General features: G+C 70.9%; 52 protein-coding genes (1 of these 52 only partly in view). 14 read left to right on the top strand and 38 right to left on the bottom strand.

Annotation, left to right across the window (positions count from 1 at the left end; genetic code table 11):
* Positions 1-913: the 3' portion of an LAETG motif-containing sortase-dependent surface protein gene (locus AC07EJ_RS25965; RefSeq protein ID WP_389479773.1), read on the top strand. 74 nt of this gene lie to the left of the window's left edge; only the last 913 of its 987 coding nucleotides appear in the window; its start codon lies off the left edge, out of view; its stop codon occupies positions 911-913.
* 117 nt (positions 914-1,030) lie between these two features.
* On the opposite strand, the gene AC07EJ_RS25960 is transcribed toward AC07EJ_RS25965, so the two are convergent.
* The 7 genes from AC07EJ_RS25960 to AC07EJ_RS25930 form a co-directional block, all read right to left on the bottom strand.
* Complete coding sequence (locus tag AC07EJ_RS25960) at positions 1,031-2,875, bottom strand: GMC oxidoreductase (RefSeq protein WP_389479771.1); 1,845 nt, start codon at positions 2,873-2,875, stop codon at positions 1,031-1,033.
* Between the two features lie 44 nt (positions 2,876-2,919).
* Complete coding sequence (locus AC07EJ_RS25955; protein WP_478885010.1) at positions 2,920-4,548, bottom strand: succinic semialdehyde dehydrogenase; 1,629 nt, start codon at positions 4,546-4,548, stop codon at positions 2,920-2,922.
* Positions 4,549-4,684: 136 nt separating this feature from the next.
* Entirely contained in the window at positions 4,685-6,409 is a 1,725-nt protein-coding gene (locus AC07EJ_RS25950) for a serine/threonine-protein kinase (RefSeq protein ID WP_389479767.1), read from the bottom strand.
* 70 nt (positions 6,410-6,479) lie between these two features.
* Positions 6,480-8,072 (bottom strand): serine/threonine-protein kinase, encoded by a 1,593-nt coding sequence (locus AC07EJ_RS25945; RefSeq protein ID WP_478885009.1) that lies wholly within the window; start codon positions 8,070-8,072, stop codon positions 6,480-6,482.
* A 100-nt stretch (positions 8,073-8,172) separates the two neighbouring features.
* Positions 8,173-9,741, bottom strand: coding sequence for a protein kinase domain-containing protein (locus AC07EJ_RS25940; protein ID WP_389480057.1), 1,569 nt, complete (start codon positions 9,739-9,741; stop codon positions 8,173-8,175).
* A gap of 223 nt (positions 9,742-9,964) precedes the next feature.
* Entirely contained in the window at positions 9,965-12,481 is a 2,517-nt protein-coding gene (locus tag AC07EJ_RS25935) for a protein kinase (protein WP_478885008.1), read from the bottom strand.
* A 129-nt stretch (positions 12,482-12,610) separates the two neighbouring features.
* Positions 12,611-14,698, bottom strand: a complete 2,088-nt coding sequence (locus tag AC07EJ_RS25930) for a serine/threonine-protein kinase (RefSeq protein ID WP_478885007.1) — start codon at positions 14,696-14,698, stop codon at positions 12,611-12,613.
* A gap of 114 nt (positions 14,699-14,812) precedes the next feature.
* Here AC07EJ_RS25930 and AC07EJ_RS25925 point away from each other — a divergent pair, with 114 nt between their 5' ends.
* A complete protein-coding gene (locus AC07EJ_RS25925; protein ID WP_389479760.1) occupies positions 14,813-15,856 on the top strand; it encodes a serine hydrolase domain-containing protein in 1,044 nt (347 codons plus the stop codon).
* Between the two features lie 171 nt (positions 15,857-16,027).
* Here the strand turns inward: AC07EJ_RS25925 and AC07EJ_RS25920 are convergent, their stop codons facing one another.
* Positions 16,028-17,734 (bottom strand): glycerol-3-phosphate dehydrogenase/oxidase, encoded by a 1,707-nt coding sequence (locus AC07EJ_RS25920; RefSeq protein ID WP_478885006.1) that lies wholly within the window; start codon positions 17,732-17,734, stop codon positions 16,028-16,030.
* Positions 17,735-18,019: 285 nt separating this feature from the next.
* On the opposite strand from AC07EJ_RS25920, the gene AC07EJ_RS25915 reads away from it, so the two are divergent.
* Positions 18,020-19,273: a nucleotide sugar dehydrogenase gene (locus AC07EJ_RS25915; protein ID WP_389479756.1), complete on the top strand. Its 1,254-nt coding sequence runs from the start codon at positions 18,020-18,022 to the stop codon at positions 19,271-19,273.
* Between the two features lie 63 nt (positions 19,274-19,336).
* Here the strand turns inward: AC07EJ_RS25915 and AC07EJ_RS25910 are convergent, their stop codons facing one another.
* From AC07EJ_RS25910 to AC07EJ_RS25895, 4 genes are all read right to left on the bottom strand, one after another.
* Positions 19,337-20,461, bottom strand: a complete 1,125-nt coding sequence (locus tag AC07EJ_RS25910) for a GuaB3 family IMP dehydrogenase-related protein (RefSeq protein ID WP_362904215.1) — start codon at positions 20,459-20,461, stop codon at positions 19,337-19,339.
* Positions 20,462-20,575: 114 nt separating this feature from the next.
* Positions 20,576-22,081 carry an IMP dehydrogenase gene (guaB, locus tag AC07EJ_RS25905; protein WP_389479754.1) on the bottom strand — a complete coding sequence of 502 codons (1,506 nt, stop codon included), beginning with the start codon at positions 22,079-22,081 and terminating at the stop codon, positions 20,576-20,578.
* Positions 22,082-22,333: 252 nt separating this feature from the next.
* The gene (locus tag AC07EJ_RS25900; protein WP_362904211.1) at positions 22,334-22,918 is read right to left on the bottom strand and encodes a sigma-70 family RNA polymerase sigma factor; all 585 of its coding nucleotides are present in this window, start codon (positions 22,916-22,918) and stop codon (positions 22,334-22,336) included.
* Positions 22,919-23,171: 253 nt separating this feature from the next.
* Positions 23,172-23,783 (bottom strand): response regulator transcription factor, encoded by a 612-nt coding sequence (locus AC07EJ_RS25895; RefSeq protein ID WP_003948568.1) that lies wholly within the window; start codon positions 23,781-23,783, stop codon positions 23,172-23,174.
* 382 nt (positions 23,784-24,165) lie between these two features.
* Here AC07EJ_RS25895 and AC07EJ_RS25890 point away from each other — a divergent pair, with 382 nt between their 5' ends.
* Positions 24,166-24,504 carry a WhiB family transcriptional regulator gene (locus tag AC07EJ_RS25890; protein WP_389479752.1) on the top strand — a complete coding sequence of 113 codons (339 nt, stop codon included), beginning with the start codon at positions 24,166-24,168 and terminating at the stop codon, positions 24,502-24,504.
* Positions 24,505-24,582: 78 nt separating this feature from the next.
* Here AC07EJ_RS25890 and AC07EJ_RS25885 read toward each other — a convergent pair whose 3' ends face one another.
* Positions 24,583-25,533: a LysR family transcriptional regulator gene (locus AC07EJ_RS25885; RefSeq protein ID WP_389479749.1), complete on the bottom strand. Its 951-nt coding sequence runs from the start codon at positions 25,531-25,533 to the stop codon at positions 24,583-24,585.
* Positions 25,534-25,613: 80 nt separating this feature from the next.
* On the opposite strand from AC07EJ_RS25885, the gene AC07EJ_RS25880 reads away from it, so the two are divergent.
* The 4 genes from AC07EJ_RS25880 (at position 25,614) to AC07EJ_RS25865 (ending at position 28,391) form a co-directional block, all read left to right on the top strand.
* A complete protein-coding gene (locus tag AC07EJ_RS25880; RefSeq protein ID WP_478885005.1) occupies positions 25,614-26,330 on the top strand; it encodes an MOSC domain-containing protein in 717 nt (238 codons plus the stop codon).
* Positions 26,331-26,424: 94 nt separating this feature from the next.
* Positions 26,425-26,685, top strand: coding sequence for a hypothetical protein (locus AC07EJ_RS25875; protein ID WP_389479745.1), 261 nt, complete (start codon positions 26,425-26,427; stop codon positions 26,683-26,685).
* Between the two features lie 105 nt (positions 26,686-26,790).
* Positions 26,791-27,564, top strand: a complete 774-nt coding sequence (locus AC07EJ_RS25870) for an SDR family NAD(P)-dependent oxidoreductase (RefSeq protein WP_389479743.1) — start codon at positions 26,791-26,793, stop codon at positions 27,562-27,564.
* 119 nt (positions 27,565-27,683) lie between these two features.
* Complete coding sequence (locus tag AC07EJ_RS25865; protein ID WP_389479741.1) at positions 27,684-28,391, top strand: ester cyclase; 708 nt, start codon at positions 27,684-27,686, stop codon at positions 28,389-28,391.
* Positions 28,392-28,559: 168 nt separating this feature from the next.
* Here the strand turns inward: AC07EJ_RS25865 and groL are convergent, their stop codons facing one another.
* The 4 genes from groL to AC07EJ_RS25845 all read right to left on the bottom strand — a co-directional run bounded on the left by groL (position 28,560) and on the right by AC07EJ_RS25845 (position 32,877).
* Entirely contained in the window at positions 28,560-30,185 is a 1,626-nt protein-coding gene (gene groL / locus AC07EJ_RS25860; RefSeq protein ID WP_389479739.1) for a chaperonin GroEL, read from the bottom strand.
* Between the two features lie 110 nt (positions 30,186-30,295).
* Positions 30,296-30,604, bottom strand: coding sequence for a co-chaperone GroES (groES, locus tag AC07EJ_RS25855; RefSeq protein ID WP_073810087.1), 309 nt, complete (start codon positions 30,602-30,604; stop codon positions 30,296-30,298).
* Between the two features lie 213 nt (positions 30,605-30,817).
* Positions 30,818-31,930, bottom strand: coding sequence for a polysaccharide deacetylase family protein (locus AC07EJ_RS25850; RefSeq protein ID WP_389479736.1), 1,113 nt, complete (start codon positions 31,928-31,930; stop codon positions 30,818-30,820).
* On the bottom strand, positions 31,930-32,877 hold the full coding sequence (locus tag AC07EJ_RS25845; protein WP_389479735.1) for a polysaccharide deacetylase family protein: 948 nt from the start codon (positions 32,875-32,877) through the stop codon (positions 31,930-31,932). The genes AC07EJ_RS25850 and AC07EJ_RS25845 overlap by 1 nt, the downstream gene beginning before the upstream one ends.
* 91 nt (positions 32,878-32,968) lie before the next feature.
* Here AC07EJ_RS25845 and AC07EJ_RS25840 point away from each other — a divergent pair, with 91 nt between their 5' ends.
* A complete protein-coding gene (locus AC07EJ_RS25840) occupies positions 32,969-34,201 on the top strand; it encodes a class I SAM-dependent methyltransferase (protein ID WP_389479733.1) in 1,233 nt (410 codons plus the stop codon).
* On the opposite strand, the gene AC07EJ_RS25835 is transcribed toward AC07EJ_RS25840, so the two are convergent.
* Together AC07EJ_RS25835 and AC07EJ_RS25830 are read right to left on the bottom strand one after the other, a co-directional pair.
* Positions 34,198-35,463: an RNA polymerase sigma factor gene (locus tag AC07EJ_RS25835; RefSeq protein ID WP_478885004.1), complete on the bottom strand. Its 1,266-nt coding sequence runs from the start codon at positions 35,461-35,463 to the stop codon at positions 34,198-34,200. The two genes, AC07EJ_RS25840 and AC07EJ_RS25835, sit on opposite strands and share 4 nt — an antisense overlap.
* Before the next feature lie 91 nt (positions 35,464-35,554).
* Positions 35,555-35,911, bottom strand: coding sequence for a YciI family protein (locus AC07EJ_RS25830; RefSeq protein WP_389479729.1), 357 nt, complete (start codon positions 35,909-35,911; stop codon positions 35,555-35,557).
* Positions 35,912-36,081: 170 nt separating this feature from the next.
* Here AC07EJ_RS25830 and AC07EJ_RS25825 point away from each other — a divergent pair, with 170 nt between their 5' ends.
* A complete protein-coding gene (locus AC07EJ_RS25825) occupies positions 36,082-36,747 on the top strand; it encodes a class I SAM-dependent methyltransferase (RefSeq protein ID WP_389479727.1) in 666 nt (221 codons plus the stop codon).
* A 4-nt stretch (positions 36,748-36,751) separates the two neighbouring features.
* On the opposite strand, the gene AC07EJ_RS25820 is transcribed toward AC07EJ_RS25825, so the two are convergent.
* The 5 genes from AC07EJ_RS25820 to tsaB all read right to left on the bottom strand — a co-directional run bounded on the left by AC07EJ_RS25820 (position 36,752) and on the right by tsaB (position 40,387).
* The gene (locus AC07EJ_RS25820; RefSeq protein ID WP_389480055.1) at positions 36,752-37,738 is read right to left on the bottom strand and encodes an LCP family protein; all 987 of its coding nucleotides are present in this window, start codon (positions 37,736-37,738) and stop codon (positions 36,752-36,754) included.
* Between the two features lie 130 nt (positions 37,739-37,868).
* Entirely contained in the window at positions 37,869-38,126 is a 258-nt protein-coding gene (locus AC07EJ_RS25815) for a hypothetical protein (protein ID WP_389479725.1), read from the bottom strand.
* The gene (gene tsaD, locus AC07EJ_RS25810; RefSeq protein ID WP_389479723.1) at positions 38,123-39,220 is read right to left on the bottom strand and encodes a tRNA (adenosine(37)-N6)-threonylcarbamoyltransferase complex transferase subunit TsaD; all 1,098 of its coding nucleotides are present in this window, start codon (positions 39,218-39,220) and stop codon (positions 38,123-38,125) included. Before tsaD ends, AC07EJ_RS25815 begins: the two co-directional genes overlap by 4 nt.
* Positions 39,213-39,716 carry a ribosomal protein S18-alanine N-acetyltransferase gene (gene rimI / locus AC07EJ_RS25805; protein WP_389480052.1) on the bottom strand — a complete coding sequence of 168 codons (504 nt, stop codon included), beginning with the start codon at positions 39,714-39,716 and terminating at the stop codon, positions 39,213-39,215. Before rimI ends, tsaD begins: the two co-directional genes overlap by 8 nt.
* A 17-nt stretch (positions 39,717-39,733) precedes the next feature.
* A complete protein-coding gene (gene tsaB / locus AC07EJ_RS25800; protein WP_389479721.1) occupies positions 39,734-40,387 on the bottom strand; it encodes a tRNA (adenosine(37)-N6)-threonylcarbamoyltransferase complex dimerization subunit type 1 TsaB in 654 nt (217 codons plus the stop codon).
* 108 nt (positions 40,388-40,495) lie between these two features.
* Here tsaB and AC07EJ_RS25795 point away from each other — a divergent pair, with 108 nt between their 5' ends.
* Complete coding sequence (locus AC07EJ_RS25795) at positions 40,496-41,050, top strand: hypothetical protein (protein ID WP_478885003.1); 555 nt, start codon at positions 40,496-40,498, stop codon at positions 41,048-41,050.
* A gap of 37 nt (positions 41,051-41,087) precedes the next feature.
* Here AC07EJ_RS25795 and AC07EJ_RS25790 read toward each other — a convergent pair whose 3' ends face one another.
* From AC07EJ_RS25790 to AC07EJ_RS25755, 8 genes are all read right to left on the bottom strand, one after another.
* Complete coding sequence (locus tag AC07EJ_RS25790; protein WP_478885002.1) at positions 41,088-41,306, bottom strand: hypothetical protein; 219 nt, start codon at positions 41,304-41,306, stop codon at positions 41,088-41,090.
* 136 nt (positions 41,307-41,442) lie between these two features.
* Positions 41,443-41,958 (bottom strand): tRNA (adenosine(37)-N6)-threonylcarbamoyltransferase complex ATPase subunit type 1 TsaE, encoded by a 516-nt coding sequence (tsaE, locus tag AC07EJ_RS25785; protein ID WP_393585595.1) that lies wholly within the window; start codon positions 41,956-41,958, stop codon positions 41,443-41,445.
* On the bottom strand, positions 41,930-43,135 hold the full coding sequence (locus tag AC07EJ_RS25780) for an alpha/beta fold hydrolase (protein ID WP_478885001.1): 1,206 nt from the start codon (positions 43,133-43,135) through the stop codon (positions 41,930-41,932). The genes tsaE and AC07EJ_RS25780 overlap by 29 nt, the downstream gene beginning before the upstream one ends.
* Positions 43,128-44,291, bottom strand: coding sequence for an alanine racemase (gene alr / locus AC07EJ_RS25775; RefSeq protein WP_389479713.1), 1,164 nt, complete (start codon positions 44,289-44,291; stop codon positions 43,128-43,130). Before alr ends, AC07EJ_RS25780 begins: the two co-directional genes overlap by 8 nt.
* A 416-nt stretch (positions 44,292-44,707) precedes the next feature.
* Positions 44,708-46,153, bottom strand: a complete 1,446-nt coding sequence (locus AC07EJ_RS25770) for an NAD(P)H-hydrate dehydratase (RefSeq protein ID WP_478885000.1) — start codon at positions 46,151-46,153, stop codon at positions 44,708-44,710.
* A 126-nt stretch (positions 46,154-46,279) separates the two neighbouring features.
* Positions 46,280-46,648, bottom strand: a complete 369-nt coding sequence (locus AC07EJ_RS25765) for a holo-ACP synthase (RefSeq protein WP_389479710.1) — start codon at positions 46,646-46,648, stop codon at positions 46,280-46,282.
* A gap of 30 nt (positions 46,649-46,678) precedes the next feature.
* Positions 46,679-48,538, bottom strand: coding sequence for a glutamine--fructose-6-phosphate transaminase (isomerizing) (gene glmS, locus AC07EJ_RS25760; protein ID WP_389479708.1), 1,860 nt, complete (start codon positions 48,536-48,538; stop codon positions 46,679-46,681).
* A 23-nt stretch (positions 48,539-48,561) separates the two neighbouring features.
* Positions 48,562-48,795 carry a hypothetical protein gene (locus AC07EJ_RS25755; protein WP_389479706.1) on the bottom strand — a complete coding sequence of 78 codons (234 nt, stop codon included), beginning with the start codon at positions 48,793-48,795 and terminating at the stop codon, positions 48,562-48,564.
* Between the two features lie 236 nt (positions 48,796-49,031).
* On the opposite strand from AC07EJ_RS25755, the gene coaA reads away from it, so the two are divergent.
* Together coaA and AC07EJ_RS25745 are read left to right on the top strand one after the other, a co-directional pair.
* Positions 49,032-50,021: a type I pantothenate kinase gene (gene coaA, locus AC07EJ_RS25750; RefSeq protein ID WP_389480047.1), complete on the top strand. Its 990-nt coding sequence runs from the start codon at positions 49,032-49,034 to the stop codon at positions 50,019-50,021.
* Positions 50,022-50,064: 43 nt separating this feature from the next.
* Positions 50,065-51,015 carry a DUF389 domain-containing protein gene (locus AC07EJ_RS25745; protein WP_478884999.1) on the top strand — a complete coding sequence of 317 codons (951 nt, stop codon included), beginning with the start codon at positions 50,065-50,067 and terminating at the stop codon, positions 51,013-51,015.
* A 26-nt stretch (positions 51,016-51,041) separates the two neighbouring features.
* On the opposite strand, the gene glmM is transcribed toward AC07EJ_RS25745, so the two are convergent.
* The 3 genes from glmM to rplM form a co-directional block, all read right to left on the bottom strand.
* Positions 51,042-52,400 (bottom strand): phosphoglucosamine mutase, encoded by a 1,359-nt coding sequence (gene glmM / locus AC07EJ_RS25740; protein ID WP_389479701.1) that lies wholly within the window; start codon positions 52,398-52,400, stop codon positions 51,042-51,044.
* 168 nt (positions 52,401-52,568) lie between these two features.
* Positions 52,569-53,090 carry a 30S ribosomal protein S9 gene (gene rpsI / locus AC07EJ_RS25735; RefSeq protein WP_100594864.1) on the bottom strand — a complete coding sequence of 174 codons (522 nt, stop codon included), beginning with the start codon at positions 53,088-53,090 and terminating at the stop codon, positions 52,569-52,571.
* A gap of 44 nt (positions 53,091-53,134) precedes the next feature.
* Positions 53,135-53,578 carry a 50S ribosomal protein L13 gene (gene rplM / locus AC07EJ_RS25730; protein ID WP_382605148.1) on the bottom strand — a complete coding sequence of 148 codons (444 nt, stop codon included), beginning with the start codon at positions 53,576-53,578 and terminating at the stop codon, positions 53,135-53,137.
* Between the two features lie 431 nt (positions 53,579-54,009).
* Here rplM and AC07EJ_RS25725 point away from each other — a divergent pair, with 431 nt between their 5' ends.
* Positions 54,010-54,867, top strand: coding sequence for a hypothetical protein (locus AC07EJ_RS25725; protein ID WP_393585588.1), 858 nt, complete (start codon positions 54,010-54,012; stop codon positions 54,865-54,867).
* A 4-nt stretch (positions 54,868-54,871) separates the two neighbouring features.
* Here AC07EJ_RS25725 and truA read toward each other — a convergent pair whose 3' ends face one another.
* The 3 genes from truA to AC07EJ_RS25710 all read right to left on the bottom strand — a co-directional run.
* Positions 54,872-55,741: a tRNA pseudouridine(38-40) synthase TruA gene (gene truA, locus AC07EJ_RS25720; RefSeq protein ID WP_389479695.1), complete on the bottom strand. Its 870-nt coding sequence runs from the start codon at positions 55,739-55,741 to the stop codon at positions 54,872-54,874.
* Positions 55,742-55,820: 79 nt separating this feature from the next.
* On the bottom strand, positions 55,821-56,318 hold the full coding sequence (gene rplQ, locus AC07EJ_RS25715) for a 50S ribosomal protein L17 (protein WP_362904152.1): 498 nt from the start codon (positions 56,316-56,318) through the stop codon (positions 55,821-55,823).
* 163 nt (positions 56,319-56,481) lie between these two features.
* Positions 56,482-56,871, bottom strand: a 390-nt coding sequence (locus AC07EJ_RS25710; protein WP_302832661.1) for a DNA-directed RNA polymerase subunit alpha C-terminal domain-containing protein, incomplete at its 5' end; no start/stop codon positions are given.

Here is a 56,871-nt window from a genome sequence, read left to right as displayed (position 1 = left end):
GACCGCGTTCGCGGACGAGCCCGTGGCTCCCGCCGCGTCCGAGACCACCTCCTCCGCCCCGGCGGTGGAGCCCGAGGCGTCGACGACGCCGGCCGAAACGCCGAGCACCAGCACAGCGGCTCCTTCCGCGTCCGCCTCGGAGACCGCCACGACGTCGGCGACTCCGACCCAGTCCGCGTCGGAGTCGGCCACCACGAGCCCGAGCCCGAGCGTCTCGGCTTCGCCGTCGGACGAGCCGGGCGAGTGCACCTCGGAGTCGGCCAGCAAGGACGTCTACACCGAACTCCGCGGATTCCCGTCGAAGATCGTCGCGGGCTCCGGCTGGGTCGACTTCACCTACCGCGTGACCAACAAGTCCAAGAAGGACATGCACTCCGTCGAGGCGTACGTCTACGCGTTCTCGATCGACGACAAGGACTTCGAGGACACCTCGAAGCACCTCACGCTGCAGTGGCTGATCGACGGCACCTGGCAGGACATCAGCCTGGACGGCGACGGATTCTTCGGCAGCACCGACAAGCTCGCGCCCGGCGAGTACGCGGACGCCAAGATGCGCCTGAAGGTGGATGCCAAGGCCCCGGCCGGCTTCGGCGCCGCGCTCACCGCCGGCGTCAGCGTCGACGGCGACGGCAACTGCGCGTACGGCGACGTCAAGGAGTTCGACTTCGACATCCTCGCCGCCGGCAGCTCCCTGCCCGGCGACGTGCCCGACTCCAAGGGCAAGCCCGGCAAGGGCAAGAACAAGCCCGGCCCGCAGGGCGGCCTCGACGAGCTGCCCGTCACCGGGTCGCTCGCCGAGACCGGTTCCTCGTCCATGGTCCCGACCATCGGCCTCATCGGCGGCGTCGCCGTCGTCGCCGGTGCCGGTGCCGTGTTCGCCGTGCGCCGCCGCAAGGCCGGCGCCACCGCGTAACACCCCGTAGGGGCTACGCACACGGGAAGGACCTGCGCTCGGAGGGGGGCGCAGGTCCTTTCGTGTGTCCGGGGGCGCGTGTCCGCGGGTCGTGTGTCCGCGGGCGAAACGGGCCGGCTACTTCTTCTTCGGCGGGACCGCCGGCATCCCCAGGAACGGCAGCTTCAGCGCGCCGAACGCGTCCTGCGGGACCGCCGGGTTCTTCGGCGCGACGGCGGACAGCCGCGCGTACGCCACGCCCTGCGCCGGACGCGGGTCCTCCTCGCCCTTGTTGGGCCAGTACGACATCGCGCGCTCGGCCTGCGCCGTGATGGTCAGGGACGGGTTCACGCCCAGGTTCGCCGTGACCGCGGCGCCGTCGACGACCGAGATGCCCGGGTGCCCGTAGAGACGGTGGTACGGGTCGATGACACCCGTCTGCGGGGAGTCGCCGATCGGGCAGCCGCCCAGGAAGTGCGCGGTCAGCGGGGTGCCCATCAGCTCGCCGACGTTCGAGCCGGCGAAGCCGTTGATCTCGGCGGCGATCGTGGATGCGGCGTCCACGGCGGCCTTGATCTGCTTGGGGTTGGGCGCGCCATGGCCCTGCTCGGCCGTGAGCAGGCCCTTGCCGACGCCGTCCGGCTTCAGATACGTCGTCAGCGAGTTGTCGAGGGACTGCATGACCAGGCCGATGATGGTCCGCTCGGACCAGCGGTGGTTGGAGAGCGAACGCGCGAGCAGGGTCGGGTGCTTGGCCACGTTGGCGAGCCAGCCGGCGACGCGGGACGAGCCCTGCGCGTACGGGACCTGGAGGATCGTCATGCCGCCCATCGCGTTCGAGCCCTTGCCGTAGCGGACCGGCTCGATGTGCGTGTTCTCGTCCGGGTGGATCGAGGACGTGATCGCGACGCCCTGCGTGAAGTCGACCTTCGGCTTGCCGTGGCGCTTCTTGTAGCGGCGGTTGTTGGTCTGGGCACCGACGAGCGCCTCGGAGTTCGTCCGCGTCAGCTCCCCCAACCTGGCGGACAGGTAAGGGAGTTGGCCGCCCGCCTTCATGCGGTGCAGCAGGGTCTGCGTGCCGTACGTGCCGGCCGCGACGATGACGCGCCGGGCCTTGAACGTACGGCCCGCGCCCTTCTTCTTGTCGTCCGTCGGGAGCGTCGCGACCGCGTAGCCGCCCTGCGAGTCGTCGGTGAGGGAGACGACCGTCGTCATCGGGTGCACGACCGCGCCCGCCTTCTCGGCGAGGTACAGATAGTTCTCGTTGAGGGTGTTCTTCGCGCCGTGGCGGCAGCCCGTCATGCACTCGCCGCACTCGGTGCACGCCTTGCGGGCCGGGCCCGCGCCCCCGAAGTACGGGTCGTCGACCTGGGTGCCGGGCGCGGCCTTCACCGAGCCGGCCCCGTCCTCGCCGCAGGCGTCCTTGCCGTCACCGAAGAAGACACCCACCGGCGCCATGTGGAACGTGTCGCCTATGCCCATGTCCTGGGCCGCCGCCTTGAGGTGCACGTCGGCCGGCGTCATGGTCGGGTTGAGCCGCACGCCCAGCATGCGCTGCGCCTGGTCGTAGTACGGCTTCAGCTCGGCCTGCCAGTCGGTGATGTCCTTCCACTGCGGGTCCTCGAAGAAGGGCTTCGGGGGCACGTAGAGGGTGTTGGCGTAGTTCAGCGAGCCGCCGCCGACGCCCGCCCCGGCGAGGACCATCACATTGCCGAGGAGGTGGATGCGCTGGATGCCGTACATGCCGAACTTGGGCGCCCACAGGTAGTTCTTGAGGTCCCAGGAGTTCTTGGGCAGCGTGCCGGGGTCGAAGCGGCGGCCCGCTTCGAGTACGCCGACGCGGTAGCCCTTCTCGGTCAGGCGCAGGGCGGAGACGGCTCCGCCGAACCCGGATCCGATGACGACGACGTCGTAGTCGTACGCGGCGTCATCGGCGTCGTCGGCGCTCCCGGCTTCATTCCGGACAGAGTTCTCCTGTGACACTGGCTCTCCTCGTTGAGAACGGGTGGTGCCTTGACGAAGACGGCCTAACGAAGACGGAAGGTCTTCATCGCCTTCAGGCTGCGGCTCATGAACGCCGCGTACTTCTCGTCGTCCATCCCGAACGACGGCGCCATCGGCATGATCCGCTGGTGCGCGACGGTCTGCGCCTCGGTGTACTTGAGGATGCCCTCGGAGCCGTGGCGGCGGCCGAGGCCCGAGTCCTTCATGCCGCCCATCGGCGACTGGACGCTGCCGTACGCGGGCGCGTAGCCCTCGTTGATGTTGACGGTGCCGGTGCGCAGCCGGGAGGCGACGTCGTGGCCGCGCCTGGCGTCCTTCGTCCAGACCGAGGAATTCAGGCCGTACGGCGTCCCGTTGGCCAGCGCGACGGCCTCGTCCTCGTCCGTGAAGCGATAGATGGAGACGACCGGGCCGAAGGTCTCCTCGTTGCAGACGGCCATCGGCGCCTCGACGCCGTCGAGGATGGTCGGCTCGAAGAAGTACGGGCCGATGTCGGGGCGCGCGACGCCTCCCGCCACGAGCTTCGCGCCCTTGGCGACGGCCTCGTCGACGTGCCGCGTCACCGTCTCCAACTGCCGCTCGCCGACGAGGGATCCCATGTCGGCGCCGTACGCGAGGGACTTGCCGAGGCGCATCGCCTTGGTGCGCGTGGCGAACCGCTCGACGAACGCGTCGGCGATCGACTCGTGGACGTAGAGCCGCTCGATGGAGATGCAGAGCTGGCCCGCGGACGAGAAGCAGGCGCGGACCGCGCCGGCCGCCGCCTTGTCGATGTCGGCGTCCTGGAGCACCAGCATCGCGTTCTTGCCGCCGAGTTCGAGCGAGACGCCGACGAGGCGTGCGGCGGCGCCCTGGGCGACCTCGCGGCCCGTGCGGGTGGAGCCGGTGAACGAGACGTAGTCGGCGTGCTTGACCAACTCGGGCCCCACGACCGGGCCTTCGCCGATGACGACCTGGAAGACCTCTGCGGGCAGCCCCGCCTCGATGAGCAGGTCGCGCGCCCACAGCGCCGTCAGGCAGGTCTCCGTGTCGGGCTTCATGACGACCGCGTTGCCGGACACGAACGCCGGGAGCGCGTCACCGACGGACAGCTCGAACGGGTAGTTCCAGGGCGCGATCTGGCCCACGACGCCGCGCGGCTGGCGCAGTTCGGTGACCTTCGTGAGGGTCGGGACGGCGCCCGTGTGCCGCTTCGGCTTCAGGTAGGCGGGGGCCCTGCGGCCGTAGTGGCGGGCCGCGACGGCGACGGCCTGGACCTCTTCGTGCGCGTGCAGGCGCGCCTTGCCGGTCTCCAGCTGGATCAGGTCGAGGACCTCGGCCTGGCGGGCGAGCACCAGGTCGTGGAAGCGCAGCAGCACGGCGGCGCGCTGCCGCGCGGGCACCTTCGCCCAGACGGCCTGGGCTGCGCGGGCCCGCTCGAAGGCCTTCGTGACGTCCTCGGGCGTGGACTCGGGCAGGTCCGCCAGCTTCTCGCCGCTGAACGGCGTGTGGTTGGCGGTGCGGCCCGAGCCGGCCACTCCCTTGGTGAGCTGGGCGACCAGCTCGGGCGTCACCACGTCGGCCGCGGTGCGCGCGCCCTGCGGGGCCGGGGCGACCGGGTTCGTGCCGGTCTTGTCCATACGGTCCTTGGAGATGGCCTGCGAGTCCGTCATGGCGCGAGCGTAAGCGCCCGTCAACGTTTTGGGTACCCACGGGTAACGAGGTTTCACGAAGCACTCACACGCCGCCAGCGATCGCTGGCAACAAAGCCCCTGATCAGGGGGTTGTCAGGGTTGTCAGGGTCTTCGCTCAGAGTGTGTCGATGTCGAGGTTGGCGACGGCCGCCTTCGCCACCTCACGGCCGCGCTCGGTGAAGTCGCCCTTGCCCGGGTAGTCGATCCAGAGCTGGTACATGTCGCCCGACTTGGTCTTGTAGTAGAAGAACTTCGCCTCGCGCGGCTTGGGCGCGTCGGAATCACTGTCATCCGTGTAGGTGACGGTGTTCTCGGCTGACTCGCGGTCCTTGTACGTGGTCTTGTCGGTCCGGCTGTGCGGAGCCGGCTTGTCCGCCATATCCGAGTTATCGCCCTTGTTGATCTCGTCGGAGTCCTTGTACGCCTGCGCGGACGCGGAGCTCGCGATCCCGTTCAGGCTGTCCTCGGACTTCTTCTTGAGAGAGAGCGTGATCGAGACGGCGTAGCTCGGATCCCGGTAGGAGACCCAGTGATCGGTCTTGGTGTAGGTGTTGTCCGCCTGGAACCGCACATACTCCGGCGGTGCCGCGAACGTCGCCGCGAGCGTCTTCTCCTGATGGTCCTGCCACCCGTCCGGCAGCGATCCCGCGAACGGGTTCGCGAGCACCAGGTACGCCACCACTGCCGCCGCGACGACCGCCGCGCCGAGGCCGAACAGCGTCTTGCGGCTGAGGCTGACGCCCTTGCCGCCGGGGCCCGCGAGCTGGACGACCTGGGTGGGCGGCTGCTGCGGCGGGTTGGCCGCGCGCTCCAGGAGGTCGCGCACGCGCGCCGCGTTCGGGCGCCGGGCCGGGTCCTTGGCGAGCAGGCCGTTGATGGCCTCGGCGAGCGGGCCCTGGGCCGCGGCGGGCGCCGCCGGGGTCGCGTTGATCACCGACTGCAGCGTCGCCGGCGTGTTGTTGCGGCGGAACGGCGAGACGCCCTCCGTGGCCGCGTACAGGACGACGCCGAGGGACCACAGGTCGGACGCGGGCCCCGGGCGCTGGCCGAGGACGCGCTCCGGGGCGATGAACTCGGGCGAGCCGACGAAGCCGCCGGTGTCCGTCAGATTGGTCTCGCCCTCGATCTGGGCGATGCCGAAGTCGGTGAGGACCACGCGGTCGTGGCGGCCGAGCATCACGTTGTCGGGCTTCACGTCGCGGTGCAGAACGCCCGCGGCGTGCGCGGCCTCAAGAGCGCCGAGCACTTCGAGGCCGATCCGCGCCGCCTCGCGGGCGCTGAGCGTGCCTTCCTGGAGCGCGTCGCCGAGCGTGCGGCCCTGCACGAACTCCATGACGATCCACGGCTGTCCGTCCTCGACGGCGACATCGTGGACGTTGACCACGGCGGGGTGGTCGAGCCGGGCCGCCGCGCGCGCCTCGCGCCGCATCCGCTCGAAGACGGTGGTCCGCTCGCGCTCCGGAAGATGGTCGGGGACGCGCGGCTCCTTGACCGCCACCTCACGGTCCACCGTCTCGTCCTTGGCGCGCCACACGGTGCCCATGCCGCCGTGCCCCAGCTTGCTCAGGAGCCGGTAGCGCCCGCCGATCAGCCGCCCCGCGCCCGGCTCGGACTCAGCGCTCTGCCGCGGCGGCACGACGTGGGTGGGCGACGGCTGGTACGGGGGCTGCGGCTGGGGGTGCGCGGTGGGGGGCTGCTGCGGGGCCGGGGGCTCCTGGGCGTACGGGGGCTGCTGGGCGTACGGGTTCCCCTGCTGGGGCGTGTGCGGCTGCTGCGGCGGCTGGAGTCCGAAGCTCGTCGGATCGTTCGGGCCGTAGGCGGGTCCCCCGTTGATACTCATGCCCCCATGCCTACCGTGCGGGACGCCTCGGGATCCACTCCGGTCACGCAGTTGTGACCGCCCCGATGCCTCAGCCGCCCCCGTGGGGCACGAATGTGGCGACCGCCGTGTCGAAGTACCGCTTGGCCTCCCCGATCCGGCCGACCGGCGCCGACACCCACACGTCGTACATCCGGCCGCCCTGCTCCCAGCACAGGTCGTACGTGTGCCTCGCGCCCTCGGTCGTGCTGAAGCCGTTCCACGTGAACCGCCAGAGCGCTGCGGGCCGGCCGCCGTGGGTCGTGTCGGTGACCGAAGCGTCGCGGTAGCCCGGGTTGTGGTCGGGCCCCTTCGCGTCGGAGCGGCGCTGCACGGCGCCGGGGCCGCCCGGGTCGGGTGCCGTCTCCTTGATGCCGATCCTGAACGTGTCGCCCGGCGACATGTAGAAGATCCGCGGTCCGTCCGGCTTCCGGCTGAAGTCGTCCGGCACGGCCAGGGAGAAGCCCTCCGGGTCGACCGCCGTGCGGTAACCGGCGGGGGACGGGGGCCGCGTGCCGGTCTGCTGCTCCGTGACCGTGACCGTCGGACGCGGCTCCGGGGCCGGGTCCGAGGGGGACCCCGTGCCGCCGGTGGGACCCGGCGCGGACGCCGTGGGCCGGTGGGTGCCGCCGCCCTCGCCCCCGTTCACGAGGAGCGCGGCCGCCGAGACGCCGGCCCCGGCCATCGCGGCGACGAGCGCGGCTGCCGCGAGGACGGTTCGAGCGGAACGCTTCTGCGGGGGCGCGGAATCCGGCGCCGTGGGGGTGCTCCTCGCGGTGGGCGTGTAGGCGGCCACGGCCCGCGGCGTCGTACCGGTGTCGACGTACGCGCGCAGGAGCCGGTCGGCCTCGTCGAGGCCCAGCCTGCGCGCCGGATCGCGCTCGAGCAGGCCCCGTACGACGGGCAGCAGCGGCTCGGCCTCGGCGGGCGGACGGATCTCGCCGACGACCACGGCGTGCATGATCCCGCCCAGCGAGTCACGCCGGAACGGCGACTCGCCCGTCAGGGCGGCGCACAGCATCGCGCCGAGCGACCACAGGTCCGACTCGGGCCCGGTCCGCTCCCCCGACATGCGCTCGGGCGCCGTGTACTCGGGCGAGCCGACGAAGGAACCCGTCTCGGTGAGCGTCGTCGCGCCGCTGACCTGCGCGATCCCGAAGTCCGTGAGCACGACGCGCTCGCTGCCCGCCTCGACGAGCACGTTCGCCGGCTTCAGATCGCGGTGCAGCACCCCCGCCGCGTGCGCGACCCGCAACGCGCCGAGGAGCGCGATCCCGATCCGGGCCGCCTCCCGCGCGTCGACGGGACCGCTCCGCGAGAGCCGGTCGGCGAGCGAGCCGCCCTCGATCAACTCCATGACGATGTAGGGGCGTTCGCCGTCCTCCACGACGTCGTGGACGACGATGACGTTCGGGTGTCTGAGCTGGGCGACGGCGCGGGCCTCACGCAGGGTGCGGTCCTTCTGGCGCCGGGCCTCGTCCGCGGAGAGCGTCTCGTCGAGCACGAGTTCCTTGACCGCGACGCGCCGCCCGAGCAGCTGGTCGGACGCGCGCCATACGACGCCCATTCCGCCCCGGCCGATGCGTGCCTCCAGCCGGTAACGCCGGGCGATCACACGGACGTTGTCCTCCCCCTCGGTCCCCATGCGTCCCATCATGCCGCACGGAACGAGCCCCGGAGGGGTGTGCTCCGGGCCGTCAAGGGATCAACGAAACCGCAGCCCACCGCCCGGGAGCCGAAGACGCCTACGGCTGCCAGCTCCGCACGATCGCGTCGAACTGCTGCCGCCCCTCGGCCCAGTCGGCCTCCGGCACGGACAGGTAGATGGCGTACTCGGTGCCGTCGCTCTCGACGTACGTCTGCTCGATGGCGTGCCGCGGGCCCGATGTCGAGTCCTTGTTGCCCGCGGTCCAGGTGAACTCCCACAGAGATCCCGACCGGTCGCGGTAGGTGTTGGTCTGGAGATTGATCTGCTGGTAGTCCGGCAGGGTCTTCCTCACCTGCCGCTCCAGGTCCAGCTGGTGGTGGTACGAGTCGGGCCAGTCGGGGGACTTGTCGACCGCGATCCGTACGAAGTGGGCGCCGCCGTCCGGCGTGTAGTCGACCTGGGAGCCGTCCGCCTGCCGCTGCCAGTCCTTCGGGAGCATCAGGCTGTAGCCCTCGACGTCGTTGACCCGGACCCAGTCGTCAGGGATGCTCCCGGACTTGTGGCCGCCGTTGCCGGAACCCGACGACGCCTCCGGGGAGCCGTCCTTGCCGGAGTTCGCGCTCGACGAGTTCCGGTCGTCCAGATAGTGGTTCGCGGCGAACATGCCACCGCCGCCGAGGAGAGCCGCCGCCAGCGCCACGGCGACGACCCGCGGCCACTTGCGGCGCCCGGTCGCGGAAGCCGTCGGTGCGACGGGGTGATGCACGCCTACCGCAGTCGACTTCTCCGGGGGGTTCGGCGGCGCCGCGGCATGCACCTGCGTGGGCACGTAGGCCTGCGCCGCGTCGGGGCGGCGCCCCTCGGCGGCCTCGGCCAGCATCGTCTCGGCCTCGTCGGCGGACGGACGCGCGGCAGGGTCCTTGCGCAGCAGCGCCTGGATGACGGGCGCGAGGGCTGCCCCGTACGTGAGTTCGCCCGGCTCGTCCTCGACGACGGCCTGCATGGTGCTGATCGGCGACGTCCGCCGGAACGGGGACTTCCCCTCGACGGCCGTGAACAGCGTGGCGCCGAGCGCCCACAGGTCGGACGCCGGTCCGGGCGCCGCGCCGCTGACCCGCTCGGGCGCCAGATAGTCGACCGAGCCGACGATCTCGCCGGTCCGCGTGATCGTCGAGTCGCCCTCGACCTGCGCGATCCCGAAGTCCGTGAGCAGCACTCGTCCGTCGCGGGCGAGCAGGACGTTGCCCGGCTTCACGTCGCGGTGCAGCACCCCGGCCGCGTGCGCGGCGCGCAGCGCCCGCAGGGTCCACAGGCCGATGCGGGCGGCCTCGCGCGGCAGGATGCGGCCCGACTCCTTCACCGCGTCCGCGAGCGAGGGGCCCTCGACGAGCTCCATCACGATCCACGGCCGGTCGTCGTGCTCCAGCACGTCGTGAACGGTGACGACCGCCGGGTGGTTGATCCGCGCGGCGGCCCGCGCCTCCGTCTGCGTCCGCGCGAGCAGCACGGCACGGTCGGCCTCCTGCACGTACTGGGCCGCCGTCAGTTCCTTGACGGCCACGGCCCGGTGCAGCACTTCGTCGTGTGCCCGCCACACCCGGCCCATGCCGCCGCGCCCGATCGAGTCTCCGAGTCGATAGCGGCCCGCGAGGAGCAGGCCTTGCATCTGATTCACGTTCCCCCGCAGGCGCATTGGTCGTGTCAGGGCCGCTCATGGCCTTGACACAGCCACATTAGGGAGCGCCCCAGGCACAGGGAACCGGCGGGGGTGCACGGAGACCGCACTGTGACGCTTGTCCCCTGCCGGGACGGAGGCCGAACTGGGGTTGAACGGGGGCAGACTGGAGGTCGACGGGGGTGTTTTCAGCGCGGCAGCGCCGATGGCCGCATCAGCCCGTGCTCCGGTACGTCGCCGACGCCTGCTCGTACAGGCGCGTCACCTCGTCGCGCTCGGCCTCGGGTCCCCGCAGCTGGACCACGTGGTAGCGGCCGCCCACGATCATCACGAGATTGCGTACGTACGTCTCGCGGCCCGCCGAGTTCTGCCACGTGAACTGGCCCTCGGCCATGGCCCGCCCGCCCACGTCGATCCGGCGCATCCCGCTGGACGTCGCCCACGTCGAGTCGCGGAACGGCTGCAACTCGCGTTCCTTCTCCCGCTGGTACGTCATCGGGTCGCTGCCGTACGCGGACGTGCTGTCGCGGCCCGGGACGACGACCAGCTCGAAGTCGCCGTGCGTGTAGAGGACCTGGCCCTGCCCGTTCTTGCCCTGCCGGTTCCAGCCCTTGGCGACGGCTACACGGAACCCTTCGGGGTCCTTGCGCAGCGTGAAGCCCTGCGCGACCTCGGGCTCGGACGAGTCGTTCTGCGGCTCGGTGGCGGACGGGGTCGACGAGCTCTTGCCGCCGTTCTTCCCCTGGCCCTCGGCGGATTCGCCGTCCGAGGACGCCGGCGCGGACCTGCCGCCCTCGGGGCCGGGCCCGCCCCCGCCGGTGGCGCCCGCGTGATCCTTGGCGCCGTCGCCGGGCGTGCCGCCGCTCGGCTCGGCCTTCGGCATGAAGACCACGGCGTACGCGACCGCGGCGGCCAAGCCGAGCAGGACGAGGACGAGCAGGGTGCGGCCGAGCGAACGTGGCCTTCCGGTGCGCCGCTCCGACTGGGGGCGCCGCTCCGACTGAGGGCGCCGCTCCGGCCTGCCACGCTCCGTCTGCTGCGGCTGCGGCTGCGCCTTGGCCCGCTTGTGGCGCGCATGCCCGGCCCCGGTCCCGCCCTGGGCGGCGGAGCGCCGGCGGCGCCTGCGCACGAGCTCGCCCCGGCGCCGTACGACCGGCAGCCGGGTGGCATCGAAGGGGGGAGCCGCCACGACGTTCGCGCCTGCCTCCGGCTCCGGCGCGGACCGCACCAACGACCGCAGCCAGCCCCGCAGTTCCTCGAAGTCGAGCCGCTCGGTGGGGTCCTGGCGCAGCAGCGACTCCACGACGGGCCGCAGCGGCCCGCACTCCTCGGCGAACGCGGGCGGCTCGGCGCACACCATCTGCACCAGCTCGCCGGTGTTCTCCTCCGGGTACGGGGCATGCCCCTGGACCGCACGGAAGAGGAGCGCGCCGAGGGCCCACAGGTCGGTGGCCGGGCCGATCGGGGCGGCCAGTTGCCAGTTCTCGTGCACGGGCCCCGCCTGCTCGGGCGCCCAGCGCTCGGTGACGGGCCCGACGACGGTCATCCGCGCCTGCCGCGCGCGGTCGGCGGCGAGGGCGGTGGTGGGCCCACGACCGGCCGCCGGCGCCGTCTGCTGCGCGGGGATGAGCTGGTCCCACCGCGTGGATCCGGGCGCTCCTGGCCCTTCTGGCGCTCCGGGCCCGGAGTCGAGCGCCTCAGGGGCGGGCGCGTCCGGCTCGGACTGCTCCCTGCCGGGCCGCGGGACCGCCCCGTGCCAGGGATGCTCGGCGGAACCCTGTACGCCGTAGGGGTCGTCGATCCGGCCGGACTGCGCGCCGCCACCGTGCGTACCGGCGCCAGGCGCACCCGCACCGGACCCGCCCCCGGACTCCGCGCCCGGCCCGCGCTGCGACGGCCCCGGCGTCCCGCCCGTGTCCACGCCACCGCGCGCCGCGGCACGCGCACCCGCCCGGTACGCGGCTATCGCTCCCGCGCGCGCGGCCCGAGGGTCACTCCCGGCCTCAAGAGCGGGGGGCCGGGACTGCGCGGGAGCAAAGGGGGACGGAGAGGTGAGGGGCGGCGCCGGCGCCGAAGGCCGGGGTGCCTGAGGTGCTGCCGCGGCCGGGGGCGGCGGCGTCGGGTCGTAGCCGCACAGCGCCTCCTCCGCCGCGCCGGCCGCGAGCCCGGTCAGGACAACGCGGCCGTCGTCGCACAGGAGGACCGTGCGGGCGGTGATGTTCCGGTGGACCCAGCCGTGGGCGTGCAGCGCGCGCAGGGCGGTGAGGACGTCAGACGCGACCTCGGCCGCCCGGTACGGGGACAGCGTCTCCTGGGCGAGCAGCGCGGCGAGCGGGCGCGCGGAGACGACCTCACTGACGATCCACAGCGAACCGCCCTCGGCGAACACGTCGAAGACCTGGTCGAGCCTTGGATGGTCGGGTATCTGGGCGGCAGCCTGCGCGGCCTCGATGGCGCGGCGCACCGCGGGGTCCGTCGGCCTCCGCGTGGTGCGCGCCGCGTCTCCCCGCTCGCGCCGGCCACGCGACTCGCGCGGTACGAACCCGTCCGGCAGCCCCTCGCTGTCGAGCACCTCGGCCTCGACGACTTCGGGTAACGGCACCTGTCTGACCAGGACTTCCTGGCCGCTGTAGGTGTCGAACGCCCGCGTCGACGCGAACTCGTACGCGTCGGCGGGGGACAGCGGCAGGCGGTAGCGGTCGGCGAGCACTCGCCCCGCGTAGTCCTCCACGACGCGTCCCCCTGTCCGCCCGGTGGTCAATTCCGTTCGTTTTGCGCGCTGTTGTGCGCAGTGATGCGTACCGATGCGGCTGCGCACTGTCCGCAAGCACTCACGATACGTGCCGGACTGCCTTCAGACTCAGGACTTCGGCTTGAACGTCTTGGTGAACGTCTGCCAGGCGGCCTTGCGCTGCGCACCGTCCCAGTCGGCGGCCTTGGCCGTGTACATCAGGCCGTAGCCGAGACCGCTGTTGACCACGAAACCGCGGTCGATCGAGCGGTACTTGGTGCCGCCGTCGACGTACGTGAACTCCCAGTCCGCCGTGTTCCACCCACGGAAGTCGACGGCCGCTATGCGTATCCGGTCGTACTGGGAGCGGCGCATGTACTGCTCCTGGTTGCGCCAGTCCTGGACCGGGTTCGACTTGGGCGTCGTCGTCCAGCCGACGAGCAGCTTCTGACCGTCAGGGCCCGTGAAGCGGGCCCCTGCCGCACCGGTCGAGCTGTACTTCCAGCCCTTCGGGAGTCCGATGGAGAAGCCCTGGTCGTGCCGGTAGGTCGAGGCGGCACCGCTGCCGCCGGGGACCCCACTGCCGCCGGTACTGCCGGGCGACGCCCCCTGGCCGGGGTCGCTGCCCTTGTCGTCGGTCTTGCCGGTGTCCGAGCCGGAGCCCTGGCCCTTGTCGGAGCCCTTGCCGCCGTCCTGAGCCGCGGCACCGCCGCTGCCGGAACCGCTGCCCTTGTCCTTGCTGCCGCCTTCGGACCCGCTGCCTCCGGTCGCTCCCGCGGAGGTGGCCTTGTCGCCGCCCTTGGCGGAACTGTCGTCGTCGCCACCGCTGAACGCGATACCGAGGACGGTGCCGATGACGGCGAGCGCGACGAGAACCGCCACGATCACGAGGGTGCGCCGCGGGACCACGTCCGTGAGCGAGGCCCTGGTCGAAGGCGTACGCGGCGGCCCGGCGGGCTGCGCCGGAATACCCGAACCGCCCTGCCCGGACGCGGGATGCGCGGCGGCCTCTGCCGTGCCGCCGGCCTCGGTCCCGCCACTCTTGCCGGCCGCACCGGCTGCCTTCGCGGCTGTGGCCGCGGCAGCGGCTTTCCGCACCGACCGCAGCGCACCGCGGAGCTTCTCGGCGGCCTCTTCACTCCTCTTGCCCGCGCCCTCGGTCACAGCGGCGCCGGAACCGGCGCCCGCGGAACCAGAAGCAGCGGTACCGGCGCTCGCAGCGCCCCCCGCCCCCGAACTCCCCATACCGAAGCGCCCCTTGGGCGTCTTCGACGCCTTCGGCACCTTGGGCGTGTGCTCGGGAATGGGCGGCAGCGGCACGACCTTCGTCGCGTCGACCGGCTCGGGCTCCTCGTCCTTGGGCTCGGGCGCGTGCAGGACGTCGTTGAGGAGCGCTCGCGCGCCCGCGTCGTCGAGCCGCTGCTCCGGGTCCTTGGCGAGCAGCCCGTAGATGACCTTCTCCAGCGGCCCGGCGTTCTTGGGCGGGTCGACCGGCTCGGTCATGACGGCCGTCAGGGTCGCGATGGCGGACCCCTTGTCGTAGGGCGGAACGCCCTCCACCGACGCGTACAGCAGCCCGCCGAGCGACCAAAGGTCGGCGGCCGGGCCGGGCTTGTGCCCGCGCGCCCGCTCCGGCGAGATGTACGAGGGCGCACCGACGAGCATGCCGGTGGACGTGATCGAGGGGTCGCCCTCGACCTGGGCGATGCCGAAGTCCGTGAGGACGACCCGCCCGTCCTCGGCGATCAGCACGTTCGACGGCTTCACGTCGCGGTGCAGGATGCCCTCACGGTGCGCGGCGCGCAGCACGTCGAGGATCGCGAGCCCGACCTCGGCGGCACGCCGCGGCTCCAGCAGGCCGTCCTCACGGATCTGCTCAGCAAGGGACTTGCCCTCGACGAGTTCCATCACGATCCACGGCCGGTCGTCCTCGTCGACGACGTCGTAGACCGTCACCGCGCTGTTGTTCCGGATCCGCGCGATCGCCTTCGCCTCACGCAACGTACGCGTGATCAGGCGCCGCTTCTCCTCGTCGTCGATGCTCGACGGGAATCGCAGCTCCTTGACGGCGACCGTCCGGCCGAGCGTCTCGTCCTTCGCCCGCCACACGGTGCCCATGCCGCCGCGGCCGAGGACTTCTCCCAACCGGTAGCGACCGGCGAGGAGACGTGCGCTCTTGTCCTGACGAGCTGTGCCCGCCTGCTCCGCCTCCGACATGCGTCCCCTCTGCAACCCGCCCTGACAGAGCCTTCATTGTCCCTTACCCGGGGACCACTCCACGCCCAGGGTCGGCCGTCCCGCATGATGTACCACGGACAGGGAGGAACCGTCATGCCCGCACTTCGGACACTGCTGGCGATACCCCTGGCAGCAGCCCTGTTCTGGATGTTTCCGGGCAGTTCCACGACACTCGCGGCCCCGGCCACGGACCTCACTCTTCCTCTGCTGGTCACGCAAGGCAAGGCTCCCGCCGCGGCGCTGCTCGCCCGCGAGGGCACGAGGACGCGCTTCGTGCGCACCGGGCCCACGATCCGCCGCACCGACCACTTCCGGGCGGGGAGCATCACGAAGTCGTTCATCGCGACGGTCGTCCTGCAACTCGCCGCGGAACACCGCCTCCGGCTCTCCGACACGGTGGACGACCACCTCCCCGGCCGGCTCCGTGACCACGCCGTCTCCCTCCACTCGCTTCTCACCCACACCAGTGGCCTGCCCGACTTCACGGCGCGCACGCACGGCACGACCCCGGTCTCCCCCACAACCGCCGTACGCCTCGCCGAGTCCGACCCGCCGAAGACCCGCGGCCTCTGGTCGTACTCGAACACGAACTACGTCCTGCTCGGCATGGTCATCGGCCAGGTCACGGGCCACTCGTACGCGGCCGAGGCCCGCCGCCGCATCATCGAACCGCTCCACCTCACCGGCACGTCGTTCCCCGGCACCCGCACCGACCTGCCCACCCCGCACGGCCGCGCGTACGACGCGACGGGCCGCGACGTGACCACCCTGAACCCACGCGTGGCCGGCGCCGCGGGCGAACTGATCTCCACCCTGACTGACCTGAACCGCTTCTACACAGCCCTCCTGAAGGGCCGCCTCCTCCCCTCGACCCAACTCCGGACGATGCTCAACACCCGTACCGCACAAGGCCACTACGGAATGGGCCTCTACCCCACGAAGCTCCCCTGCGGTACGACGGTATGGGGCCACAACGGCCGCATAGAGGGCAGCTACGTCCGCACGGCGACGACGAGAACGACGTCCACAGTCATCACGTTCCGCACGAACACAGACACCCTGGCCAAGGCCCCCCAACTGGAACGCCGCCTACTGACAGCCGAGTTCTGCCCACGACTCAGCCCGTCCGACGCTTGAGAGCGAGCGCACCTCCCACCCGCCCCACGTCCGAGCACACCTCCCAGCCCGTCCGGCGTTTGAGGACGAGCCCGCAGGGCGAAGGGGGGCCTGGGGGCACAGCCCCCAGCGCAACCCCGGCGCACCCATCCACCCCGCACAAATCAGACCGGCACAAAAGAGCCGCACAGATCAGAGCGGCACAATATCCGGCGCCCCCAATCGGGCAGCATCGGCCGAGAGGTCATCCGGCTGACGCTGAGACTCCCGCTCAGCCTGCACCCGCTTCTCGTAGTGCTCCACCTCCCGCTCGATCTGGTCCTTGTCCCAGCCGAGCACCGGAGCCATCAGCTCCGCCGCCTCACGCGCGCACCGCGTCCCCCGGTCGAACGTCTCGATCGAGATCCGTGTGCGCCGCGTCAGCACGTCGTCGAGATGCCGCGCCCCCTCGTGCGAGGCGGCGTACACGACCTCGGCCCGCAGATAGTCGTCGGCGCCGGTGAGGGGCGCGCCGAGCCCGGGGTCGGCCGCCACCAGGTCGAGCAACTCCTCCGCCAACGACCCGTACCGGTTGAGCAGATGCTCCACCCGCACCACGTGGAGCCCGGTCCGCGCGGCGATCCTCGCCCGCGCGTTCCACAGCGCGTGATAGCCCTCGGCCCCGACCAGCGGGACGTCCTCGGTGACGCAGTCGGCGACGCGCTGGTCGAGACCGTGCACCGCCTCGTCGACGGCGTCCTTGGCCATGACCCGGTACGTCGTGTACTTGCCGCCCGCCACGACCACGAGCCCCGGCACGGGGTGCGCCACCGTGTGTTCGCGCGAGAGCTTGCTCGTGGCGTCGGACTCACCGGCGAGCAGGGGCCGCAGGCCCGCGTAGACCCCTTGGACGTCGTCGCGCGTGAGGGGCACCGCGAGGACCGAGTTCACATGCTCGAGCAGATAGTCGATGTCGGCGCTGGAGGCGGCGGGGTGCGCCTTGTCGAGGTCCCATTCCGTGTCCGTGGTGCCCACGATCCAGTGGCGCCCCCACGGGATCACGAACAGGACGCTCTTCTCGGTCCGCAGGATGAGCCCGGTCGTCGAGTTGATCCGGTCCTTGGGCACGACGAGGTGGATGCCCTTGGAGGCGCGCACGTGGAACTGGCCCCGCTCGCCCACCATCGCCTGCGTGTCGTCCGTCCACACGCCCGTCGCGTTCACGACCTGGCGGGCGCGGATCTCGTACTCCCCGCCGCCCTCCACGTCCTCGACGCGGGCGCCGACGACGCGCTCGCCCTCCCGCAGAAAGCCCGTCACACGCGCCCTGTTGGCGACCTTCGCCCCGTACATCGCGGCCGTGCGCACCAGCGTCGCCACATACCGCGCATCGTCCATCTGCGCGTCGTAGTACTGCAACGCGCCGACGAGGGCGTCCTTCTTGAGCGCGGGTGCGACCCGCAGCGCGTGACGCCGGCTCAGATGGCGGTGCATGGGCAGGCCGCGCCCGTGCCCGCGCGCCATCGACATCGCGTCGTACAGAGCGACGCCCGAGCCCGCGTACAGCCGCTCCCAGCCCTTGTGCTGGAGGGGATACAGGAACGGAACCGGCTTCACGAGATGTGGGGCGAGCCGCTCCAGGAGCAGTCCGCGCTCCTTCAACGCCTCACGTACGAGCGCGAAGTCGAGCATCTCCAGATACCGGAGTCCGCCGTGGATCAGCTTGCTCGACCGGCTCGACGTGCCGGAGGCCCAGTCCCGCGCCTCGACCAGGCCGGTGGACAGACCCCGGGTCGCGGCGTCGAGCGCGGTGCCCGCGCCGACCACCCCCGCGCCCACGACCAGGATGTCCAGCTCCGGCTCGGCCATTCCCGCGAGCGCCTCGGCACGCTCCGCCGGTCCCAGTGTCGCTGTCCTCACTGCTACCTCCCGCTGTCGGTCAGTCGGCGTCGGTCCAGTCGGTCCCACCGGTGTCACCTGTCTGATGCGCCCCGGCTCTCATCACCCATGCACCGATTCTGACCGCCGTGCCCGACTTCAGCCACCACTCACCCGCAGCCTGTGGACAACACTCCCGGATTCCCGGCCACGCAATACCGCATAACGGTCATATTTACTCCTAGTCTGACATTGCGCTCGCCCATCTTGTCCACAGGGCTTGCGCTCTCCTCCCGCTCCGGCTATTGGGAAGGACGGCCCACCGCCATGCCCGCAGATCTCGCCGTCATCGGACTCGGCCACCTCGGCCTGCCCCTCGCCCAGGCCGCCGTCGCCACCGGCATCGCGACCATCGGCTACGACCCCGCACGCGCCACCGACCTCGCGGCCGGCCGCCTCCCCGGCGACGGCGCCGAGGGAACCCTGACCGCCGCCGACATCCGCCGGATGCTCTCGGGGGGCTTCCGGCCGACCGGCGACCCCGTCGAACTCGGCCGCGTCCGTACCGCCGTCATCTGCGCCCCCGCCCCACTCGGCGCGGACCGCTCCCTCGACCTCACACAGCTCACCGACGCCACACGGGCCCTCGCCACCCGCCTGCGCCCCCACACCACCGTGATCATCGAGACCCCGGTCGCCCCCGGCACCACCGAAAGCGTCCTGCGCCCCCTCCTGGAGGACGGCTCGGGGCTGCGCGCCGGCCGCGACTTCCACCTCGCCTACTCCCCCGGCCGCCTCGACCCCGGCAGCCGCACGCACGCGTACGCCACGACCCCCAAGGTCATCGGCGGCCTCACCCCCGCCTGCACGGAATCGGCCGCCGCCTTCTACGGCCGCCTGTCCGACAAGGTCGTACGCGCGCGTGGACCACGCGAGGCCGAGACCGTCCAGCTCCTGGAGACCAACTACCGCCACGTCAACATCGCCCTGGTCAACGAGATGGCCGTCCTCTGCCACGACCTGGGCGTCGATCTGTGGGACGTCATCCGCTGCGCCGAGACCAAGCCCTTCGGCTTCCAGGCGTTCCGCCCCGGCCCCGGCGTCGGCGGCCACGGAGTCCCCCAGGACCTCTCACGCCCGCCCCTCCCGGTCCACCCCCTGCGCATGGTGGAACTGGCCCAGCAGGTCAACCAGCACATGCCCCAGTACGTGATCCAGCGCGCCGCCACCCTCCTCAACGAGCACGGCAAGTCGGCCCGCGGCGCCCGCGTCCTGCTCCTCGGCATCACGTACAAGCCCGACGTCGCCGACCTGGAGGGCACCCCCGCCCAGGAGATCGCCACCCGGCTGATGCAGCTGGGCGCCGCGGTCAGCTACCACGACCCGCACATCCCGTCGTGGAACGTCCTCGGCCACCCCGTCCCCCGCGCGGACTCCCTCTACGAGGCCGCAGCCGACGCCGACCTGACGATCCTGCTCCAGCAGCACCGCACGTACGACCTCCAGGGCCTGTCCGTGAAGGCCCAGCTCCTCCTGGACACCAGGGGCGCCACCCCGACGGGCGCGGCCCACCGCCTGTAGAGGCCCTCTACGGAGATGGGGCCCGCACCGAACCGGTGCGGGCCCCATCTCCGTAGAACTGCGTCAGCGGCGGTGCTGCGAGTCCGCCACCGTGACCTCGACCCGCTGGAACTCCTTGAGCTCGCTGTAGCCGGTCGTCGCCATGGCGCGCTTGAGGGCGCCGAAGAAGTTCATCGAACCGTCAGGGGTGTGCGAAGGCCCGGTGAGGACCTCCTCCGTCGTACCGACGGTCCCGAGGTCGACCTTCTTGCCGCGCGGCACGTCCTCGTGGACGGCCTCCATGCCCCAGTGGTGGCCCTTGCCGGGCGCGTCCGTGGCGCGCGCCAGCGGGGAGCCCATCATCACGGCGTCGGCGCCGCAGGCGATCGCCTTCGGCAGGTCGCCGGACCAGCCCACGCCACCGTCGGCGATCACGTGCACGTACCGGCCGCCGGACTCGTCCATGTAGTCGCGGCGGGCGGCGGCCACATCGGCGACGGCGGTCGCCATCGGCACCTGGATGCCCAGCACGTTGCGCGTGGTGTGCGCGGCACCGCCACCGAAACCGACGAGCACACCGGCCGCGCCGGTGCGCATCAGGTGCAGCGCGGCGGTGTACGTGGCGCAGCCGCCCACGATGACCGGCACGTCCAGCTCGTAGATGAACTGCTTCAGGTTCAGCGGCTCGGCGGCGCCGGAGACGTGCTCGGCGGACACGGTGGTCCCCCGGATCACGAAGATGTCGACGCCCGCGTCCACGACGGCCTTGGAGAACTCGGCCGTGCGCTGCGGCGAGAGCGCGGCGGCGGTGACGACGCCGGAGTCGCGCACCTCCTTGATGCGCTGCCCGATCAGGTCGGCCTGGATGGGCGCGGCGTAGATCTCCTGGAGGCGCCGCGTGGCGACGTCGGAGTCCAGCTCGGCGATCTCGTCGAGGAGCGGCTGCGGGTCCTCGTAGCGGGTCCACAGACCCTCGAGGTTCAGCACGCCGAGGCCACCGAGCTCCCCGATCCGGATGGCGGTGGCCGGCGAGACGACCGAGTCCATGGGAGCGGCCAGGAACGGCAGCTCAAAGCGGTAGGCGTCGATCTGCCAGGCGATCGAGACCTCCTTCGGGTCACGCGTACGGCGGCTCGGTACGACGGCGATGTCGTCGAAGGCGTACGCCCTGCGGCCGCGCTTGCCGCGCCCGATCTCGATCTCAGTCACGTGTGTGGCCTTTCCCTCTGCGTTTCAGCGCCTTCCAGTATCCCCGACATACGCGCCAGGGGCGGCCCCGGGAACCCCGGGACCGCCCCTGGCGCTGTCTTCGACTGTCGGCGACTACTTGCTGCGGCTGTAGTTCGGCGCTTCGACCGTCATCTGAATGTCGTGCGGGTGGCTCTCCTTGAGGCCCGCGGACGTGATCCGTACGAAGCGGCCCTTGGTCTCCATCTCGTCGATGGAGGTGGCGCCCACATAGCCCATCGTCTGGCGCAGACCACCGACGAGCTGGTGCAGCACGTTGGCCAGCGGGCCACGGTAGGGCACCTGGCCCTCGATGCCCTCGGGCACGAGCTTGTCGTCGGAGGCGACGTCGGCCTGGAAGTAGCGGTCCTTGGAGTACGACCGGCCCTGCCCACGGGACTGCATCGCCCCGAGGGATCCCATGCCGCGGTACGACTTGAACTGCTTGCCGTTGATGAACATCAGCTCACCCGGGGACTCCTCACAGCCCGCGAGCAGGCTGCCCAGCATCACCGTGTCGGCACCGGCGGCGAGCGCCTTGCCGATGTCGCCGGAATACTGCAGACCGCCGTCACCGATGACCGGGACGCCGGCGGCACGGGCGGCGAGCGCCGCCTCGTAGATCGCGGTGACCTGCGGGACGCCGATACCGGCGACCACGCGCGTGGTGCAGATGGAGCCGGGGCCCACACCGACCTTCACGCCGTCGACACCGGCGTCGATCAGGGCCTGCGCGCCGTCACGCGTCGCGACGTTGCCGCCGATGACGTCGACGCCGACGCTGGACTTAATCTTCGCCATCCAGTTCAGCGCGTTGCTGTTGTGACCGTGCGAGGTGTCGACGATGAGGAAGTCCACACCCGCCTCGGCCAGCGCCTGCGCGCGCTCCAGGGCCTCAGGGCTCGCGCCGACCGCGGCACCGACGAGGAGGCGGCCCTCGGCGTCCTTCGCGGCGTTCGGGTACTGCTCGGCCTTCACGAAGTCCTTGACCGTGATGAGGCCCTTGAGGACACCCGCTTCGTCGACCAGCGGAAGCTTCTCGATCTTGTGGCGGCGCAGGAGCTCCATGGCGTCGACGCCGGAGATGCCGACCTTGCCGGTCACGAGCGGCATCGGCGTCATGACCTCGCGCACCTGCTGGCCGCGGTCGGTCTCGAACGCCATGTCGCGGTTGGTGACGATGCCGAGCAGCTTGCCCGCCGGGTCGGTCACCGGGACGCCGCTGATGCGGAACTTCGCACACAGCGCGTCGGCCTCGCCCAGCGTCGCGTCCGGGTGCACGGTGATCGGGTCGGTCACCATGCCGGACTCGGAACGCTTCACGAGGTCGACCTGGTTGACCTGGTCCTCGATCGACAGGTTGCGGTGCAGCACGCCCACGCCACCCTGCCGCGCCATGGCGATGGCCATGCGGGACTCGGTGACCTTGTCCATCGCCGCGGACAGCAGCGGAATGTTCACGCGCACGTTGCGGGAGATGCGGGACGAGGTGTCGACCGCGTTCGGGAGGACCTCGGACGCGCCCGGCAGCAGCAGCACGTCGTCGTAGGTCAGCCCGAGTGTCGCGAATTTCTCGGGCACTCCGTCGACGTTTGCAGTCATGACACCTTCCCCAAATGGCCTTGATCGGTGCGGATGTCCATGCTAACGGGATCCGGAGGTGTCTCATTCCACGATCAAGATCACCGAGCAGATTTGTACGTTCACACGTGCGCAATCCGCGCTCTGCCCGGGGTTCGCCTCACGCGCGCGTGGCGCGTCTCACTCACCGGGTCACCACCTGGGGCGCCGCTCACCGCTTGGGGCGCCGCTTGAAGCACTGCTCCGCCCGCTGTTTCGACTCGCCGTTCCGGCTCACTGCTCGGCGAGAGCCCGCAGCCTGCTGAGGGCGCGGTGCTGCGCGACGCGGACGGCGCCCGGCGACATGCCGAGCATCTGCCCGGTCTCCTCGGCGGTGAGGCCGACGGCGATCCTGAGCAGCAGCAGCTCGCGCTGGTTCTCCGGAAGGTTGGCGAGGAGCTTCTTCGCCCACTCCGCATCGCTGCTGAGCAGGGCCCTCTCCTCCGGCCCGAGCGAGTCGTCGGGCCGCTCCGGCATCTCGTCGGAGGGCACGGCCGTGGAACCGGGATGCCGCATGGCGGCGCGCTGCAGGTCGGCGACCTTGTGCGCGGCGATGGCGAAGACGAACGCCTCGAAGGGGCGCCCGGTGTCCTTGTAGCGCGGCAGCGCCAGAAGCACCGCGACACAGACTTCCTGCGCGAGATCCTCCACGAAGTGCCGTGCGTCACCCGGCAGTCGGGTCAGACGGCTGCGGCAGTAGCGGATCGCGAGGGGATGGACGTGCGCGAGGAGGTCGTGCGTGGCCTGCTCGTCGCCTTCGACGGCGCTGTGGACCAGGGCACCGATGGCTCCAGGGGCGGCTGCCTCGTCGTCGCGCATCGGTCCATGGTGCCTTGGCTGCGTCCGATCCGTGGCACCGCGTCCGTAGTTGTGCACTGAAGCGTTATGAGCAGGTGCGCCGGAACTCATCTCGTGCGCCCTCCCCTTCCGCTCGACCGACTCGTCCCTGAGGAACTCCACAACTCAAGGATGCGGCATGTCCGGCGAAACGAGGACCGGCGGCCGTCCGCAGCCCCGTCCGCCCTGGGGCGGACGGGGATCGCTGTGCCCCCGCGGCGGCGCACCGTGCGCCTTAGCGGACCAGGCCCCAGCGGAAGCCGAGCGCCACGGCGTGCGCACGGTCCGAGGCGCCGAGCTTCTTGAAGAGGCGGCGTGCGTGCGTCTTGACCGTGTCCTCGGAGAGGAAGAGCTCACGCCCGATCTCCGCGTTGGACCGGCCGTGGCTCATGCCCTCGAGCACCTGGATCTCACGCGCCGTGAGCGTCGGCGCCGCACCCATCTCGGCCGACCGCAGTCTGCGCGGCGCGAGCCGCCAGGTCGGGTCGGCGAGCGCCTGCGTGACCGTGGCCCGCAGCTCGGCGCGCGAGGCGTCCTTGTGCAGATAGCCACGGGCACCGGCGGCGACGGCGAGCGCCACACCGTCCAGGTCCTCGGCCACGGTGAGCATGATGATGCGCGCACCGGGATCGGCGGACAGCAGCCGCCGGACCGTCTCGACGCCGCCCAGACCGGGCATGCGTACGTCCATCAAAATCAGGTCCGAGCGGTCGGCGCCCCAGCGGCGGAGGACTTCCTCGCCGTTGGCCGCGGTCGTCACGCGCTCCACGCCGGGGACGGTCGCGACCGCGCGGCGGAGCGCTTCTCGGGCAAGCGGGGAGTCGTCGCAGACGAGGACGGATGTCATGACCGTCCTCCGCAGCTGATGCGCGTCACCTTGGGCCTCCAGGCTGGTACGAATCGTCACCTGTGCGGTCGACGCTCTCGGACAGATGCCCGAGCGCTTGTTCCTTCAACCGCCTCCGCACTCTCAACGACGGTCACCCGAAAGAGTTACGGGTTCGACGGTCTGCTTCGGCACTCTACGTGAGGGACCGGACACAGAGCAGACGGCGCAAGCGACCCACAAGGATTCACCACAAGACGTGCCCCATTTAGCCGTTTTTCTTCACTTTCAGTGGCGTCTGAGGCTAGATTCGTAATGAGTCATATTTTCATCTCCTTAGACAGTAGATGTACGGTTCTTGGGCACCGTATCCGCGGCAGAACGGCTACAAGGGGACACAGCAATGGCAGATTTCTCCCGCCTTCCCGGACCGAACGCAGATCTGTGGGACTGGCAGCTCCTCGCGGCCTGCCGCGGGGTGGACAGCTCGCTCTTCTTCCATCCGGAGGGAGAGCGGGGAGCGGCGCGCAGCGCCCGCGAGAACTCGGCCAAAGAGGTCTGCATGAGGTGTCCGGTGCGCGCGGAGTGCGCTGCTCATGCGCTCCAGGTGCGCGAGCCGTACGGCGTGTGGGGCGGGCTGACCGAGGACGAACGCGAGGAGCTCATGGGCCGCGCCCGTAACCGGCTCGTCGCCGCCGCGCCGGCGCCGTCAGGCGGCGGGCCACCCACGGTGAACCATTGAAGGAACGTTTCCTCAAAGTGGGCCCGGTGACACGCCCACGGGCTTGTCAGGGCTCGATCAGCGCTTGTCAGGGCTCGATCAGCGGGTCGCGGCCCGCGCCAGGTGGTCGAGCGTGGCTGCCACGGCCGGCACCTGAGCCAGGTCGGGCAGTGTGAGGGCGACGATCTCGCGCTGCACGGCCGGTTCCACGGTCACTGTGCGTGCACCCTTGGGGCGCACGGATTCGATGGCGAGCTCCGGCAGAACCGCCACACCGAGGCCGGCGCCGACCAGGCCGATCACTGCCGGATAGTCGTCGGTGGCGAAGTCGATGCGCGGGGTGAATCCCGCTGCCTCACAGACCTCCACCAGCTGCCGCCGACAGCGCGGGCAGCCCGCGATCCAGGGCTCATCGGCCAGCTCGCCGATGGACACCGCGTCCGACGCGGCAAGACGGTGCCCCTCAGGGACGAGGCCGACGAGACGGTCGGCGAGCAGCGGACGTACGACGAGATCGTCCCAGTCCTCAGCAGCCTGCGCCCCTTCGCCCTCCCGTCTTCCACCCACACCCTTGCCCTGAACCGCGTCGCGCCGCCCCTCGTACCTGAAGGCCAGGGCCACGTCGCAGTCCCCCTCGCGCAGCATCTCGACCGAGCGCGGCGGCTCCGCCTCCACCAGGGAGACGCGGGTGCCGGGGTGCGCCGCGCGCAGGGCGGCCAGCGCAGTGGGGACGAGCGTGGAGCTGCCACTGGGGAAGGAGACGAGGCGGACACGGCCGGCGCGCAGGCCCGCGATGGCGGCGACCTCTTCCTCCGCCGCGGTCAACCCGGCCAGGATTCCCGCCGCGTGCCGCACCAGGGCTTCACCCGCCTGAGTGAGCCGCATCTCGCGGCCGGTGCGGATGAGGAGCGGGGTGCCAGCGGAGGATTCGAGAGCCTTCATCTGCTGGCTGACCGCGGGCTGTGTGCAGCCGAGCTCGCGGGCGGCGGCCGAGAAGGAGCCGGTGGCGGCCACGGCGCGCAGTACACGGAGATGACGGGCCTCGATCATCCCTCAAGCATAAGCGAGCCTTGGGTGCAACGGGAAATATTGCATCGACGCTTTGGCGCCGCGTCGCTTAGCGTGCCGTCATGAAGCTTCTGTCTCTGAATGTGGGTCGCCCCGAGGCCAGTGAGCACACTGACCAGGCCGAGGGCGTGACCGGTATCGACAAGCAGCCGGTGCAGGGCCCGGTCCGGGTGGCGGCGCCCGGACCCAAGGGGGTCGGCGCGAGCGGTCTCGAAGGTGACTCCGTGTGCGACATGCGGCATCACGGCGGCGACGACCAGGCGGTGTACGCCTTCGCCCGCGAGGACCTCGACGAATGGGAGGGCACGCTCGGCCACGATCTGCGCAACGGCTCGTTCGGCGAGAACCTCACCACCGAGGGTGTCGACGTGACGGGCGCGAAGATCGGCGAGCGCTGGCGCGTCGGCTCCGACCTGGTCCTCGAGGTCACCTCCAGCCGGATCCCCTGCCGCACCTTCCAGGGGCACCTCGGCGAGAAGGGGTGGGTCAAGCGCTTCACGGCGCACGCCGCACCAGGCGCGTATCTGCGGGTGATCGAGCCGGGTTCGATCCGGGCGGGCGACACGATCGAGATCGTGCGGCGACCCGACCACGAGGTGACCGTCGCCTTCCAGTTCCAGGCCGTCACGACCGAGCGCGAACTGCTGCCGCGCCTGCTCGTCGCGGCGGACGCACTCGCCCCCGAAGCCGTCGAGGCGGCTCGCACGTACGTGGCCAAGTACGGGGACGGGGGCGGAGGCGGAAACGGGGGCCCGGCAGCGGCGGACGCGCCGTTGTAAGGGAAAACCCGGGCGCCGTACGGGGGTTGGATCGGGGGCGAGTGGGGGGTCGTCCCCGATGCGGCGGGGGTGGGTCGGGCGGGAAGCTCGACGCATGTCCCCATTCAAGCGCGTTCTCCTCGCGGCCGGCTCGGTCGCCGCCGTCGCCGTCGTGACGCTCGCGATCGGCGCCTGCTTCGTACGGCTGTGGAGCGGCGCCGGCGTCAGCACCGCCAGCGCTGCCAGCGAGGTGTACGTACTGCGGTTGCAGGGGGCGACTGACAGTCTCAGGTCGTCACCCGAACTGCTCGCATATATAGGCACATTGGAGATACCGGACGACAAGGAGCGGTGCGCGGGCGCCACTTCGGCCTGAGGGAGCCGGGGGCAAGGGCCGCAGGACGGAGTGGTCGTGGTCAAGGGACAACGCGCGGGGACGCCCGAGCGTGGTCATGCCCACGGCGGTCACTAGCCTTGCCCCATGACTACCGCTCTGATTACGGGATCCACCTCGGGGATCGGTGCCGCGTTCGCGCGCCGGCTCGCCGCGGACGGCCACGACCTCGTCCTGGTGGCGCGTGACACCAAGCGGCTGCGGGAGCAGGCCACCGAACTCCACGACCGGCACGGCATCGAGGCCGAGGTGCTCACCGCGGACCTCTCCACCGACGAGGGCATCGGCGCCGTCGAGGCACGGCTGACCGACCGCAAGCGGCCGGTGGACCTGTTGGTCAACAACGCGGGCTTCGGCAACAAGGGGCAGTACCTGGAGGTTCCGCTCGCCGACGAGTTGACCATGCTGAAGGTGCACTGCGAGGCGGTCCTGCGGCTCACGTCCGCCGCGGTGGCGCCGATGCGTGAGCGCGGCAGGGGCGGCGTGGTGAACGTGGCGTCGGTGGCGGCGTTCGTGCCACGCGGGACGTACGGCGCCTCGAAGGCGTGGGTCGTGCAGTTCACGCAGGGCGCGGCGCGTGATCTGGCCGGCAGCGGTGTGCGGCTGATGGCGCTCTGCCCGGGGTTCGTCCGTACGGAGTTCCACGAGCGGGCCTCGATGGGCACGGACAACATCCCCAAGTGGATGTGGCTCGACGCCGACAAGCTGGTGGCGGCGGCGCTCGCCGACCTGGCGCGCGGCAAGTCGCTGTCGGTCCCGGATCCGCGGTACAAGGCGTTGATGGGCGTCGTGAAGCTGGCGCCGCGCGGGCTGCTCGGCGGGGCCACGGCGAAGACGGGGCGCAAGTACGGGCCCCAGTAAGGCGCGGCGGGTCCCGGTTCGACCGGGACTCGGTCCCGCCGGGTCGTTACACGGCGGTGGGAGGATGGAGCTGTCCGGACCTTAAGCAGGGGGATGCAGGGGGGCCGGGAGGCGGCGTCATGACGTTCGTGCAACTGATCGACTGCAAGACCAGCCGATTCGACGAGATGAACCAGCTCATGGACACATGGGCCGAGCGGACCAAGGGGAAGCGGACCGCGACGCACAACGTGATCGGCAAGGACCGGTCCAACGCGTCGCACTTCATCGAGATCGTGGAGTTCCCGTCGTACGAGGAGGCGATGCGGAACTCGAACCTTCCGGAGACCGACACGATCTTCCGGGAGATGGTCGCCCTCTGCGACGAGATGCCCACCTTCACCGATCTGGACGTGGTGCGGGACGAGCAGTTGTACGCGGGGAACGCGCGCCGGTTCTTCGAGACGCTCGCCACCGAGGGTGAACTGCCCCCGCTCAACGACCTGCTCGCGGAGGACTACCACGACCACGATCCCGCCAACGTGACGGACACCATCGGTCTCGACGCGATGCGGCGCGAGATCGAGATGTACCGCCTCGGGTTCGATCTCGAATTCACCATCGACGACCAGATCACCGAAGGCGACCGGGTGTGCACGCGGTGGACCTTCAGCGCCGACCACAACGGCGACTTCATGGGAATCCCGGCGACGGGCAAACAGGTCACGATGACCGGCACGACGATCTTCCGGTTCCGGGAGGACGGGAAGATCGTCGAGGGCTGGTGGGAGAACGACCGGCTGGGGCTGATGGCCCAGCTCGGCGCGCTCGATCAGCTCGAGTCCTGACCGTGCGGGTCCGGACCCGGCGCCGCGAACGCCGAGGCCCGGCCCCGCGGCAAGCGCGGAACCGGGCCTCGTACGAGCAGACGCCAGTGCGACTGGCGCCGCGCTGATCGCTCAGCGCACCAATCACTCAGCGCACTGGTCGCTCAGCGCACTGAGTCGCTCAGCTCACTAGTGGGAGTGGCCGTGCCCGTGGCCGCCGGCCTCGGACTCCTCCTCCGCCGGCTTCTCGACGACCAGGGTCTCGGTCGTGAGCAGCAGCGAAGCGATGGACGCGGCGTTCTCCAGGGCGGAGCGGGTGACCTTGACCGGGTCGATGACGCCGGCCTTGACCAGGTCGCCGTACTCGCCGGTCGCGGCGTTGAAGCCCTGGCCCTTGTCGAGCTCGGCGACCTTCGAGGTGATGACGTAGCCCTCGAGGCCGGCGTTCTCGGCGATCCAGCGCAGCGGCTCGACGGCGGCGCGGCGGACGACCGCGACACCGGTGGCCTCGTCGCCGGTCTTGTCGAGGTTGCCCTCGAGGACCTTGACGGCGTGCACCAGAGCGGAGCCACCACCGGAGACGATGCCCTCCTCGACCGCGGCGCGGGTCGCGGAGATGGCGTCCTCCAGACGGTGCTTCTTCTCCTTGAGCTCCACCTCGGTGGCGGCGCCGACCTTGATCACGCACACGCCGCCGGCGAGCTTCGCGAGGCGCTCCTGGAGCTTCTCGCGGTCCCAGTCGGAGTCCGTGTTCTCGATCTCGGCCTTGATCTGGTTGACGCGGCCGGCGACGTCGGCGGAGTTGCCCCCACCGTCGACGATGACCGTGTCGTCCTTGGTGATCGTCACGCGACGGGCGGTGCCGAGCACCTCGAGACCGGCCTGGTCGAGCTTGAGGCCGACCTCCTCGGCGATGACGGTGGCACCGGTGAGGGTGGCCATGTCGCCGAGCATCGCCTTGCGGCGGTCACCGAAGCCGGGCGCCTTGACGGCGACGGCGTTGAACGTGCCGCGGATCTTGTTCACGACCAGGGTCGACAGGGCCTCGCCCTCGACGTCCTCGGCGATGATCAGGAGCGGCTTGGAGCCACCGGCCTGGATGACCTTCTCCAGCAGCGGCAGCATGTCCTGGATGGAGGAGATCTTGCCCTGGTTGATCAGGATGTACGGGTCCTCGAGCACGGCCTCCATGCGCTCCTGGTCCGTCACGAAGTACGGAGACAGGTAGCCCTTGTCGAAGGCCATGCCCTCGGTGAAGTCCAGCTCGAGCCCGAAGGTGTTGGACTCCTCGACGGTGATGACACCGTCCTTGCCGACCTTGTCCATCGCCTCGGCGATGAGCTCGCCGACCTGCGAGTCCTGGGCGGACAGACCGGCGACAGCGGCGATGTCGGCCTTGTCCTCGATCGGGCGGGCGGTCGCGAGGAGCTCCTCGGACACGGCCTTGACCGCGGCGTCGATGCCCTTCTTCAGGGCGGCCGGGGAAGCGCCGGCGGCGACGTTGCGCAGGCCTTCCTTGACCAGGGCCTGGGCGAGCACGGTGGCGGTGGTGGTGCCGTCACCCGCGATGTCGTTGGTCTTGGTCGCCACCTCCTTCACCAGCTGGGCGCCGAGGTTCTCGTACGGGTCGTCGAGCTCGACCTCGCGGGCGATCGTGACACCGTCGTTGGTGATGGTGGGAGCGCCGAACTTCTTGTCGATGACGACGTTGCGGCCCTTGGGGCCGATCGTCACCTTGACCGTGTCGGCAAGCTTGTTGACGCCGCGCTCGAGGGCGCGACGGGCGTCCTCGTCGAACTTCAGGATCTTCGCCATGGAGCTGTTAGTCCTCTCGAACGAACTGCGCCCCCGACGCCCGGCATGCTGAGATAAGTCGCAGCTGAGTAGCGGGGTGCCAGGGGCGCAGAACTAAAACAGTGGGTGAATTACTTCTCGACGATCGCGAGCACGTCGCGAGCCGAGAGGACGAGGTACTCCTCGCCGTTGTACTTCACCTCGGTGCCGCCGTACTTGCTGTACAGCACGATGTCGCCGGTCTGCACGTCGAGCGGCAGGCGCTCGCCGTTCTCGAAGCGACCCGGACCAACGGCGAGGACGACGCCCTCCTGGGGCTTCTCCTTCGCGGTGTCCGGGATGACCAGGCCAGAGGCGGTGGTCTGCTCAGCGTCGAGCGGCTGGACCACAATGCGGTCCTCGAGCGGCTTGATGGCAACCTTGGAGCTGGTGGTCGTCACGATCCGACCTCCCCCTTCGGAGATCACGGGGTTAACTGTCTGAGGTGGCGACCAGGTGGATCCGTCGTCGCGGGTGCCGGACCTGCCCGTCGCTATTGGCACTCTCCAGTGGGGAGTGCCAGGGCCGAGACTATGACTGCGATTAGCACTCGGTCAAGCGGAGTGCCAATTCAGTGAGGGTGAGTCCTCCGCACGGCCCCTCCGGCAGTTCCGTCACAGGTAGTCCTCGAGCCTCCCCACCGTGAACCCCTGGGCCTGGATACGGCGCAACAGCCGCGCCGTCATGTCGGTGAGCGCCGTCCCGTGCGAGTCGTCGCCGTCACGGAACTGGGCCCTGACGATGTCTCCGGAACGCAGCCGGCCCCCCTCCGCATCCGCGTCACGCACGTGGTCGGTCCGCAACGTGGCACGCCACAGGACCACGGCGTCCACCCCGCAGGTGGCGGCCGCGCGCAGGGTGTCCTGGTCGTAGTCGCCGAACGGCGGGCGCAACAGGCGGGGGCGGGTGCCGAAGCGGTTCTTCAGCCGGTCCTGCTGGCCGCAGATCTCGGCGTGCTGCTCGGCGTACGGGAGTGCGGGCAGGGAGTGGTGGTTGAGGGTCTGGTTCTGCACGCCCGCGCCGAGGGCCCGCAGCTTGCCGAAGGGGTCGCGGCCGGGGCCCGCGACGCCGTCCGTGAGGAAGACGCTGACGGGCAGCCGCAGCTCGCGGACCATGTCGGCGAAGTGCGGGTCGCGCTCCACGCCGTCGTCGAAGGTCAGGAAGACGACCCGGTCCTTGGTACGGACGTGGTCCACGACGCGCGGGAGTGCGTAGGGGCCCGGCCCCGCCACGGCCGCGTGGCGTGCGGGGGGCCTCGGCGCCGGGGCGAGCGGGGCGGAGAGCCCCCAGTGGCGGTAGGCGTCCGGAGCGGGGCCGCCCTGAGAGGCGTGGTCCTTGAGAGGCGTGGCATGGGCCGGCATCCTGCCCGCCGTATTCCCTGACTCAGGCGCGCTCCCCGACCCGCGCGCGCCCCAAGCATCACCCCGCGCACGCCAAGAACCACCCCGCGCTTCCCATGCCCCACCCCGCGCGCCCCAAGAGCCACTCCGCACACCCCACGAACCAGCCCCGACACCCCCCACACCGACGCCCGGTGTGGCCGCCGGGGCCGGGTGGCTCGGGTGGCGGACCCTCTCAGCCGCCTTCCTGCTGAGCCGCTCGATCGGGTCCACGGACTGGGCGCACCCGGTGAGCAGGGCGGAGGCGAGGACACCGGCGGCCAGGGCTGCGGCGAGCAGCCGCCGGGGCCCGGTGCGCGCGGGGGCCCGGCGCGCCCGGCCGGACATCACAGGTAGTCCTCCAGCCTGGCCACCGCGTACCCCTTGTCGGTGACGTACTCCATGAGCCGGCGGACCATGTCGGGCATGGCGCCCTTCCACTCGTCGGGGCCGCGGAAGTGGCTCAGGATGATGTCGCCCGGACGCAGGTCCTTGTCCTCCTCGCGCCACTCGACGTGGTCGACGAACACCTCTTCGTTCCAGATCGGCGCGTACTTGATGCCGCAGGATTTGGCGGCGCGCAGCGTGTCCCGGTTGTAGTTGCCGTAGGGCGGCCGGAAGGCCACGGGCCGCTCGCCGAACTGCTCCTGCATGATGTGCTGCATGCCGCAGATCTCGCGCTTCTGCCCCTCGTAGGACAGGCCCGGCAGATACGGGTGCGTCAGCGTGTGGTTGTTCAGCGTGATGCCGCGGGACTGCATCTCCCTGAAGTAGCCGTAGTCGTCCTCCACCAGGTAGTTGCTGAGGAAGGCGGTGTACGGGATCTTCAGGTCGCTCATCATCTCCAGGAACGCCGGGTCCTTCTCGGAGCCGTCGTCGATGGTGAGGAACACGACCTTGTCCGTGGTCGGCACGGTCGTGAAGACGGGCGGCAGGCCCTCCTGGCCCTGGACTTCGAAGCCCTTGCGAGCCCTGATCACGGGCTTCATGGCGGGCGCGGGCGGCGCGAGGAGCGGCGGCTCGGCCAGGCCCCACTTCTTGGCCATTGCGACCCGGGCGGCCTGGGTGGCGCGCAGCTTGCCCGCGTAGGAGTCGAGGGCGCGGGCGGGCGGAGCCAGGAGGGGCTGCGGGCCGGGCGCCGGCTTGACTGCCGCGGCGTCGCCGGACGCGGCGCACCCGGAGGCGACCGCACAGGCGGCGAGCACGGCGAGACCGGCCCGCGCACGGCCGCGCCGGACCCTCCGGGCCACTGTCTCCTTCGCGGCTCTTTCGTCGTTTTGTCGTACAAGTCGCATGGCGCCGGATCCTCGCAGCTCACGGCACTGATCAGGGCCCGACACCGCGGCCGTGCGCACACCGTCCACCGACTGGCCCACAATGGGCCTGGTGAACGACCTCGCCTCCTTCAGCTCGCTGCTCTCCCCGGAGGGCCAGGCGCTTCTCGACGACGTACGGGACATCACCCCCGGCCAGGAGCTCGCCGTCGCCACCCGGCTGCGCCGCGACCACCCGGCGGATCTCGTCTCGGCGGCCATCGCGCAGGCCAGGCTGCGCCAGCGCGCCGCGGCGAAGTTCGGCGAGGCGGACGCGAGCCGCATGTACTTCACCGCGAACGGCGTCGAGCAGGCGACCCGCACGAGCGTCGCCACCCACCGCGCCGAGGAGTTCAAGGCGCTCGGGGTACGTTCCGTCGCCGACCTGTGCTGCGGCATCGGCGGCGACGCGATCGCGCTGGCCCGCGCCGGGATCTCCGTACTCGCCGTCGACCGCGACCCCCTGACCTGCGAGGTCGCGCGGGCGAACGCGCGGGCCCTGGGCCTCGCCGAGCTGATCGAGGTCCGCGAGGCCGATGTCACCGAGGTCGACACGCAGCCGTACGACGCGGTGTTCGTCGACCCCGCACGCCGGGGCGGCGGCAAGGGAGGCGGCCGGATCTTCGACCCGGAGGCGTACTCCCCGCCCCTGTCCTGGGCGGTCGGCGCGGCGCTCGGGGCCCGGCACGCGGCCCTGAAGATCGCGCCCGGCATCCCCCACGAAGCGATCCCCGACGCGGCCGATGCCGAGTGGATCTCGGACGGCGGGGACGTGAAGGAGGCCGTGCTCTGGTTCGGCACGGAGCCGGGGCGCATGCGGGCGACGCTGCTGCCGGGGCCGCGCGCACTCACCGGCCGCGGCCTCCCCGACCCCGAAGTACGGCACGTGGGGCGGTACTTGTACGAGCCCGACGGCGCCGTCATCCGCGCCCACCTGGTCGCCGACGTGGCCGAGGAGGTCGGGGGCGGGCTGATCGACGAGACGATCGCCTACGTCACGTCCGACACGCTGCACGCGACGCCGTATGCCACCGCCTACGAGATCACGGACCAACTTCCCTTCAACGTAAAGAAGTTGAAGGCGCTGCTGCGGGAGCGCGAGGTCGGGATCCTGACGGTGAAGAAGCGGGGGTCGGCGGTGGAGCCGGAGGAGTTGCGCCGCAAGGCCCTGCCCAAGCGGCACGGCCCGCACGCGGTGACGGTGTTCCTGACCCGCGTCGCGGGCGCCCCGACGATGCTGCTCGGTGCGCCCGCGCAGCCGGCCACGGGTGAACCCACCGCCACCCGACGCGGAGCGACGCCCTAACGACACCCCTCCGCCCGCGCCAGCAGCAGCTCCCGCTCCCGTTCGTTGCGGGTCAGCGAAGCGGCCCGCTCGAACTCGGCCCGCGCCTCCTCGCGCTGCCCGAGCCGCTCAAGGAGGTCTCCGCGCACGCTCGGCAGCAAGTGGTAGTCGCGCAGCGCCGGTTCACCGGCCAGGGCGTCGACCAGTGCGAGGCCGGCCTCGGGGCCCTCGGCCATGGACACGGCCACCGCCCGGTTCAGCTCCACGACGGGGGACGGCGCCCGCGCGGCGAGCAGCCCGTACAAAGTGGCGATCCCCGCCCAGTTCGTCTCCGCATACGTGTGGGCGTGCGCGTGGCTGGCGGCGATCGCGGCCTGGAGGGCGTACGGGCCGGGGCCGCCGCCCGTGGACACCGCGTCCGCGCGGCCGAGCGCCGCGAACCCGCGCCGGATCAGGAGCTGGTTCCAGCGCGTACGGTCCTGGTCCCTGAGCAGGACCGGCTCGCCCGACGGGCCCGTACGGGCGGCCGAGCGTGAGGCCTGGAGTTCCAACAGGGCGGCCAGGCCGTGGACTTCGGGCTCCTTCGGCATCAGGCCGGACGGCAGCCGGGCGAGCCGCAGCGCGTCCTCGCACAGGCCGGGGCGCAGATAGTCGTCGCCCGCGGTGGCCGCGTACCCCTCGTTGAAGATGAGGTAGATGACCTCGAGGACCGAGCCGAGGCGGGCCGCCCGGTCGGGTCCGTAGGGCACTTCGAAGGCGACGTTCTTCGTGGCGAGGGTGCGTTTCGCGCGCACGATGCGCTGGGCGACCGTCGCCTCGGGGGCCAGCACGGCGCGGGCGATCTCGGCGGTGGTGAGGCCGCCGAGCAGCCGCAGCGTGAGCGCGACCCGGGCCTCGGCGGACAGGACCGGGTGGCAGGCCGTGAAGACGAGCCGGAGCAGGTCGTCGTCGATGTCGTCCGGATCCGCGGGCTCGTCCAGGTGGGGCGGCGCGGCCTCCAGGTCGCGGCCGACCTCCGCCAGCTTGCGCGCGTACCGCTCCTTGCGGCGCACGAGGTCGATCGCCCGGTGCTTGGCGGTGGCCATGAGCCAGGCGCCCGGGTTGTCGGGGATCCCCTCGTCCGGCCACTGCTCCAGGGCGGCGACGAGCGCGTCCTGCGCGAGTTCCTCCGCTATGCCCACGTCCCGCACGATGCGCGTGACACCGGCGATGATGCGGGGCGCCTCCAGACGGAAGACGGTCTCGATGGCGTGGGCCGCTTCGGCAGTGCGTTCTGCTGTCACGGCCCACCATCAGACACCCGCGCCCGCGCGGCGGCCAAGAGCCTGTCCGGCGTGGCTCCGGCACTGGCACTGGCACTGGCTCCGGCGTGGCTCAGCCCTCGGCGATCTCGCGGACCTCGGAGGTGACCGTCCAGTGCTCCTCGTGCACCTTCAGGAACCGCTTGGTCCACTCCAGGATCTCGGCCCGGTCCTTGGCCTGGATGATCGCGTAGCCGCCGATGACCTCTTTGGACTCGGTGAACGGCCCGTCGGTGACGGTGATCTCTCCGTTCTCGTAGTGCACGCGGGTGCCCTCGGACGACGGGTGGAGACCGCCCGTGTCGAGCAGCACGCCGGCCTTGGTCATCTCCTCGATCAGCTCGCCCATGCGCTGCATCAGGGCCTCACTGGGGCCCTCGGCAGGGGCCTTGCTCTCGTCGATACGGACCAAGGTCATGTAGCGCGGCATGGTGACTCCTCGTTCGGTGCGGTCGGGGTTCTTCCCCGCTCTCACTTACGCGTCGAACGGGGATCCGCCGGATCGACACGCGCGCCGAAAATCTTCGGGAAAGTTTCCGTCCCGCCTGCTTTCTCCGAACAGACACGCCCCATACCAACCCTCTGCCACCATTGCGCCCCATGCCCTTCGACCACAACGACCACTACCACCGGCTCCTCCTGCGCCACCTGCCGAACGAAGGCCACAGGGAAGTCCGCAAGGAAGGCCGCAAGAAGGGCCACAAGGAGGGTCGCAACGAGGTCCGCGCCGCCCTCGACATCGGCTGCGGCACCGGCCGCTTCGCGCGGCGCCTGGCGGCCCGTGGCTACGAGGTCGACGCGCTCGATCCCTCGGCCGAGGTCATCGCCGAGGCGGAGGCCATCGGCGAGGCGGAGCCCATCGGCGGCGGGCCGCGCTACCGCCGGGCGGACGTGACGGCGACGGATCTGCCCGAGGGGCACTACGCCGTCATCACCTGCCTGGCGAGCCTGCACCACATGCCGTTCGCGACGGTCACGCGGCTGCGCGCCGCCCTCGCTCCCGGCGGCGCGCTGCTCGTCCTCGGCTGCTACGCGGGCAGGACGCGCCGGGACCTCGTGGCCGTCCCCGCGAACGCGGCGGCCCGCGCCGTGGTCCACGTGAGCGACCGGCTGCGCGGCGCCGCACGGCCGCCCCTCCAGCCCCCCGTGCGCCAACCCGACATGTCGCTCACCGACATCCGCACCGAGGCGGCCCGCCTCCTCCCCGGCAGCGAAGTCCGCCAACTCCTCTTTTGGCGCTATCTGCTGACGTACAACAACGCCTGACGCGTCACCGCAGCGAGGCCCACAGCTTCCCGGCCTCCGGCTCGTCGGCGACGACACGGTTGGGGTCGGACGGCGCCGGGAGCACCGGCATCATCACCGTCTTCACCTCATCGGCCGACAGCCCCTTCAAGCCGCCCGCCAGGCCCTGGAGTTCGCCGAGCGAGTCGAGGCCGGTGTCCGTGGTGAGGCTTGCGGTGAGGGCGTCGGCGACCTTGTAGAGACGGGCCGGGTTCGTCAGGAGATCGCTCCCCGAGACCTTCTCCACCAGCGCCTTGACCAGCTGCTGCTGGAGTTTGATGCGGCCGAGGTCGCTGCCGTCGCCGACGCCGTGCCGGGTGCGGGCGAAGGCGAGGGCCTGCTTGCCGTCGAGGTGGTGGTAGCCCGCGTCGAGCTGGAGGTGGCTCAGATCGTCGTCGATGTCCTCGGTCGTCGTGACGTCCACGCCGCCGAGCGCGTCGACGACCGACGCGAAGCCGGAGAAGTCGATCTCCAGATAGTGGTCCATGCGGACGCCGGTGAGCTTCTCCACCGTCTTCACGGCACAGACGGGACCGCCCACGGAGTAAGCGCTGTTGAACATGGCACCGTACGCGGCCTGCGTGCGTCCGCCGGACGGGGTCGGGCACGCGGGCCGCTCGACGAGGGTGTCGCGGGGAATGCTGACGACGGTCGCCGCCGAACGGTCCGCATCGAGATGCACCACCATCGCGGTGTCGGAGCGGGCGCCCTCACTGTGGCCGCCGCCGAGCGCGGAGTTCTTGCTGCCGCTGCGCGAATCCGAGCCGAGGACGAGGATGTTCAGCGCCCCCGCGGGCAGTGCGGTCGCCGAGGGCTCCGGCGTAGCCGGGGCCGGCTTCGGGGGCCGGTCGTCGCCGAGCGCGCTGTCGATGTCGACACCCCGGATGTTGTGGTCCAGATGCCAGTACGCCCACGCGGCCCCGCCCCCGGTGAGGACGAGAACGCAGCCGGCCACGACACCGGCCGTCTTCACCAAACGCCCACGACGGCGCTGTATTCGCTTCACAGGGCGAACATAAGTCGGAATTATTACAACGGTAAACCAGTAAGGCGCCGTCTTCCGGGAATCTCAGACGGTTCTCACGTCCCGGGACGAGAGGTCCTCAGCCGGGAGCGACCGCCTCGAACCGCCACCGGTGCACCGCCCGGGTCACCAACTCGCCCTCGGGTTCGGGAAGTTCGGGCAGCTCGGCGTCGTACGCCGCCTCCCACCAGGTGATGACGAGGACCCGGTCCTGCGGGGCGCGGAAGAACTCGCGCCGCAGCGGCTCGGCCGCGAGGACCTGCCCCCGCGCCCAGGCGAGCAGCTCCTCGCCCCGCCCGTCGGCCGCCCGCGCCTCCCACATCAACGCGACGGTCATGAGTACAGGTTGTCCTTCGCGACCTCGTGCACATGGTCGTGGTCGTGCGTGTGCCCCGGCACATGCGTCTCCGTCACCGGCAGCGAGGAGTCGGCCGACAGGTCCCAGGCGGACGCGGACCGGTTGCGTGCCACCATCTCGGCTCCGAGGGCCGCGACCATCGCGCCGTTGTCCGTGCACAGCTTGGGCCGCGGCACGCGCAGCCGGATCCCGGCCGCCTCGCACCGCTCCTGGGCCAGGGCCCGCAGCCGCGAGTTGGCGGCCACACCGCCGCCGATCATGAGGTGGTCGACACCCTCGTCCTTGCAGGCACGCACGGCCTTGCGGGTCAGCACGTCGACGACGGCCTCCTGGAAGGACGCCGAGACGTCACGCACCGGAACGTCCTCACCGGCGGCGCGCTTCGCCTCGATCCAGCGCGCGACGGACGTCTTCAGTCCGGAGAACGAGAAGTCGTACGCGGGGTCGCGCGGCCCGGTGAGCCCGCGCGGGAAGGTGATCGCGGTGGGGTCGCCCTCCTTCGCGTACCGGTCGATGACGGGACCGCCGGGGAAGCCGAGGTTCAGCACCCGGGCGATCTTGTCGAAGGCCTCGCCCGCCGCGTCGTCGATGGTCGCGCCGAGGGGGCGCACGTCGGACGTGATGTCGGCGGAGAGCAGCAGCGACGAGTGCCCGCCGGAGACGAGCAGCGCCATCGTGGGCTCGGGCAGCGGCCCGTGCTCCAGCTGGTCGACGCAGATGTGCGAGGCGAGGTGGTTCACGCCGTAGAGCGGCTTGCCGAGCGCGTACGCGTACGCCTTGGCCGCCGAGACGCCCACGAGCAGCGCGCCCGCGAGCCCCGGGCCCGCCGTGACGGAGATCCCGTCCAGGTCGGAGGCGGCGACCCCGGCGTCCTTCAGGGCGCGCTCGATGGTCGGCACCATGGCTTCCAGGTGCGCGCGCGAGGCGACCTCGGGGACGACACCGCCGAAGCGGGCGTGCTCGTCGACGCTGGAGGCGATCGCGTCGGCCAGCAGCGTGTGGCCGCGGACGATGCCGACGCCGGTCTCGTCGCAGGAGGTCTCGATGCCGAGGACGAGCGGTTCGTCAGCCATTTTCGGTTCCTTGTACGGGTGTCACTGATGTCGAGGGGTCGGTCAGACGCATCACGAGCGCGTCCACGTTGCCCGGCTGGTAGTAGCCGCGGCGGACGCCGATGGACTCGAAGCCGAAGCGCTCGTAGAGCTTCTGCGCCCGGGTGTTGTCGACCCGTACCTCGAGCGTCACCTCGGAGCACTCGAGGTCGGTCGCGTGGCGCAGCAGGGCGGTGAGGAGCCGGGCGCCGAGGCCGGTGCCCCACTGGTCACGGACGACGGCGATGGTCTGCACGTCGGCCCCCACGCCGGAGCCGCCCTCGTAGTCCGTGCCGGACGCGGCGAGGCCCGCGTACCCGACGAGACGGTCGCCGTCGTGGGCGACGACGTAGCGGCGGGTCGACCCGGCGCCGCGCGCGTGCGCGAGCTCGGACCAGAACATGCCGCGGGACCACGCGTCGTGCGGGAAGAGATCCTTCTCGAGCGCGTGCACGGATTCGATGTCCCACCAGCGCATCTCGCGCAGAGCCGCGCTCACTTCGGGGTGACCACCTTGTAGTTCTTGGGCACCTGCGCGTCGGGGCGGCGCAGATACAGGGGGCGCGGCGCGTCGAGCTGCTCGCCGGCGGCGAGCTTCTCGGCGGCGAGCGAGGCGAGGGCGGCCGCCGACACGTTCTCGGGGGCGCGCGCGTCCGTGAAGGTGTCCGGGTACAGCACGGCACCGGCGCCGACCGCGGGAAGGCCCGCGACCTGCTCGGCGATGTCGGCGGGGCGATCGACGGCGGGGTCGGTGACCCGGGTGCGCGGGTCCTCGTAGCGCGCCCAGTAGACCTCCTTGCGCCGCGCGTCCGTCGCGACGACGAAGGGGCCCTCGATATCGGCGGCGTACGCGAGCCCGTCCAGCGTGCACAGGCCGTGAACGGGCACGCCGAGGGCGAGCCCGAACGTGTCGGCGGTCATGAGGCCGACGCGGAGCCCGGTGTAGGGGCCGGGGCCCACGCCGACGACGATGCCGGTGACGGCGTCGAGTCTGACGCCGGCTTCGGCGAGCACCCGGTCGACGGCGGGGAGCAGCAGCTCCCCGTGCCGGCGGGCGTCCACCTGGCTCGATGCGGCGACGACGGAGGAGCCGTCGTGCAGGGCGACGGTGACGGCGGGGGTGGCGGTATCCAGCGCGAGCAACAGCACAGAAACAGCCTACGGCTCCGGCGCCCCGCCCACGGCCGCCCCGGTGAGCCGGGCGCCTGCTGCTACCGTCACCACAAAGACGTACGGGCAGGAGAGGTGGGCACACAGGTGGCACGGAGCAGCTCGGGATTCGTGGCCGGGCTCACCGCGGCGGCGCTCGCCGTGGTCGGCTTCTTCGCCTACCAGGCGTCGGCCAGCGCACCGGCCAGCGTGGCCCCGCCGAAGACCGGGAAATCCCCCTCCGCGGCCTCGTCCCACTCCCCCAAGGACAAGCCGGACCCGACGGCGGTACCCGCGCAGTCCGGCACCGGTGAGCGGGTCGTCTACTCCGTGGGCGACGACCGGGTGTGGCTGGTCTCGGAGGACGGCAGGACGGAGCGCACCTTCAAGGTGACGCCGAGCACGGTGGACCCGCCGGTCGGCAAGTACGTGGTGACGTCGCGATCGGCCGCGGTTCCCGGCAGCGACGGCGTGCCGATCGAGCACGTGGTGCGGTTCGCGAGTGTCGACAGCATCGCGATCGGCTTCAGCGCGGCGGTGAACGGCTCGATGGCGGAGCCGGACCCGACCAAGAAGACGGGCGGCATCCGCGAGAAGCGGGCGGACGGCGACGCGATGTGGAAGTTCGCGACGATCGACAAGAAGATCGTCGTCGTCCAGTAGGCCCCGTCACTCACCCGTCACGCAGCATCGAGCACCGTCACGCGGCATCGAGCCGCTCCTCGTCGGCCCCGTCACTCCCACCTTCCCCCTGCCCCTCCTCGACGGGCGGGGTGGAGACGGCGGACGCGGCGGCACAGGACGCGAGCAGATCACTCATGGACAGCCTGGACAGCCCGGAGGCGGAGATCCCGGACATGTCCCCGTGCCCCGGCGCCACGCGGGGCTGCTGCGGCACGTCACGTTCTGAAGCCGACATGGATGCCTCCTGGGCTCCGGGGGCAGCAAAGTTAGGTAGACCTAACCAGGACTGGTATCCATGTGACCACGCGAAGAGCACGCCGCGCAACATTTTGCCGACGCCATGTCGGAACGTTCAGGTGAAGGTACGAGAGTCAGGCGGCCAGAGCCTCCAGGCCGGCCCCGGCCCAGCGCGCCCCGAGACCACGCAACGTCACGGAGCGGACCTCATCGTCCGTGTCCCCCGTGGCGCGGTGAATCACCACATGGAGCCGGTCGTCGGAGAGGTCCTCGACCTTGCCGTCGCCCCACTCGACGACGATCACGGAGTTGGGCAGCGAGACGTCGAGGTCCAGGTCCTCCATCTCGTCGAGACCGCCCCCGAGCCGGTACGCGTCCACGTGCACGAGGGCGGGCCCGTCACCGAGGGGCGGGTGCACGCGGGCGATGACGAAGGTCGGAGAGGTGACGGCGCCCCGCACACCGAGGCCCTCGCCGAGCCCGCGGGTCAGGGTGGTCTTGCCCGCACCCAGCTCACCCGTGAGCATCACGAGGTCGCCCGGCCGCAGCAGCTTGGCGAGCCGGCGGCCCAAATCCCCCATGTGGGCGGGCGAGTTGACGGTGATCGAGGCGGTGGCGGCGTCAGCTGCCGGGCTGTGCGGTGTCTCCATAACTTCCCACGGTAGCGCCTGCGGGAACGGCTCCCGTGCGCGCGAGGAGGTCGGCCAGCCGGTCGGTGACGGCCTCGGGATGCTCCAGCATGACCAGGTGCCCGGCGTCGGGCACGAGCACCAGCTCGGCGTCGGGCAGCAGCCCGGCGATGGCCTCACTGTGCTCACTGGGGGTCACGAGATCCTTGTCGCCGGCCAGGACGAGTACGGGAAGCTGTGCGAACCGCTTGATGGCCGCGCTCTTCTCGTGCTCCTGAAAAGCGGGGTAGAACTCGGCGACGACGTCGATCGGGGTGCTCTCGATCATGCGTTCGGCGAAGCGGGCGACGGCGGGGTCCACGTCACGCGAGGCGAACGAGTAGCGCTTGATGACACCGGCGAACAGGTCGGCGGTGGCGCGGCGCCCCTTCTCCACGAGGTCGGCCCGCTGGCCCAGGACCTTCAGAACGCCGGGGAGCACGCGCCGCACGGCGTTGACGCCGGCCACGGGCAGCCCGTAGCTGACCTCACCGAGCTTGCCGGAGGAGGTCCCGACGAGAGCGACGCCGGCCACCCGCTCGGCCACGAACTCGGGGAACTGGTCGGCGAACGCCATCACGGTCATGCCGCCCATGGAGTGCCCGACCAGGACGAGCGGCCCTTCGGGGGCGGCAGCGTCGATGACGGCCTTCAGGTCGCGCCCGAGCTGGTCGATGGTGACGTCGGGCCCGCCGTCGGCCTGCTCGACCCCGCGCCCGGACCGCCCGTGGCTGCGCTGATCCCAGTAGACGGAGCGCACCACGCCCCGCAGGGCGGCACGCTGGAAATGCCAGGAGTCCTGGTTGAGGCAGTACCCGTGACTGAAGACGACGGTGACCGGCGCGGGCGCCTTGCGGCCGAAGAGCCGACGCCTGCGAGGACCGGCACCGCCCTCGCTCTCGACTTCCTCGACCTCGAAGTAGAGCTCGGTTCCGTCCTCGGCGCAGGCCCTGCCGGGGATGCCGCGCAGGGACCCGTAGGGGCCGGAGGCATCCAGCGCCAGCCGCGCCTTTCTGCGCATGCCACGGCCGACGGTGAGGCGCTCGACGGCGACACCGGCAGCGGCACCGGCCGCGACCACGCCTATCGCGGCACCGGCCAGACCGGCCAGCCGCCAGTTCGCGACGGCCGCCGTGACCTCGGCGCTGCTCTCACTCACGTGCCGCTCCTCCGTCGTCCACATAGACGCGCGGAACACGCGCCCCGATCCGGGTGACGATCTCGTACGCGATGGTGCCGGCGGCCTGCGCCCAGTCCTCGGCGGTCGGCTCGCCCCGGTCGCCGGGCCCGAACAGGACGGCCTCGTCCCCCGCCCGCGGCTCGTCGCCGCCGAGATCGACGACGAACTGATCCATGGCGACGCGCCCGGCGACGGTCCGCAGCTTGCCCCCGATGAGTACGGGCCCGGTCCCCGAGGCATGCCGGGGAATCCCGTCCGCGTACCCGAGGGGCACGAGCCCCAGGGTGGTCTCGCCCGGGGTGACGTAGTGATGCCCGTAACTGACGCCGAGCCCGCCCGGGGCGTGCTTCACCAGGGCGAGCGAGGCGGACAGGGTCATGACGGGCCGCAGCCCGAAGTCCTCGGGCGTGCCGATCTCGGGGCTGGGGGAGATCCCGTACATGGCGATGCCGGGCCGCACCAGATCGAAATGGGTCTCCGGCAGAGTCAGAGTCCCCGGCGAATTCGCGATGTGCCGAACCTCGGGCCGAACCCCGGCCCCCTCCGCGAAGGAGACCATCTCGCGAAAACGCTCGAGCTGAGCGGCAATCGACGGATGCCCCGGCTCATCGGCACAGGCGAAGTGGGACCAGAGGCCGGTGACGACAACAAGCCCCTCGCGCTCCGCGGCGACGGCGGCCCGCACCAGCTCGGGCCAGTCACCGGGCAGACAGCCATTGCGCCCGAGCCCCGTATCGGCCTTCAACTGAATACGGGCGACCCGCCCGAGCCCCCGAGCCGCAGCAACGACCTCGTCCAGAGCCCACATGCCGCTGACGGACATGTCGAGATCGGCCTCGATGCCCTCGCGCCAGGGCCCGCCGGGTGTCCAGAGCCAGCACAGGACGCGCCCCTCGATCCCCGCGGCACGCACCGCGAGAGCCTCCTCGGGCGTGGCCGTACCGATCCAGGTGGCACCCGCCTCCCGCGCGGCGCGCGCGCAGGGAATCATGCCGTGGCCGTAGGCATCAGCCTTGACCACAGCCATGAACTCGGCCCCAGGCGCACGATCGCGCAGGGACCGCACATTGGCCCGCAGAGCGGCCAGATCGATCTCGGCCCGGGCACGGCCCACGGCAGGTGCTCTCTCAGTCATCGTGCGCCCAGTGTCTCAGAGCCCTCCGACACCCCCACATGACCACCACCCCCCAAACCGCCCACACCAACCCAAATCCCTATATCGACCAACCAAGAGGAGGACCCCCACCGGCACCACAGCGGAACACCCCGCGCCCGCCCGCCGACCACGCAACGAGCCAGGCCAAAAAAGAGAATCCCCCACCGCCCGGCAGTCGCACGACGACCGGAGGGGACGCACCGGGATGTGCGCGCGGAGCCACCTCCACCCCGTTACGGGCGCTGAGCCGACAGGGGCCGGCCCGTAGAACAGCGAGCACGTACATCCCGGGGCGGCCCCGCCCCAAAGACGACGATGCGGAAGCCACCCGCGCCAACCCAAACGCCTCACGCCCAAACCAAGCCAAGCCCAAGCCCAAACCCAAGCCCCCCGCCCTATCCCCCGCGCCGAACATCCCCCCAGGCCCCAGCAATCCCCCCGGCCACATCCTGAGCAACCACGGGCGCCCCACCGGACACGCGCCGAGCGGCAAGCCCATGCAGATAGGCCCCCACAGACCCCGCATCGAGCGCACCAAGCCCCGCGGCAAGCAGCGACCCGGCGAGCCCGGACAACACGTCACCACTGCCCGCGGTGGCCAGCCAGGCGGTCCCGGTGGAATTGACCCGCACCAAAGCGGGACCATCCCCGCCCGGACCCCCGGCAACCAAGGTCGTGGACCCCTTCAAAAGCACGGTCGCGGAGAACCGGTCGGCCAACTCCCGTACAGCAGCGAGCCGTTCGGCCTCCACCTCCTGCCGAGAGACCCCCAGCAGCGCGGCGGCCTCCCCCGCATGAGGCGTCAGCAGAGTAGGCGCGGCCCGCCGCCGAACGGCGTCCGGATCGGCGAGCCGCAAACCGTCGGCGTCGATCAGAACGGGCACATCCGCACCCACGACATCCGCGAGCCCGGACGCGTCATCACCGAGTCCGGGCCCGGCCACCCAGGCCTGCACGCGCCCCGCCTTCCCAGGCGCGCCTTCGGACACCAGGGTCTCCGGGAACCGCGAGACGACGGCACCGGCCGCAGGCCCGACGTACCGAACGGCCCCGGCCCCGCCGTGCAGGGCCCCCGCAACGGCGAGCACAGCGGCGCCGGGATACCGGGCGGACCCGGCGACGATGCCCACGACACCGCGCCGGTACTTGTCGCTCTCACCGGTGGGCTCAGGCAACAGCCCGTCCACGTCACGGTGCTGAAGGGCCTCCAGAACGCCCTCGCCACGCCCCAGTTCGAGCCCGATGTCGACGAGTTGAACGGCACCGGCGTACTCACGCCCGGGGTCAACGAGAAGCCCAGGCTTGTACGCACCGAAGGTGACGGTCACATCGGCGCGGACGGCCTCCCCGGCGACCTGCCCCGTATCGGCGTCGACGCCACTGGGCAGATCCACAGCAACGACAACGGCACGGGACTCCAGAGCAGCACGCACGACAGGCAGCGCAGCCTCGCGAAGCCCACCCCGCCCCCCGATGCCCACGATCCCGTCGACCACGAGATCGGCCCCGGCAAGAGCCCGCTCGGCGGAGCCGGCGACGCGCCCCCCGGCGGCGAGGAACGCGGCGAGCCCGGCACGGTGCACACGCTCGGCATCGAGAAGAACGGCGGTCACCCCGGCGCCACGACGGGCGAGCCGGGCTCCGGCGTAGAGGGCGTCGCCCCCGTTGTCCCCGGATCCGACGAGGAGCACGACCCTGGCCCCGTACACCTTGCCGAGGAGCTCGGCGCAGACGACGGCGAGCCCGGCGGCGGCGCGCTGCATCAGGGCGCCTTCGGGAAGCCGCGCCATAAGGGCACGCTCGGCGGTCCGTACGGTGTCCACGCTGTAGGCGGTACGCATGAAACCGAGTCTCCCGCAAAGAAGAACCCCGCGCGCGAAGCGCACACCCAAACCGGGAGTCCGGCCCCAGAACCGAGGCCGGACCCGACGCCGGAACAAAGCCCTCCAGCCCCTGCCTCCGGGCCTCTACCCCTCGGCGATCACAACAGCAGACGCAATCCCGGCATCATGACTGAGCGACACATGCCAAGACCGCACCCCAAGCTTCTCGGCAGCGGCGGCAACGGTCCCGGTGACCCGCAGCAGCGGCTGCCCGCTCGCCTCGACGCAGACCTCCGCATCGGTCCACCGCAGCCCGGCCGGTGCGCCCAGCGCCTTGGCCAGCGCCTCCTTGGCGGCGAACCGGGCGGCGAGCGAGGCACCGCCGCGCCGCTCCCCGCTGGGCAGCAGCAACTCCCGTTCGACAAAGAGCCGTTCGGCCATTCCGGGCGTACGCGCGAGCGACGCCTCGAAGCGCTCGATCTCGGCAACGTCGATCCCGACCCCAATAATCAAAGCCAGCCCCTAGTACTCAGATCCGGCCCGTCACTCCACCGTCACGGACTTGGCAAGGTTCCGAGGCTGATCGACCTCGTTCCCCCGCGCAGTGGCCAGCTCGCAAGCAAACACCTGCAACGGCACCGTCGCAACCAGCGGCTGAAGGAGCGTAGGGGTGGCAGGGATGCGTACGAGATGGTCGGCGTAGGGGACGACCGCCTCGTCCCCCTCCTCCGCGATGACGATGGTGCGCGCCCCGCGGGCCCGGATCTCCTGGATGTTGGACACGATCTTGTCGTGGAGGACGGACCGCCCCTTGGGCGACGGAACGACGACCACCACCGGCACATCGTCCTCGATCAACGCGATGGGCCCGTGCTTGAGTTCACCGGCGGCGAAGCCCTCCGCGTGCATATAGGCGAGTTCCTTGAGCTTCAGGGCGCCTTCAAGGGCGACGGGATAGCCCACGTGCCGCCCCAGGAAGAGCACGGTCCGCTTGTCGGAGAGCGAACGCGCAAGAGCCCGCACGGGCTCCATGGTCTCCAGGACGCGCTCGACCTCACCGGAGATGTCGGCCAGGTCCCGGATCACGGCACGGATCTCGTCCCCCCACTTCGTGCCGCGCACCTGCCCGAGGTACAGGGCCACCAGATAGCAGGCGACGAGCTGCGTGAGGAACGCCTTGGTGGAGGCGACGGCGACCTCGGGCCCGGCGTGCGTGTAGAGCACGGCGTCGGACTCACGGGGAATGGTCGACCCGTTCGTGTTGCAGATGGCGAGGACGGTCGCGCCCTGCGCGCGGGCGTGCCGCAGCGCCATCAGCGTGTCCATGGTCTCGCCGGACTGCGAGATGGCGATGACGAGTGAACGCCCGCCGAGGATGGGATCCCGGTACCGGAACTCACTCGCGAGCTCCACCTCGCAAGGGATCCGGGTCCAGTGCTCGATGGCGTACTTGGCGATCAGACCGGCGTGGAACGCGGTCCCGCACGCCACGATCACGACCTTGTCGGCTGCCTTCAACACGGCCGCGGGGATACGGAGTTCATCCAGCGTGAGCGCCCCGTCGACGCCGATGCGACCGAGCAGCGTGTCGGCGACCGCCTTCGGCTGCTCGGCGATCTCCTTGAGCATGAAGTAGTCGTAGCCGCCCTTCTCGGCCGCGGAGACGTCCCAGTCGACGTGGTACGACCGCACCTCGGCGGGCCGCCCGTCGAAGTCGGTGACGGTCACCCCGTCCCGTACGCCGTCCCGGCGCAGCTCGACGACCTGGTCCTGGCCCAGTTCGATCGCGGAGCGGGTGTGGGCGATGAAGGCGGCGACGTCGGAGGCGAGGAAGGCCTCGCCCTCCCCCACGCCCACGACGAGAGGCGAGTTGCGGCGGGCGCCCACGACGACGTCCGGCTCGTCGGCGTGCACGGCGACCAGCGTGAACGCCCCTTCGAGGCGCCGGCAGACGAGCCGCATGGCCTCGGCGAGGTCGGCGCACGCGGAGAACTCCTCGGCGAGCAGGTGCGCGACGACCTCGGTGTCGGTCTCGGACTCCAGGACGTGCCCGCGCTCGGCGAGCTCGGCGCGCAGTTCGGCGAAGTTCTCGATGATGCCGTTGTGGACGACGGCGACCCGGCCCGCGTTGTCGGTGTGCGGATGCGCGTTCGCGTCGGTGGGGGCGCCGTGGGTGGCCCAGCGGGTATGGCCGATACCCGTGGCCCCGGCCGGCAGCGGCCGCTCCACGAGCGCCTTCTCCAGGTTGGCGAGTTTGCCTGCCTTCCTGGCCGAGGCGAGGCCGCCGTCGGCGAGCACCGCGATCCCGGCCGAGTCGTAGCCCCGGTATTCGAGCCGCTTCAGTCCGGCGAGCACGACGTCGAGCGCCGACTGAGATCCGACGTATCCCACGATTCCGCACATAGCGGCAGCCTAAGGCCGCGCGGTCAGCAGCCCCAGACGATCCGGTCCCGCGCGTCCTCGAGGAGACGCAGGTATTCCACTTCCTCGCAGCGCGGCTTGCTGCCCATCTCGTAGAGGTCGAGGCAGTCGTCGAGATCCTCGCGCAGGTCCTCGTCGGGCAGGTCGAGGGCGAGCTCGCTGCGCACCTGACCGGCGAATTCGTCCTCGACGGGCCCGGATCTGCGCCGGACGAGGTCACGCAAATGAGGCACAGCCATGACGGTTCCCTCCCACCCGGACGGCGCGGCTCGGCGCCGGGTGCGGGGAACGTATCCCCGTTCCCCCGCCCGGTCCAGACCTGCGACCACGGAAACCCGCGAATTCCGGCACGAACCACGCACAGAAAACCCACCGCACCCCCACCCGCCGCACCCCGCCGCCCCCAAGGTGACGCACCCCACCCCCCACCCCGTCCACACAGCCGTAACAATGGACTGTGATCTCTTCGGTCTCTGTGCCCCCGACGGCACCGCGGAGCGCCCACCGGCACAAGCCGGAGGCGACTCCCTACGTCGACCTCACCCGCACCGAGTGGAGCGCGCTGCGCAACAAGACGCCGCTCCCCCTCACCGCCGGTGAGCTGGAGAAACTGCGCGGCCTCGGCGATGTCATCGACCTGGACGAGGTCCGGGACATCTACCTCCCGCTCTCGCGCCTCCTCAACCTCTACGTCGGCGCCACCGACACCCTGCGCGGCGCCCTCAACACCTTCCTCGGCGAGACCGTCGAAAAGGCGTCCCAGTCCGGCACGCCCTTCGTCATAGGGGTCGCCGGTTCGGTGGCGGTGGGCAAGTCGACGGTCGCCCGCCTCCTCCAGGCGCTGCTGTCCCGCTGGCCGGAGCACCCGCGCGTCGAGCTCGTCACCACGGACGGCTTCCTCCTGCCGACCAAGGAGCTGGAGCGGCGCGGCCTGATGTCACGCAAGGGCTTCCCGGAGTCGTACGACCGCCGCGCCCTGACCCGCTTCGTCGCCGACATCAAGGCGGGCAAGGACGAGGTGTCGGCGCCCGTCTACTCCCACCTGATCTACGACATCGTGCCCGGCCAGAAGCTCACGGTCCGCCGCCCCGACATCCTCATCGTCGAGGGCCTGAACGTGCTCCAGCCGGCCATGCCCGGCAAGGACGGCCGCACCCGCGTCGGCCTCGCCGACTACTTCGACTTCAGCGTGTACGTGGACGCCCGCGCCGAGGACATCGAGAGCTGGTACCTCAACCGGTTCAAGAAGCTCCGCCAGACGGCCTTCCAGAACCCGTCCTCGTACTTCCGCAAGTACACGCAGGTCTCCGAGGAGGAGGCGCTCGACTACGCGCGGACGACCTGGCGGACCATCAACAAGCCGAACCTGCTGGAGAATGTGGCGCCCACGCGCGGCCGCGCGACGCTCGTCGTACGCAAGGGACCCGACCACAAGGTGCAGCGGCTGAGCCTGCGGAAGCTGTAGAAGCCGTGGAAGCTGTAGAAAGCCGGAAAGCTACGCTTCGCGCATGCTGCACCTGCGACTGATCACCCCGGCCGACAAGACAGACGCGGTGGCCCGCCTGATCGAGAGGACCGTCGGCACCACGCATCTCGTGGTGATGCCGGGCGCGGCCCGCGACCCGGAGGGCGACGTCGTGATGTGCGACGTCGCGCGGGAGGCCGGCGACGAGCTGATCAGCGGGCTGCGCGGCCTCCACATCGACACGACGGGCTCGATCGCCGTCGAGAACATCGACCTGTCGCTGTCGAGGCTGGCCGACAGGGCGGAGGACGAGGCACCGGGCGAGGGCGCGGACGCGGTCCTGTGGGAAGCACTGACGGACGCGACGCACGAGGAGTCGACGCTCAACGTCACCTACGTGGCGTTCCTCGCGGTCGCGACGATGCTCGCGGCCTGCGGTGTGATGCTGGACAACGCGATCCTGATCGTCGGCGCGATGGCCGTCGGCCCCGAGTTCGGGCCGCTCGCCGGGATCTCCACGGCGCTGGTACAGCGCGCCCCGCGCCTGGTGTGGCGATCGCTGTGGGCGCTGCTGGCCGGATTCGCCGCCGCGATGGTGCTCACGGCCGGGTTCAGCTGGCTCCTTGACCTGTTCGGCCTGTTCACGCGCTCGATGGTCGAGGCGGACCGGCCGAACACGTCGTTCATCTGGAAGCCGGACTGGATGTCGTTCGTCGTGGCGTTCCTCGCGGGCATCGCTGGGACGCTGTCTCTCACGTCGGCGAAGTCGGGCGCCCTGATCGGCGTCGCCATCTCGGTGACGACGGTCCCGGCCGCGGCGAACGCGGCGGTGGCGTTCGCGTACAGCGACTACGCCCAGACATGGGGATCGACCGCCCAGCTCCTCGCCAACCTCGGCGGCATCGTCCTGGCCGGCACGCTCACCCTGCTCGCCCAGAAATGGTTCTGGGCGAAGCAGCGCAAGCGTGCCGCTCCTGCGGCCGGACCGGCCTAGGACCTCTCGCCGACCGCCGAACTGCCTTAGCCCAGCGCGGACTTGACGACATCGGCGAGGCGCCCGGCGATCGAGCGGGCCTGCTCGATGTCGGCGGCCTCGACCATGACCCGGACCAGCGGCTCCGTGCCGGACGAGCGCAGCAGCACCCGGCCCGTCACACCCAGCTCGCGCTCGGCGTCGGTGACGGCGGCGGCCAGTTCGGCGGACGTCGTGACGCGGGACTTGTCGACGTCGCGCACATTGACCAGGACCTGCGGGAGGCGCTCCATGACGGAGGCGAGGTCCTGGAGGGTGCGGCCGGTCTGGGCGACGCGGGCCGCGAGCAGCAGACCCGTGAGCGTGCCGTCGCCGGTCGTCGCATGGTCGAGGATGATCACGTGCCCGGACTGCTCGCCACCGAGCGCGTAGCCGTGCTCCTTCATCGACTCCAGGACGTACCGGTCGCCGACGGCGGTCGCCACGAACTGGATGCCCTCGCGCTCCATGGCCAGCTTGAAGCCGAGGTTCGACATGACGGTCGCGACAACTGTGTCCTCGCGCAGGGCGCCGAGCTCCCGCATCGACAGGGCGAGCACGGCGAGGATCTGGTCCCCGTCGATCTCCGCGCCCGTGTGGTCGACGGCCAGGCAGCGGTCGGCGTCACCGTCGTGCGCGATGCCGAGGTCGGCGCCGTGCTCGACGACGGCGGCCTTCAGCAGGTCGAGGTGGGTGGAGCCGCAGCCGTCGTTGATGTTCAGGCCGTCCGGGTCGGCGCCGATCGTGACGATCTGCGCACCGGCCTGCGTGAACGCCTCGGGAGAGACCTTGGCCGCCGCGCCGTGCGCCTCGTCCAGGACGATCCGCAGGCCGTCGAGACGGTTGGGCAGCACACCGATGAGGTGGGCGACGTACTGGTCGAGACCCGCGTCGTAGTCGTTGACACGGCCGACGCCGGCACCGGTCGGGCGGTCCCACGGCGCACCGGTGCGGTGCTGCTCGTAGACCTGCTCGATCCGGTCCTCCAGCTCGTCGGCGAGCTTGTGGCCGCCGCGCGCGAAGAACTTGATGCCGTTGTCCGGCATCGCGTTGTGGCTGGCGGACAGCATCACGCCGAGGTCGGCGCCCAGCGCGCCGGTGAGATGCGCCACCGCAGGGGTGGGCAGCACGCCGACCCGCAGGACGTCGACGCCCGCGCTCGCCAGACCCGCGACAACCGCCGCCTCGAGGAACTCGCCCGAGGCCCGCGGGTCACGACCGACCACGGCCACCGGACGGTGCCCCTCGAACGTCCCCGCCTCGCCGAGTACATGTGCCGCCGCAACGGAGAGTCCGAGCGCGAGCTCGGCCGTCAGATCCGCGTTGGCGACACCTCGTACGCCGTCCGTGCCGAACAGTCGTCCCACTGGTGTCCTCCGAACTTTCGCAATTCTCGAAGAAGAGTCGGAAATCATCCGAGCATGCAAACTTGTGAGCGCCTTGTGCCGTTATAACGCCCAGCGCCGCTATATACGAACGCCCCGGCGGCACACAGCGTGCCGCCGGGGCGAACGAAACGAACAAGCAGCAGCGATTTAGCGCTTGCTGTACTGCGGGGCCTTACGGGCCTTCTTGAGACCGGCCTTCTTGCGCTCGACCGCACGGTCGTCACGCTTGAGGTAACCGGCCTTCTTGAGGGCGCCGCGGTTGTTGTCCACGTCCGCCTCGTTCAGCGCGCGGGCGACACCGAGACGGAGCGCACCGGCCTGACCGGAGACGCCGCCACCCGAGATGCGGGCGATGACGTCGTAGCGGTTGTCGAGCTCGAGCACCTTGAAGGGCTCGTTGACTTCCTGCTGGTGGACCTTGTTCGGGAAGTAGTCCTCGAGCGTGCGCCCGTTGACCTTCCACTTGCCGGTGCCGGGCACGATGCGAACGCGCGCGATGGCGTTCTTGCGGCGGCCCAGGCCGGCGGCCGGCTGCGGGTCGCCGAAGCGCGCGGCGTTCGACTCCGAGGTGTACTCGCCCTCGACGGGGACCTCGGACTCGGTGGTGTACTGCTCGACGTCGACAATCTCGGTCTCTTCGACCGGCTGCTCAACGGTGGTCTCGGCCACGATTCTCCTCAGATTCTTTTCTGTCTTTGGGGGTGTGGCCGGAACTACTGCGCGACCTGGGTGATCTCGAACGGCACCGGCTGCTGGGCAGCGTGGGGGTGCTGGTCGCCCGAGTAGACCTTCAGCTTCGAGAGCACCTGACGGCCCAGGGTGTTCTTGGGGATCATGCCCTTGATGGCCTTCTCGACGGCCTTCTCGGGGTTCTTGGCCAGCAGCTCGTCGTAACGGACCGAACGCAGACCGCCCGGGTAACCGGAGTGGCGGTACGCCATCTTCTGGGTCTTCTTGTTGCCGGAGAGGTGCACCTTGTCCGCGTTGATGATGATGACGAAGTCACCGGCATCGACGTGGGGGGCGTAGATCGGCTTGTGCTTGCCCCGCAGGATGTTCGCGGCAGTGGTCGCCAGGCGACCCAGGACGACATCCTGGGCGTCGATGACGTACCACTGGCGAGTGATGTCGCCGGGCTTGGGGCTGTACGTACGCACTTAGCAGCCTTCTTCTTCTTCAGTGGATGGGTGCTGAAAGTGGCATCACTGAAGCGATCGTGCAGCTGGGGACGACAGTGCCGGGTTCAGCGCCCGTATGCCGCCCACTGGTAACTGCTCCAGGGAACCTGTGCATGGCCCCTCACGCGAGAGCGATCAAGCCAATACACACAACGAATAGGCAGGATACCCGCGCTTCCCCGTACGGGTCAAAACGCGGATCCGGACACCGGCACCGCCGGCGCTATCGCACCGGGCGACCCTGCCATCTCCAGGGTAACCGCACGTCGCCGCGGGTAGCACCGCACGAGCGTGACCCCCAGCACACAGTGGACACACACGAGGCGCGCACAAGACCGGCCCGACCCTGCACACCCCCTTCCCCACCGCGCCCCTTAGCACCCCCTGCGCGTCGGTCTAAGATGCGCCCCATGAGCTTTGGGCAGGGGGGACCCCAGTGGGGTTCCGGGGGCAGTGGTGGTTCACAGGGGCCGGACTGGGCGGCACTCGCCGAAGCGTCCGAGACACGCGCGCGGCGCCGCCGCTGGCTGATGATCGGCGGTGGCGCGCTCGCCACGATCGCCGTCGGCTCGGCCGTAGCGTTCGCGATCGTCTCCGCCAACGGCAACAGCTCGGCCTCGAACAAGCCCGCCGACAAGCTGCCGACGACCGCGGACATCCCGAGTGACACCACGCCGGCGGACCCGACGTTCGCGGAGACCACACCGCCGCCCCCGCTCGACCCCAAGGACTTCATCTCCAGCGCCGAGAAGGACAAGGCCCCGCTCAGCGCGGACACCCTCTTCCCCGGCACCAAGCTCACCGTCGGCGACCGCGTCTACAAGAAGGGCGCGACGTCCAGCACGAAGAGCTGCGCCTCGGCCACCCAGGGCGCACTCGGCGGCGTCCTGACGGGCAACGACTGCACGCGCCTGATCCGCGCCACCTACGCGAGGGACGGCGTCGCGGTCACCGTCGGCGTCGCCGTCTTCGACGCGGAGGCCCAGGCCACCAAGGCCAAGAACCAGTACACCAAGGGCACCGTGACCACCCTGTCCGGCTCGGGCGTCCCCGCGTTCTGCCGTACGACGATCTGCCGCTCGACGACCAACTCGTACGGCCGCTACGCGTACTTCACGACCGCCGGGTTCACCAGCGGCGGCCGGGACGTCACCACCAAGGACCGCGAGGTGTTCACCACCGGGGACCAACTCGCCGAGTTCACGTTCCGTCAGATCACCCGGCGCGGCGAGGCGCAGGCTTCGGCGGCCGCCGAGGCGCCCCAGTAGGCACTCAGCAGCAGCCCGGCTCGGAGAAGGGCGCACCCGGCAGCGTCCGCTTGTTCCGGGCCTCACGGCTGCGCGCGGCGAGCAACTCGTCGGCCGGGTAACCGACTTCCTCCAGCGTCAGGCCGTGCGGCCGCACCACGTGCACCGCCGAATCCCGCACGCCGGCGGCCAGGACCTTCGCGGGCCAGTCCGGCGGCCGGTGCCCGTCACCGACGAACAGCATCGCGCCGACCAGCGAGCGCACCATGTTGTGGCAGAACGCGTCGGCCCGCACGGTCGCCTCGAGGATCCCTTCGGACGACCGCTCCCAGCGCAGCTCCTGAAGCGTACGGATCGTCGTCGCGCCCTCGCGCCGCTTGCAGTACGCGGCGAAGTCGTGCTCCCCGAGCAGCTGCTGAGCGGCCGCGTTCATCGCGTCGAGGTCCAACTCCCAGTCGTGCCACAGGACATGACTGCGCAACAGCGGGTCGACACCGCCGGGGTGATCGGTCACCCGGTACACGTACCGACGCCACACGGCGGCGAACCGCGCGTTGAACCCGCTCGGCGCCTCGGCCACCTTCCACACCCGCACATCGTGCGGCAGCCGCCCCGCGAGCCGGCGCAGCAGCTTGTCCTGGTGGTCGGCCCAGACGTCCTCCGGCAGATCGACATGCGCGACCTGCCCGCGCGCGTGCACCCCCGCGTCGGTCCGCCCGGCCACGGTCAGCTCGTACGTCTGCGCGGACCGGGTCACGGTCTTCAGCGCGACCTCGATCTCGCCCTGTACGGTCCGCCGGCCGCTGGCCTGCTTCGCCCACCCGGAGAAGTCCTTGCCGTCGTACGACAGATCAAGCCGCACCCGCACGAACCCGGGCTCTACCTCGTCACTCACACACAGATCCTCTCAGGCAAAGGCAATACGAAAGCGGGCCCGCCCCGAAGGGCGGACCCGCTCACATCAAGGCAGAGCCTCAGGCGTCCTTCGACTCCTCAGCGGCCTCGACCGCTGCGGCGTCCTCGACGACCTCGGCGGCCGGAGCGGCAGCCTCGGCGTCCTTGGCGGAACGCTTGGTGGCGGCCTCGGCCTCACCGGTGGCCTGCTGCGCGACCGTCAGCGCCTCGACCAGCTCGATGACAGCCATGGGCGCGTTGTCGCCACGGCGGTTACCGATCTTGGTGATACGGGTGTAACCACCCGGACGGTTCTCGTAGCGCGGGGCGATCTCGGTGAAGAGCGTGTGGACGACGCTCTTGTCCGTGATGACCGTGAGCACCTGGCGGCGGTTGTGAAGGTCGCCCTTCTTCGCCTTGGTGACCAGGCGCTCCGCGTACGGGCGCAGACGACGGGCCTTGGCCTCGGTCGTCGTGATCTTGCCGTGCTCGAAGAGCGACTTCGCGAGGTTCGCGAGAAGCAGCTTCTCGTGCGCAGCACTGCCGCCCAGACGGGCGCCCTTGGCGGGCTTCGGCATGGTGTATCTCCTTGGTGTCTGCCCCGGCCGTACTAGGTACCGAAGTCAGTGTCCGAGCAGGCGGTCACCTGTCGGAGACCCCGCGCCCCCTGAGGGGCGCGGGGAACTGCGCGACCAGCCACAGCCGGCCGGCAGCCAAAATCAAGCAGCAAGCGCCGAGCGCTTAGTACTGCTCGGTCTCCACAAAGCCGGCGTCCGCGTCGTCGTCGGCGCCAAAGGCGTCGGCAGCAGCCGTGGGGTCGAAGCCGGGAGGCGAGTCCTTGAGCGCAAGGCCCATGCCGGCGAGCTTGGCCTTGACCTCGTCGATCGACTTCGCACCGAAGTTGCGGATGTCGAGCAGGTCCGCCTCGGAGCGTGCGACGAGCTCACCCACGGAGTGGATGCCCTCGCGCTTGAGGCAGTTGTACGACCGAACGGTGAGCTCGAGCTCCTCGATCGGCAGCGCCAGATCGGCGGCCAGGGCGGCGTCCGTGGGGGACGGGCCCATGTCGATGCCCTCGGCGTCGATGTTCAGCTCGCGGGCGAGACCGAACAGCTCGACCAGGGTCTTACC

This window comes from Streptomyces sp. NPDC045026, from assembly GCF_056432625.1.
Note: the sequence above shows the minus strand (reverse complement) of the source record. Positions and strands in the feature narration are given on the sequence as shown.

Bases quoted from the DNA above. Each gene is read 5' to 3' on its own strand.
- groL (WP_389479739.1), bottom strand. From the start codon at position 30,185: ATGGCGAAGATCCTGAAGTTCGACGAGGACGCCCGTCGCGCCCTCGAG.
- AC07EJ_RS25940 (WP_389480057.1), bottom strand. From the start codon at position 9,741: ATGCAAGGCCTGCTCCTCGCGGGCCGCTATCGACTCGGAGACTCGATC.
- glmS (WP_389479708.1), bottom strand. From the start codon at position 48,538: ATGTGCGGAATCGTGGGATACGTCGGATCTCAGTCGGCGCTCGACGTC.
- AC07EJ_RS25755 (WP_389479706.1), bottom strand. From the start codon at position 48,795: ATGGCTGTGCCTCATTTGCGTGACCTCGTCCGGCGCAGATCCGGGCCC.
- AC07EJ_RS25725 (WP_393585588.1), top strand. From the start codon at position 54,010: ATGAGCTTTGGGCAGGGGGGACCCCAGTGGGGTTCCGGGGGCAGTGGT.
- AC07EJ_RS25815 (WP_389479725.1), bottom strand. From the start codon at position 38,126: ATGACCGTCGCGTTGATGTGGGAGGCGCGGGCGGCCGACGGGCGGGGC.
- AC07EJ_RS25950 (WP_389479767.1), bottom strand. From the start codon at position 6,409: ATGAGTATCAACGGGGGACCCGCCTACGGCCCGAACGATCCGACGAGC.
- AC07EJ_RS25870 (WP_389479743.1), top strand. From the start codon at position 26,791: ATGACTACCGCTCTGATTACGGGATCCACCTCGGGGATCGGTGCCGCG.
- AC07EJ_RS25865 (WP_389479741.1), top strand. From the start codon at position 27,684: ATGACGTTCGTGCAACTGATCGACTGCAAGACCAGCCGATTCGACGAG.
- alr (WP_389479713.1), bottom strand. From the start codon at position 44,291: ATGACTGAGAGAGCACCTGCCGTGGGCCGTGCCCGGGCCGAGATCGAT.
- AC07EJ_RS25895 (WP_003948568.1), bottom strand. From the start codon at position 23,783: ATGACATCCGTCCTCGTCTGCGACGACTCCCCGCTTGCCCGAGAAGCG.
- tsaE (WP_393585595.1), bottom strand. From the start codon at position 41,958: ATGGAGACACCGCACAGCCCGGCAGCTGACGCCGCCACCGCCTCGATC.
- AC07EJ_RS25885 (WP_389479749.1), bottom strand. From the start codon at position 25,533: ATGATCGAGGCCCGTCATCTCCGTGTACTGCGCGCCGTGGCCGCCACC.
- AC07EJ_RS25880 (WP_478885005.1), top strand. From the start codon at position 25,614: ATGAAGCTTCTGTCTCTGAATGTGGGTCGCCCCGAGGCCAGTGAGCAC.
- AC07EJ_RS25875 (WP_389479745.1), top strand. From the start codon at position 26,425: ATGTCCCCATTCAAGCGCGTTCTCCTCGCGGCCGGCTCGGTCGCCGCC.
- AC07EJ_RS25825 (WP_389479727.1), top strand. From the start codon at position 36,082: ATGCCCTTCGACCACAACGACCACTACCACCGGCTCCTCCTGCGCCAC.
- AC07EJ_RS25830 (WP_389479729.1), bottom strand. From the start codon at position 35,911: ATGCCGCGCTACATGACCTTGGTCCGTATCGACGAGAGCAAGGCCCCT.
- AC07EJ_RS25770 (WP_478885000.1), bottom strand. From the start codon at position 46,153: ATGCGTACCGCCTACAGCGTGGACACCGTACGGACCGCCGAGCGTGCC.
- AC07EJ_RS25925 (WP_389479760.1), top strand. From the start codon at position 14,813: ATGCCCGCACTTCGGACACTGCTGGCGATACCCCTGGCAGCAGCCCTG.
- AC07EJ_RS25915 (WP_389479756.1), top strand. From the start codon at position 18,020: ATGCCCGCAGATCTCGCCGTCATCGGACTCGGCCACCTCGGCCTGCCC.
- AC07EJ_RS25955 (WP_478885010.1), bottom strand. From the start codon at position 4,548: ATGACGGACTCGCAGGCCATCTCCAAGGACCGTATGGACAAGACCGGC.
- AC07EJ_RS25930 (WP_478885007.1), bottom strand. From the start codon at position 14,698: ATGTCGGAGGCGGAGCAGGCGGGCACAGCTCGTCAGGACAAGAGCGCA.
- AC07EJ_RS25850 (WP_389479736.1), bottom strand. From the start codon at position 31,930: ATGTCCGGCCGGGCGCGCCGGGCCCCCGCGCGCACCGGGCCCCGGCGG.
- guaB (WP_389479754.1), bottom strand. From the start codon at position 22,081: ATGACTGCAAACGTCGACGGAGTGCCCGAGAAATTCGCGACACTCGGG.
- rplQ (WP_362904152.1), bottom strand. From the start codon at position 56,318: ATGCCGAAGCCCGCCAAGGGCGCCCGTCTGGGCGGCAGTGCTGCGCAC.
- AC07EJ_RS25745 (WP_478884999.1), top strand. From the start codon at position 50,065: ATGCTGCACCTGCGACTGATCACCCCGGCCGACAAGACAGACGCGGTG.
- rimI (WP_389480052.1), bottom strand. From the start codon at position 39,716: ATGCGCTGGTGGGACATCGAATCCGTGCACGCGCTCGAGAAGGATCTC.
- AC07EJ_RS25790 (WP_478885002.1), bottom strand. From the start codon at position 41,306: ATGTCGGCTTCAGAACGTGACGTGCCGCAGCAGCCCCGCGTGGCGCCG.
- AC07EJ_RS25900 (WP_362904211.1), bottom strand. From the start codon at position 22,918: ATGCGCGACGACGAGGCAGCCGCCCCTGGAGCCATCGGTGCCCTGGTC.
- AC07EJ_RS25890 (WP_389479752.1), top strand. From the start codon at position 24,166: ATGGCAGATTTCTCCCGCCTTCCCGGACCGAACGCAGATCTGTGGGAC.
- AC07EJ_RS25945 (WP_478885009.1), bottom strand. From the start codon at position 8,072: ATGGGGACCGAGGGGGAGGACAACGTCCGTGTGATCGCCCGGCGTTAC.
- tsaD (WP_389479723.1), bottom strand. From the start codon at position 39,220: ATGGCTGACGAACCGCTCGTCCTCGGCATCGAGACCTCCTGCGACGAG.
- AC07EJ_RS25845 (WP_389479735.1), bottom strand. From the start codon at position 32,877: ATGCGACTTGTACGACAAAACGACGAAAGAGCCGCGAAGGAGACAGTG.